We start from the raw sequence: 57671 nt of genomic DNA on the forward strand, positions 1-57671 counted from the left end.
GCTTATAGGAATCGGCGTACCACTTGCTGTCCGGGTAGTTGTGACCGAGAACCGCCGCCGCCGTCTGGGCCTCCGCCGTCACGCCCATGGCGTAATAGGCCTCGACGAGACGTGCCAGCGCTTCCTCGACCTGGTTGGTATTGGAATATTGCTCGACGACGACGCGGAAGCGCGAAATGGCGGCAAGATATTCCTTGCGCTCGAGATAGTAGCGGCCGACCTGCATCTCCTTGCCGGCCAACTGATCGCGGGCAAAACGGATCTTTGCCTGCGCATCGTCGACATATTCGGACTCGGGATATTTATCCACGACCGCCTGCATCGCGTCGATCGCTTTCATCGCCGGCTTCTGGTCCTGCGTCACCGCCGGAATCTGCTTTGTATAGGCGAGGCCCTGGATATATTGCGCATAGGCCGCGTCTTCCGACTGCGGATAAAGATTCAGATAGCGACTGCTGGAGTTGATCGCCTCCTGATACTGACCATTGCGGTAGGCGACGAAGGCATTCATCACCAGCGCCTTGCGGGCGTATTCGGAGAAGGGATGCTGGCGGTCGATCGCCTCGAACTTGCGCGCCGCTTCGGTGGTCTTGCCGGCGTTGAGATTGGCGAGACCCTGATTATAGAGCACTTCCGGCGGATCCGTCTCGGCGGCAAGCTTGGTGATATCGATGTCGGGATCGTTCTGGCAGGCAGTGATCAGGCTGCTGCCGGCAAAGATCGCAAGGACGATCGTGGCAACGCGCGCCGCTTTTCTCATCTCAACAGAAACTGCAAGAACCATCGGATATTCCCGTTTCACCTACAACGCCGCGCATCTAAATAGAGGCGCAAAGATGCTGTAGCACTTCAAGTTACTGCATGATTCTTTCGATCTCAGGAATCATGCGGTCGCGGTCGGCTCCAGACTTGCGCGTTTTAGAGCAAGTTGCCTCAAGACCGCAACGTCATGATCGGCAATTCATGCAAATTTGTGGCACTGATACCGACCTGCATCGATATCGACCGATTGTGTGGAACCAGCTGCGGATCTGAGGAATGCGTCATTTCAGACGCAGAGGTCGGCGCTGAAGCCGAATGACTGCCGAATTCGTCTGAAAGAAAATGCCGGCCCCTGAGGGCCGGCGACTGGAGAAACGATGAACTTGGTTGCTATGCCGACCAGGGCGAATGGCCGGTGGCCGCAACCGCGACCATGTCGCGCAAGCGCGTGCGCTGGCGCTGTGTCGCAGTTTCCACCACCTCGTAGGCGCTCGGATCGCTAAGCAAGGCCTTCAGCGCATTGGCGTTCATCCTGTGGCCGCCGCGATAGGAACGGTAGCAGCCGAGAAACGGCGCGCCTGCGAGCGAAAGATCGCCGACGGCGTCGAGCGTCTTGTGGCGCACGAACTCGTCGGCATAGCGCAGCCCCTCAACATTGATGACCGTGTTGTCGTCCGAAATCACCACCGAGTTCTCGAGGGACGAGCCGAGCGCGAAACCGCCCGCCCACAGCCGCTCGACGTCGCGCATGAAACCGAAGGTGCGCGCCCGCGACATTTCCCGCTTGAAGACCGCGGGAGTCAGATCGCCCTTCCAGGACTGGCGGCCGATCAGCGGACAATCGAAGTCGATCTCGACCTCGAAGCGCATGCCGTCATACGGCGTGAACTCCGACCAGGAGGCGCCGGATTCGACGCGCACCGGCTTCAGCACGCGGATATAGCGGCGCTTCACGGCAAGCGCGCGGATGCCAGCCTGCTCGATGGCTTCGATGAAAGGCTCCGAACTGCCGTCCATGATCGGCATTTCCGCGCCATGCACCTCGATCAACAGGTTGTCGAGGCCGAGCGCGTAGATCGCCGCCATGACGTGTTCGATGGTCGCGATGGAGGTCGCCGGCGAGAAGCCGAGAACCGTGCAAAGATCCGTATTGCCCACCTGCGACGACACGGCCCTGAATTCGCTGATCCGCCCGTCCGCGAGCACCCGCTGGAACACGATGCCGGCCTCGGCCTCGGCCGGATGGAAAGTGATCTCCACCTCCGAGCCCGAGTGAACGCCAATTCCCTTGAGGGTCACCGGGTTTGCAATCGTCGTCTGAAACCCGAGCAATTCAATTCCCATTCTCGTCGTCACTTTCAATCAACGGCCGAAGGCCAATCTGCTAACGGGCGAGCGACGTTCGACACCAACGGCCGAGATCTCGATACTGCGGCTCGAATTCCCTTTCGAACCAACAGCGTCCAATCGAATCGCATGCGCCCCCATTCCGATCGTGAAAATAAGAGTTCGGAGGCACCATTCCAAATCACTGTTCGTTTCGTTTTGTTACGCAATTCAAACGCACACAACAGAACAGGCAACCCATTGAAAGATTAATCAATAATGGAAAATGCCCGGGCGTGAGCCCGGGCACCGGCAAGGGAAGGAACGACCGCGGATCAGCTCGACTGGCGGCGCAGGAAGGCCGGAATTTCGAGCTGATCGTCGTCATGCGTCCGCATCTGCGGCGTGACGCGGCCCTGGTCGTCGAGTTGGCCGCGACGCGGCGCGTATAGGCTCGCCTCCGGCGAAAGGGGGCGACGCTGCTGCGACGCGGCGCTGGGCGCAGGTGCGGTCATGTCGGAAGAGACGCTCTGGGTGTCCCTTTCGCGCAGTCCGAGCGAGCTCGTGATCCGGTTGAGGAGGCCCATCGGACCACGCTCTTCCTGCAGCGACGGGGCCGCCGGCTGTGCGCGGCGCTCCATCTCGGCCTTCACGACCGGCGGAAAGTCCTCGACCTTCGGCATGCGGACCGCCTCGGCATGCTGCCGCACGACCGGGGCCGGCTCCTGGCGAAGCGGTTGCGGTTGCGGCTGAGCCTGCAGCGGCGTTTCGGCGGGCCGCTGTACCGGCTGGGCCTGGGGCGCTACGGGAGCGGCTTCCACCGGTGCAACTCCGGCAAAGAGCTTGCTCTGCGGACGAAAGGCCTCGTCCTGGGCTGGCTGGGCCGGGCTCAAGACCTGGGCGCGGGTGGCGATATCCAGTTCGCGTTCCATCTCGGCCTCACGGATCGCCACAGCGACGTGGTCGACCGGCTGCGGCGCCTGCTGGACCGGCTGCTGCGGCTGGGGCGCCGGCTGCTGTTGCATGGCCGGTTGCGGCTGGGCCGGAACCGCAGCGGACGGGCGAACGATCGGCTTCGGCGCTACCGGGCGAAAGTCGGCCGAACGGCCGGAACCTTCCGCGATCGCGCGATCGATGCCGGTTGCGACGACCGAGACGCGGATCAGGCCCTCGAGCTCTTCGTCGAAGGTCGCGCCGAGGATGATGTTGGCGTCCGGGTCCACTTCCTCGCGGATGCGCGTCGCGGCTTCGTCGACCTCGAAGAGGGTGAGGTCGCGGCCGCCGGTGATGGAAATGAGCAGTCCTTGCGCGCCCTTCATCGAGGTCTCGTCGAGGAGCGGGTTGGCGATCGCGGCTTCGGCAGCGGCCATGGCGCGGCCCTCGCCGGAGGCTTCGCCCGTGCCCATCATGGCCCGGCCCATCTCGCGCATCACCGAGCGGACGTCGGCGAAGTCGAGATTGATGAGGCCTTCCTTGACCATCAGGTCGGTGATGCAGGCGACGCCCGAATAGAGCACCTGGTCGGCCATGGCAAAGGCGTCCGCGAAGGTCGTCTTGTCATTGGCGATCCGGAAGAGGTTCTGGTTCGGGATGACGATCAGCGTGTCGACCGACTTCTGCAGGTCGGCGATGCCCTGGTCGGCGATGCGCATGCGGCGACCGCCTTCGAACTGGAAGGGCTTGGTAACGACGCCGACGGTGAGAATGCCCTTGTTGCGAGCGGCTTGCGCGACGATCGGGGCCGCGCCCGTGCCGGTGCCGCCGCCCATGCCGGCGGTGACGAAGCACATATGAGTGCCGTTCAGATGATCGATGATTTCATCGATGCACTCCTCGGCGGCTGCCCGGCCCACCTCCGGCTGCGAGCCGGCGCCAAGACCTTCGGTGACGGCGACACCCATCTGGATGATCCGTTCCGCCTTGGTCATGGTGAGCGCCTGCGCATCCGTGTTGGCGACGACGAAATCGACGCCCTGGAGGCCTGCGGTTATCATGTTGTTGACGGCGTTGCCGCCGCCGCCGCCGACGCCGAAGACCGTGATGCGGGGCTTCAGCTCGGTAATGTCCGGCTTCTGCAAGTTGATGGCCATTTTACCGTTCCTTCTCTTACTCTGGCCGCCTTGCCGAGCCGGCCAAATCCTTGAAAACTCAAACACCTGGTCTCGCCGGCACTGGTGCCCGGCAAAACCTAGAAGCTTTCCTTCAGCCATTGCCCCATGCGGGCAATGCGGCTGTTGCCGCCAAAGGCCGAGAACACGCTGCCGTCGCCGGCATGGGTCTCGAGATCGGCGACCTGCGGGTAGATCATCAGTCCGACCGCCGTGGAAAATGCCGGCCCCTTCGCCGCGGCGGGCAGACCGGAGACCCCGAGCGGCCGGCCGATGCGGACATTGCGCGCCAGGATGCGCCGAGCTGCCTCCGGCAGGCCGGTCAGCTGGCTGGCACCGCCCGTCAGCACGATCCGCTTGCCGACGACCGGGCTGAAGCCGGAGCGCTGGATGCGGTCGCGGATAAGCTCCAGCGTCTCCTCGATGCGAGCGCGCACGATGCGGGAAACGAGCGCGCGGGGAACATGGGTCGGCTGGTCCCGCTCGTCCTCGCCGATCGGCGGAACCGAGACGATGTCGCGCTCGTCGGCGCTGTTGGCGAGCGCCGAGCCGTGTACGACCTTGAGCCGTTCCGCATCCTCGATGCGGGTCGAAAGACCGCGCGCGAGGTCGGTGGTTACGTGATGACCGCCGAGGCTGACGGCATCGGCATGGACAAGCTTGCCTTCGGCGAAGACGGATATCGTGGTCGTGCCGCCGCCCATGTCGATCGCGGCGCAACCAAGCTCGACCTCGTCGTCGACAAGTGCCGATAGGCCGCTGGCATAGGGGGTGGCGACCATGCCCTCGACCGAGAGATGCGCGCGATTGACGCAGAGCTCGAGGTTCTTCAGCGCTGAGCGCTCCGCCGTCAGCATATGCATGTCGACGCCGAGCACGTCCCCGAACATCGCCAGCGGATCACGGATGCCGCGTTCGCCGTCGAGCGAGAAGCCGGTCGGCAGCGAATGCAGGATCGCCCGGTCTGTGCGCTGGGATTGCTGGCCCGCGGCGGCGAGCACCTTCCTCAAGTCATTAGCATCGACCTCCTGGCCGCCGAGATCGATCGTCGCGGTATAGACGTCGCTCTGCAGGCGCCCGGCCGAAACGTTGACGATCAGGCTGTCGATCGTCAGGCCCGCCATGCGCTCGGCGGCATCGACCGCAAGCCGCACGACACCTTCGGCCGCATCGAGATCGGCAATCACGCCGTTCTTGACGCCGCGCGACTTCTGGTGGCCGATGCCGATGATTTCGATGTTGTGGGTACGGCCGGGGAGAATCTGGCTTTCGGCGCGCGGCGTCAGCCGGCCGATCATGCAGACGATCTTGGTCGAGCCGATATCGAGCACGGAGACGACATGAGACCGTTTCGACGAAAGCGGCTTCAGGCGCGGAAGGCCGAAACTGGAGGAACCGAACAGATTCATATCCGCTTCTCCTGCTTCTCCAGTTCCTTCAGCATCTTCTCCCTCGCCTTGAGCGCGACCTCCCGGCGCGCCACGGCATCCGGGGTCAATTGAACGGTCGTGCGATCGTCGAGCCTCAGATCGACGGCGGCAATGTCGCGCTCGAGAAGCCGATGCCCTTCTTCCATTTCGGCGAGCACCTTCATCGCCCGAGCGACGTCCCGTTCGGGAAGCTTGACGACGATGCCGTTCCTGAGGACCAGATCCCAGCGCCGCCCCGCCACACGCACGAAGGCCTTCACGCGCGAGCGGAATTCCGGCCAACGGGAGAATTCGTCGTAGAAGTCGGCGGCCGCCGTCTCGGCATCGCGGCCGACAAAGAGCGGCAGCGTGGCGAACTTGTTGTCGCGCAACGACGCGATGACGCTGCCGCTGCGTTCGATGAGCGACAGGTCCGATCCGTGCTGCCAGATGCCGAAGGCCTTGCGCTCGGTGAGGTCCACCTCGATCGTGCCGGGATAGACCTTGCGCACGGTGACGCTCTCCACCCATGGCAGCTCGCCGATCAGCCGACGCGCTTCGGCGATGTCGAGTGCGACCAGCGAGGTTGCCCCGTCGAGTCCGAGCTGCTGGAGGATATCGATCTCAGAAGTCTGCTCATTGCCGGAAACACGCACATCCTCGATCGCAAAGCCTGCAGCGGTCGTCGAGGCCTGCGCAAAGTTCTGCGTGTGGCCGCCCAGTGACATCCCGTAGAGGCCGGTCGCCAGCAGGAAGACGGCGGTCGAGAAGGTCCCCGTATGCGCAGGAAATCGGACGCGCCCCGTCCCGAGGCCGACGAGCAAGCGTGCGCTCTTGCGCAGCGGACGCGGCAATACGAGAGCGCCGTCCGCCTCGGCCGAACCGCCGAGCGGGTGACGAACCCTTTTGCCCCTTTTGCCCCTCAACGCAAGCACGATGCGTCCTCCACCATCCACCTGAGAAATTCACCAAACCGAAGGCCCGCATGCTGTGCCATTTCAGGAACAAGAGAGGTCGGGGTCATGCCGGGCTGGGTGTTGATCTCCAGCCAGATAACCTCGCCCTCGCCCTCGCCGCGATCATCGAAACGGAAGTCGGAACGACTGACGCCGCGGCAGCCGATAGCCTCATGCGCCTTCAATGCGAGTGTTTGTATTTTTTGGTAAATATTTGGTGAAATCTCAGCGGGAATGACGTGTCTTGAACCACCTTTTACGTATTTGGAATCATAGTCGTAGAAGGCATGGCCCTGGGGAATGATTTCGGTGACGCCGAGAGCCATGTCACCCATCACGCCGCAGGTGAGTTCGCGCCCGGCGACATAGCGCTCGACCATGACCCGGTCGCCGTAGCGCCACTCGCTCGACGTGATGACCTGCGGCGGATGCGACTGATCCTCCTTGACGATGACGACGCCGAAGCTCGAGCCTTCGCACACCGGCTTGACCACATAGGGCGGCTTCATCGGATGTTTGCTGTCGAAAGCATGGCGATCCATCACCAAGGCTTCGGCGACCGGTATGCCGGCAGCCTTGGCGACATGTTTTGCCTGCGCCTTGTCCATGGCGAGCGCGGAGGCAAGCACGCCGGAATGCGTATAGGGAATTTCCAGATATTCCAGGATGCCCTGGATCGTCCCGTCCTCGCCGAAGGGGCCGTGGAGCGCGTTGAAGACGACATCAGGACGCAGTTCCGCCAGTACCGCCGCAACATCGCGCCCGACATCCACGCGCGTGACGCGATAACCCTCGGCTTCCAGAGCATCCGCGCAAGCTGCCCCGGAGGACAGGCTCACCGGCCGCTCCGAGGAAAATCCACCCATCAGGACAGCAACGTGCTTGCCGCTCATTCAAACCCCCAAACAATACGCCACTATCGCGAAGCTTGCTTGCGCCTGGCTGATTCAGCCCTTGAGTCGCGAGATCGCCGCGTAGGGCCACTACAACGACATTATGGTTAATGAACCGTTTACTTTGGTTAACTCTTGTTGTGGTGCCACTGCGCTTCCGCCGGGCAGAATCAACCAATAACAGCCGTCACGGCTGAATCGGGACTTTTAAAGGCGGAGGCGGGAAATGCCGCGCGGGGCCGGATCCATCGGCGCGCCGGCGGATATGCGGATGGGCCGCAGCGGTTTCCGCCGCGGGCCGTTTTCATCTCAACAGGTCGCCGCCTCAGGCGACGGCGCGGCCGAGAAATTCCTTGATCTCGTGGCCCGGCATGAAATTGCCGACGCGCTTGATCTCCCATTCGAGCTTCACGCCGGAATGCTCCATCACGCGGGCGCGTACGGTCTCACCGAGATATTCGAGTTCGTAGCCGCTCGCCTGGCCGGTGTTGATCATGAAGTTGCAATGGAGCGGCGACATCTGGGCGTTGCCGACCATCAGCCCCCGACAGCCGGCTTCGTCGATCAGCTTCCAGGCGGAATGCCCCTCCGGATTCTTGAAGGTCGAACCGCCGGTCTTTTCCCGGATCGGCTGTACCGTCTCGCGGTGCTGGCGTACCGCGTCCATGTCGATGCGGATCTTCGCCTTGTCCTCCTGATAGCCTTCGAAGACCGCATGCGTGAAGATCAGATCCTTGGCCGCGTCGGAGTGGCGATAGGAATATCCCATGTCCGCATTGGTAAGCACATGCCTGTTGCCCTGGCGGTCGACCGCATGGACCTCGACCAGCCGCTCGCTCGTTTCGCCGCCATTGGCGCCAGCATTCATGCGCAGCGCGCCGCCGATCGACCCGGGAATGCCGTAGTAGAAGTAGAAGCCGCCGATGCCGTGGTCGAGCGCCATGGCGGCGATGTTCTTGTCCGGGCAGATCGCGCCGGCCTTGATACGGTTTTCGCCGACCATTTCGAGATCGCCGAAGCCCTTTGCCGAAAGCCGGATGACAACGCCAGGAATGCCGCCGTCACGCACGAGCAGGTTCGAGCCGACGCCGATCACCATCACCGGCACATCTCTCGGCACGAGCTTCAGGAAGGCGATGAGATCGTCCGTGTCGTGCGGCTGGAACATGAGTTCGGCAAGGCCGCCCGCGCGAAACCAGGTTACACGGTCCATCGGCGCGTCGGGCGTGATGCGGCCGCGAATTGCATCGACGCCACTTCCGAGCGCCTCAAGGAGTTTCTGACCGTTAACCTGCTTCATGCTCGATTTCCTGAAATTCCGCGAGGTCCCTGGGCAGGGTCGCGGCCCAATAGGTAATGCTGCCAGCCCCCAAGAGAACCACAAAGTCGCCCGGCTGCGCAATCTTGGAGACGATCGGCGCGAGCGCTTCCTGGCCGGAAAGATGGCGGGCATCGCGATGGCCGGCCGCCTTGATGCTGCTGACGAGCGCTTCGGAACTCACGCCGTCGATCGTGTCCTCGCCCGCCGCATAGACGGGCGCGATCAGGATCGTGTCGGCGTCGTTGAAGCAGGAGGAGAAATCCTCGAACAGGCTCGACAGCCGCGAATAGCGGTGCGGCTGGTGAATGGCAATGACGCGGCCGCCGCAAGACTCGCGCGCCGCCTTGAGGACGGCTTTGATCTCCACGGGATGGTGGCCGTAATCGTCGAAGATGCGCGCCCCGTTCCATTCGCCGACAAGTGTGAAGCGACGCTTGACGCCACCGAAGGAGGCAAGCCCGCGGGCGATATCCTCCGGCTTCATTCCGAGCCGCTGGGCCACGGCGACGGCCGCCGTGGCGTTCGAGACATTGTGCCGGCCCGGCATGGGCAGGCGCAGGTCTTTGAGTTCGATCACCTGGCCGGTGCGACGACGGCGAATCACGACATCGAAAACGGAGGTCGCACCGTCCATGCGGATATTGTGGTAGCGCACGTCGGCCTGCGGGTTCTCGCCATAAGTGACGATCTTGCGGTCCTCGATCTTGCCGACCATGCTCTGGACCTCGGGGTGATCGAGACAGAGCACACCGAAGCCGTAAAACGGCACGTTCTCGACGAACTGCCGAAACGCCGCGCGCACCGCATCGAAACTGCCGTAGTGGTCGAGATGCTCGGGATCAATATTGGTGACGACGGCGATGTCGGCGGGAAGCTTCAGGAATGTGCCGTCCGACTCATCCGCTTCGACCACCATCCAGTCGCCCGCGCCCATGCGCGCATTGGTGCCGTAGGCATTGATGATGCCGCCATTGATCACCGTCGGATCGAGACCGCCGGCATCGAGCAGCGCCGCGACCATGGAGGTCGTCGTCGTCTTGCCATGTGTGCCGCCGATCGCGATCGCATTGCGGAAGCGCATCAGTTCCGCCAGCATCTCGGCACGACGCACGACCGGCAAGAACTTCTCGCGCGCGGCGATGAGTTCCGGATTGTCCTTACGGATCGCAGTCGAAACGACCACGACTTCGGCATCGCCGAGGTTCTCGGCCCGATGGCCGACCGAGATCTCGATACCCTTCTGCCGCAGGCGCTGGACATTGGCATTGTCGGCCTGGTCCGAACCCTGAACGCGATGACCGAGATTGTGCAACACCTCGGCAATGCCGCTCATGCCGATACCGCCGATACCGATGAAATGTACGAGCCCGATCGTCGTCGGCATTTTCATGAGCGTGTTTCCTTGAATTTCGCCACTGTCGAACCGCTGGCAATAGCCTCTACCAGGGACGCAAGCAAGCGCGCCGCCTCCGGCTTGCCGGTTTGGCGGGCCTTGGCCGCCATGTCGGCCAGGCCCTCTGGATTGTTCATGGCATCCGATAGAAGCGTCCCGAGGCGGTCGGCACTGAGTCCGGCCTGCGCGATCACCTGCGCCCCGCCCTTGGCGGCAAGGGCCGCAGCATTCGCCGCCTGGTCGTGATCGAGCGCATAGGGATAGGGCACGAGGATCGATGGCCGGCCGATGGCGGAAAGTTCGGAAACGGTCGAGGCGCCGGAGCGGCAGATGACGAGATGCGCCGAAGCGAGCCGCGCGGCCATGTCCGAAAAGAAGGGGGAGACTTCGGCCCGGATGCCGAGCTTCTCATAGGCCGCGATCACCCCTTCGCGGTCCTCCGGACGCGCCTGCTGCGTCACCTTGAGCCGCTGGCGCTGCCCGTCGTCGAGGCGGCAGATCGCCTGCGGCACCGCCTTGGAGAAGAATTGCGCTCCCTGGCTGCCGCCGAAAACGACAAGATGGAACATCCCGTCGCCTGCGGAGGCGTAGGGGTGGGCAGCCGCCTCGAGCACGGCCGGACGAACCGGGTTCCCCGTCGTCACGGTCTTTGCGGAGAAGGCTCCGGCGCCTTCGGGGAGGAACCCGCCCGCAATCGCCTGCACCCGCGAAGCCAGCATTCGGTTGGCGCGGCCCATGACAGCGTTCTGCTCGTGGATCAGCGAGGGAACCCCCATCTGGGTCGCCGCGAGCAGCGGCGGCACCGTCGGATAGCCGCCGAAGCCCACCACGGCACGGGGTTTCAGCCGCGCGATCAGCCGCCGCGCGGCCCTGAGCCCCGTCCAGAGCTTCCACGTCGACCGCGCCAGTTTGATCGGATTTTTCGAGCCGATCGTCGCCGACGGCACCACATGGACCTCGTCCGCCGGAAACTTGCCGGCAAAGCGCTCGGCACGACTCTCGGTCACCAGATGCACGCAATAGCCGCCGGCCTTCAGTTCATGCGCCAGTGCTTCCGCAGGAAAGAGATGTCCGCCGGTGCCGCCGGCGGCCAGAAGAACAATGCCTTTATTGTTACCCATATCCATGTCCTACTCCGCCGGGATCCCGACGCCGGAGCGGAAGAGGCTGCGCTCGACCGCGCGCTTTTCCGGTCGATGCCGAGTCAAAGCGAGGATGAAGCCCGCCGTTACGCAGATCGCCACCATCGACGAACCACCATAGGAAATCAGCGGCAGGGTCATGCCTTTTGCCGGCAGCAGTTCGAGATTGACGCCGATATTGATCAGCGACTGGACGCCGATCTGCAGCACCAGGCCGGCGACGGCAAACCTGTTGAAGTCGTTGCGTTCGCGGAATGCATGGTTGAGACCGCGCATCACCAGGAAGGCAAAGATCATCACGATGACCATGCAGAAGAGAATGCCGAACTCTTCAGCCGCCACGGAAAAGACGAAGTCGGTGTGACTGTCGGGAATGATGCGCTTGACCACGCCCTCGCCCGGACCGCGACCGAGCCAGTCGCCGCGGATGATCGCCTCGCGCGCCGTATCCACCTGGAAGGTATCGCCCTCGCCGGTCAGGAACCGGTCGATACGGCCGGCGACGTGCGGCAGCACGGTGTAGGCTGCGAAGAAGCCACCCATCGCCAAAGCCGCAAGCACGATAATCCAAAGCCACGGCATGCCGGCCATGAAGAACATGCCGCCCCAGACCGTTGCGGTCAGCACCGTCTGGCCGAGGTCCGGCTGGGCGACGAGCAGCGCGCCTACGATGCCGAAAAGGAGGATGGATAAAAGATTTCCGGGAATTTCCGGCTGCTTCGCGTGCTCGGCAAAGAGCCAGGCGCAGACGACAACGAAGGCGGGCTTCATGAACTCGGAGGGCTGGATGGAGATGCCGGCGATGGAAATCCAGCGCATCGAACCCTTCACCTCCTGTCCGATAAAGAGGACGAGGACCATCATTCCGAGCGAAGCGCCGAGCAGGATGATCGCCGCTCGCCTCACCTGTCGCGGCGAGAGGAACGAAATGCCGATCATTACCGAGAGCGAGGGAAACAGGAACAGCGCGTGGCGCTTCACGAAGTGAAAACTGTCGAGGCCGAGCCTCTCGGCAACCGGGGGGCTTGCCGCGAAAGACAGCATGAAACCGACCCCCATCAACAGGATGAAAGTCGCCAGAAAGAGCCTGTCTATCGTCCAGAACCAGTCGGCCACGGGGCCACGTTCGGCTCGGCTTACCATCTGTCTGTCCCCTTTTCGGCGCCTTTGCGCCCGTCCTTGAAACCGGCCCGACTGCCGCGCCCCTTCTCGCGGCCGTCAGATGAGCATGGTCACGCCTTCGAGCGCCGCCACATGGCCGACGAAGGCATCTCCGCGCAATTCGAAGTTCTTGTACTGGTCGAAGCTTGCGCAAGCCGGGGAAAGCATCACCGCCGCAGGGCCTTGCGGGTCCCGCGCCGCATCCGCCGCCGCATGCGCCACCGCTTTCTCGAGCGTCCCGGAAATCTCGTAGGGTACCGCCTCGCCCAGCGTCGCGGCAAAGGCCGGCGCCGCCTCGCCGATCAGGTAGGCCTTGGCAATCTTCGGGAAGAACGGCGCAAGCGAGGTGATGCCGCCCTCCTTCGGCAGCCCCCCGGCGATCCAATAGATCCGCTCATAGCTCGAAAGCGCGGGCGCGGCCGCATCGGCATTCGTCGCCTTGCTGTCGTTGACGAAGACGACTTCGCCTATTTTTGCGACCGGCTGCATCCGGTGCTTCAGGCCCGGGAAGCTCTTCAGCCCGTTGGCGATATCCTTCTCGTCGACCCCGACGGCGAGGCACGCGGCAACGGCCGCGGCAGCGTTCTGGGCATTGTGCCCGCCGCGCAGGGTCTCGATGCCGGAAAGGTCAAAGAAGAGCGCGGACGTGCCGCCATGAGCGCGCATCAATTGCGCGCCCTCGGCATAAATGCCCTCGGCAAGCACGTGACGGCGTGAGATGCGCACGACCTTCGTGCCGGCTCGCTCGACCCGGTCGGCGATCAGGCTCGAGAAACTGTCGTCGACGCCGACAATCGCGGTACCGCTGCCCGCCACCAGCCGTTCCTTGATATCGGCATAGTGCTGCATGGTGCCGTGTCGATCCAGGTGGTCGGGTGTCAGGTTGAGCAGGATGCCGGCCGTCGCGTCAAGCGTCGGCGCGAGATCGACCTGATAGGAAGAGCACTCGACGACATAGAAGCGTCCGGCCTGTGGCCGATCGAGCGTCAGCACCGCCGTGCCGATATTGCCGCCAAGCTGGGTGTCGCGCCCGCTCGTCTTCAGGATATGCGCAATCAGCGCCGTCGTGGTCGATTTGCCGTTTGTGCCGGTGATCGCGACGAAAGGGCAATCGGGCGCATGTGCCCGGCGCTCGCGCACGAAGAGTTCGACATCACCGATGATCTCCACGCCCGCATGATGGGCAAGATCAACGCTCCAATGCGGCTTCGGATGCGTCAACGGTACGCCGGGCGAAAGCACGAGGGCGGTCATGGCCTGCCAGTCGGCCCCACGCAGGTCCATCGTCGCAATCCCGGCTGCGGCGGCTTTGGTGACGCTCTCCGGATTGTCGTCCCAGGCGGTGACCTCCGCCCCGCCGGCGACAAGCGCCTGGGCCGTCGCCAGTCCCGAACCGCCCAGACCAAAGAGGGCAACCTTCCTGCCGGCGAACGTAGTGACCGGTATCATCGCGGCTCACCGAAGCTTCAGGGTGGAAAGGCCGACCATGGCCAGGATGACGGCAATGATCCAGAAACGGATCACCACCTGGCTCTCCGTCCAGCCCATCTTTTCGAAATGATGATGGATCGGGGCCATCAGGAACACGCGCCGGCCGGTGCGCTTGAACCAGAAGACCTGGATGATGACCGACAGCGTCTCGATGACGAAGAGGCCGCCGATGATGATCATGACGATCTCGTGCTTGGTGGCGACGGCGACGGTGCCGATCAGTCCGCCGAGCGCGAGCGAGCCGGTATCGCCCATGAAAATCGCCGCCGGCGGCGCATTGAACCAGAGAAAGCCGAGACCCGCGCCGATGACCGCGCCGAGGATGACGGCCAGTTCGCCCGTGCCCGGCACGAAATGGATCTGCAGATAGTTCGCGAAGACGGCATTGCCGGCGAGATAAGCGATCAGGCCGAAGGCCGCCGAGGCGATCATGACCGGAACGATGGCAAGCCCGTCGAGACCATCCGTCAGATTCACGGCATTGCCCGCGCCGACGATGACGAAACCACCGAACAGCACGAAGAAATAACCGAGATTGAGCATCAGGTCCTTGAAGAACGGAAAGGTGAGCGACGACCCGAAGGTCGAGCCCGCGGCGCCCGCGGAAAGCGCCGCCTGCATCATGAAGAAGACCGCGATGGATGCGATGACGAATTCGATGCCAAGCCGGGCCTTGCCGGAAAATCCCTTGTCCGATTGCTTCGTGACCTTGAGATAGTCGTCATAGAAGCCGATTGCGCCGAAGCCGAGCGTCACCAGGAGTGTGGAGACGACGTAGATGCTGGAAAGATCGGCCCAGAGCAGGGACGAGCCGACGATGCCGGCGAGAATCATCAGCCCGCCCATGGTCGGCGTGCCGGCCTTCTTGAAGTGCGTCTGCGGTCCGTCGGCGCGGATCGGCTGCCCCTTGCCCTGGCGGATGCGCAAGGAAGCGATCATCGCCGGGCCGAACAGGAACACGATCAGGGCCGATGTGAAGAGAGCTGCGCCCGTGCGGAAGGTGATGTAGCGAAAGAGATTGAAGAATTGAAAGTGGTCCGCCAGTTCCACGAGCCAGATCAGCATAAGGGACTTTCCCCAAAAGTTTGTAGTCGGACACCGTCCGACAGAATCACCTGACAGACGATACCCGCTTGCGTTCGACTATGTTAAGGCCATTTCCCTTGTCCATGGCCTCTATCCACCAGTGCGAAGGCAGCGGTAAGGCCCGTTTTTAAGCTTCCCCCGCCGTCCGTTCCGGATAGGTGCCACGAAGCGCTTCGACGATCTGCCCGCAGCCGGTGCCCTTCGAGGACTTGACCATCACGACGTCGCCGGCAGCGACCGCGCCAACCGCATAGGATGAGAGATCTCCGACCGATTCGCGGTAGATCACGGAAATTTCCGGCGGCAGGGCATCGCGCAGATGCGCCATGGCCGGTCCGGCGAGCCAGACGTCGGCAATGCCCGCCTCGACGATCGGTGTCGCGAGACCCGCATGCACTTCGGCCGCATGCTCGCCCATTTCCAGCATGTCGCCGAGGATCGCGATGCGGCGCCCGCCCGGCGCCGGTTCTGCATCGCGCAGGAGCGCGATCGCCGCCCGCATCGATGCCGGATTGGCGTTGTAGCTTTCGTCGATCAGCGCCATATGGCCGGTGCCGATCTCCAGATGGTGCCGCAGGCCCCTGCCCTTTTCCGGCTGTATCGTCGCAAGCGCAGCGACGACGCGGTCGAGGTCCGCTCCGGCGCACTCGGCCGCAGCGATCACCGCCAGTGCATTCTCGGCGATGTGGCGGCCGGGCGCACCGATTGCGACCTCCAGCGTCCTACCCCCTATACCGGCCCAGAGCACGGAGCCCTCGGCACCGCCGGCAAACTCGACCAGACGATAGTCGGCCTTCGGATTGGCTCCGAAGGAGTGGATGTGACGGACACCCGCCGCCTGGGCCGCCTTTTCGAGCAGCTCATATTGCGGGGTGTCGCGGTTGATGACGGCATGGCCGCCTGCGACGACGCCCTCGAAAATCTCCGCCTTCGCCGCGGCGATCTCGTCGAGGCTAGAGAAATTGCCGACATGGGCAGCGGCAATGCTGGTGACGAGCGCCACATGCGGGCGCACCATCCGCGTCAGCGGACGGATCTCGCCCGGATGATTCATGCCGATCTCGAAGATGCCGAAGTCGGTCGCCTCCGGCATACGGGCAAGCGTCAGCGGCACGCCCCAGTGATTGTTGAAGGAGGCGACCGAGGCATGCACGCGCCCAAGAGGCGCGAGCACGTGCCGGAGCATTTCCTTTGTCGTGGTCTTGCCGACGGAGCCAGTGACGGCGATGATCTTCGCGGCACTGCGGTCGCGTGCCGCGCAGCCGAGCCGGATCATCGCCTCGAGCACGTCGTCGACGACGATCATCGGCGCGATCAGCCGTCCGAGCGCCGGGATTTTGGCTTCACTGACGACCAGCAGCGCGGCGCCGTTGGCAAGCGCAATGCCGGCATAGTCGTGGCCGTCGACGCGATCGCCCCTGATCGCGAAAAAGGCTTCGCCCTTGCCGATCGTGCGGCTGTCGATCGATATCCCGACGATGCCTTCCGGGAGGGTACCGACCGGCCGGCCGTTCATCGCCGCCAGAAGATCGCTGCTTGTCCAGAGCCAATTCAAGTCACAGCCCTCCCGAGCGCCTTCAGCAGTTCCGCATGGTCCGAGAACGGCAGCGTTAGCGAACCGATCGTCTGCCCCTCCTCATGCCCTTTGCCGGCAACGATCAGCGTATCGCCGGTCGTCAGCATGCCGACTGCGGCGCCGATCGCCTCAGCGCGGTCGGCGATTTCGATCGCGTCCTTGGCGCCAGCCATGATCTCGGCGCGGATCGCCTCCGGAACCTCCGAGCGGGGGTTGTCGTCGGTGACGATCACGACATCCGCAAGCCGGCTGGCGATTTCGCCCATGATCGGCCGCTTGCCCTTGTCGCGGTCGCCGCCGCAGCCGAAGACGAGAATCACCCGCCCGGTCGTGAATGGGCGCACCGAATCGAGCACGTTCTTAAGCGCATCCGGCTTATGGGCATAATCCACATAGGCCAGGGCGCCGTCCCGCGTCTGCCCGACGAGTTCCAGCCGTCCGGAGGCGCCCTGCAGCTTTTCGAGCGCGGCAAATGCCGCCGCGGCGGAAATGCCCGTCGACATGGCGAGACCGGCGGCGACAAGTGCGTTGGCCACCTGGAAATCACCGGCCAGAGGCACGTGGATTTCGAAGATATCGTCGCCAACATGCACCTCCGCCGACTGCTTGTGGCGGAAGTGCTCGACGCGCTTCAAGGCGATATATTCGCCCTCGCGGCCAACGGTGCGCACATCATGACCCGCCCTGCGGGCGGCGGCGATCGCCTCCGCCGACCACTGGTCGTCGGCGAAGATCACCGCGGGCGAACCCTTCGGCAGGAGCGTTTCGAAGAGGCGCATCTTCGAAGCCATGTAGTGCTCGACTGTCGGATGGTAGTCCATATGATCGCGGCCGAGATTGGTGAAGGCGGCGGCCGCGAGCCTGACCCCATCCAGGCGGTTCTGGTCAAGCCCGTGACTGGAGGCTTCCATGGCCGCATGGGTGACGCCGGCATCGGCGAGTTCGGCAAGCAGCCTGTGCAGCGAAACCGGGTCCGGCGTGGTGAGCGAACCGTACTCGTTGCGACCCGGCGCCGTGACCCCGGTCGTCCCGATCATCGCCGCCGGAAGACCGGAATGAGCCCAAATCTGGCGGGTGAAGGATGCAACCGAGGTCTTGCCGGCGGTTCCCGTCACCGCCACCATGGTCTCGGGTTGGCGATGGTAGAAGGCGGCGGCGCCTTGCGCCAGAAAGCGGCGCGGTTCCGCAAGCGTGAAGACCGGGACACCCGCCTCCGCATGGGAATCGGCAGCGACGATCGCCGCCGCGCCGCGCGAAATGGCGTCGGCGATATAGGCGGCACCGTTCGCCTTCGTCCCGGCGACGGCGACGAACAGATCGCCCGGCTTCACCTGCCGGCTGTCGGCCGAGAGGCCGGATATCTCGACATTTGCCGAATCATCCTTCAGTTGCGCCGAAAGTTCCGGGAAGTTTGGCCCCGCCAGGTCCCTGATCTTCATGAACCGCCTGTCTCACATCGATATCGGCCCACCGCGCGCAGTTCCTGCAGCCGCGACGGGTCGCTTTAACACCTTACAGTGCCGCGCGTTTTTCAGACGCGCAAGGTCGCTGTAACTCTTTGAATCTGCGCATCGAGCTTTCCGAAAATCGGGTACGGTTTTCGGGCCGAAGCGCTAGAATCGCCGCTTGATTGATCCCGGATCGGCTCCGACTTCAGGAACCAGGCAGCGGATGACGAATCGTCCGCATTCTCATTTCACGGTCAATAAGACACAAGCAAGGCAGAACCGTCTTCTCCGAATTTCGGCTCGACGCCGAGAAGCGGTGCGGTTCGACTGATGATGTCGCGCACCATGGGTGCGGCGTTCGACCCGGCGGTCCGACCCCCACCTTCGCCGGTCTTCGGGGCATCGATGAAGGTCAGCACGATATATTGCGGATCATCGATTGGAAACGCCGCAAGGAAGGCGTTGAAGTTCTGATCGTGGGCATAGCGGCCGTTGACCACCTTGTCGGCCGTTCCGGTCTTGCCGCCGACATTGAAGCCGGGGACGAGCGCCCGTTTGCCCGAGCCGGCAATGCCGTTCCAGCGCAGGAGATACCGCATGCTGTCGCTGGTGCTCTTCTTGACCACTACGCTTGCGAGATTGTTCGCCTCCTCTTCCGTGCGCGGCAGGAAGGTCGGCGGGATGAGCTTGCCGCCATTGACAAGGGCGGCGCCCGCGACGGCCGTCTGCAGCGGCGTGGTCGAGACGCCGTGGCCGAAGGAGATGGTGATCGAATTGATCTTTTTCCATTCGCGCGGCTGCGTCGGCGCCTTCACCTCCGGAAGCTCCGTCGGAAGCTTCGTCAGCAGGCCCAGGCGCGTAAGGAATTCCCGCTGGCCGGGAATGCCGACGAGGTCCGCGATCTTGGCCGTGCCGATGTTCGACGAGTACTGGAAGATTTCCGGCACGGTCAGTACGCGGCGCTTGCCGTGGAAATCCTTGATGGTGAAGCCGCCGATGCGGATCGGCGCCGACGCGTCGAAACTGTCGTTGAGCGTCACCTTGCCGGAATCGAGGCCCATGGCGATGGTGAAGGTCTTGAAAGTGGAGCCCATTTCGAACGTGCCGTTCGACATGCGGTTCATCCAGCCCTCTTCGGCACCCTCGGCCGGATTGTTCGGGTCGTAATCCGGCACGGACGCCATCGCCAGCACTTCGCCGGTACGAACGTTGAGCACGACGGCGCCGGCCGCGATCGCCTCGTAGTTCTTCATGCCTGCCGCGATAACGTCGCGCACGATATTCTGGACGCGCAGGTCGATCGACAGCCTGACCGGCTCAAGCTTGGCGTCGCTGGTCATGCCGATGGCCGCCAGATCGGCAAGACCCTCGTTGTCGATATAGCGTTCCATGCCGGCGATGCCGCGATTGTCGATATTGACGTGACCGACGATGTGGGCGGCGGTCGGGCCGCCGGGATAGAAGCGGCGCTTTTCCGGGCGGAAGCCTATCCCCGGAATGCCGAGCGCCAGGATCTCGCTCTGCTGCTTCGGCGTCAATTGGCGGCGCAGCCACTGGAATCGCGAGCTGGACTTCAGCTTGTTGTAGATCTCGCGCGCATTGAGATCGGGAAGGACGGTGGCCAGACGCTCCACAGCCTCGTCGGCATCGACGATCTTGTGCGGCTCGGCATAGAGCGAAACCGTGCGGATGTCGGTCGCCAGGATTTCTCCGTTGCGGTCGAGGAGATCGGGGCGCGAGGCCATCAGGCTGTCGGCGCGGCCTATCGAAGAAACCGTCTCGGGGCTGGCCATGCCATATTGCACCAGGCGCCCGCCGATCACCACATAGACGATCCCGAAACTGGCAATGAGGATCGCCAGGCGACTCTTCGCCTGGCTGGCGCTCTTCTTGCGCGTCCCCTGGAATGTGACGTTGAGACCCGTCTCGGGGGCGCGATTGTTGCCCCCGGCGGAGAAGTGCGCCTTGCTTTTCAAGAGCATGATGCGGGAAAGAAAGGACATCAGTGCGCCACCGAGCCTGTGTTGATATTATCGGCCTGAATGACCGCGGCGATCCCGTCTTCCGGCGCCGCCTCGCCTTCCGGCCGAGGCAGATCGGCCCGCAACATCGGCAACTCCTCGGGACGAGCCAGTTGCGTGGGCGGCGTCGGCGCCAGCTGCAGATCGGCGTCAAAGGCCGCGACGAGCCGTTCGAGACGGTTCGGCTGAGTCAAGAGCGCCCAATCGGCCCTGAGCAGGTCGATCGTATCCTCCTCGAGCTTGATCGCCGCATCCAGTTTGCGGACTTCTTCGCGTTTGTTCTCGGCCTGATGCTTGATCGTGTAGGTGACCGCGGCGGCGGCCGTCATGATGACGATCAGGACGATATCGAGCGTTCTCAGCATCGTTGCTTAGCCCCCTAGCCTTGCAAGGCTCGCCAGTTCCGGAAGATTGAAAATGGACAGATCGCTCCCCGGCGACGGCGCCTCCGTGCGGATGCCGGCCCTGAGCTTGGCAGATCGGGCACGCGGATTGCGGGAGGCTTCGTCATCGCTCGCCGCGATCATAGGCTTGCCGACTGGCGCGAAGGTTGCGGCACGCGCCGCCACCATTGGCAGATGCCGCGAGCCGCCCGCCTTGCCTGCGCGATCCTGAAAGAAGGCCTTGACGATCCTGTCTTCCAGCGAATGGAAAGTGACGACGACGAGACGTCCGCCGGGTTTCAGCACACGCTCGGCGGCAAAGAGTGCGCTGGCAAGTTCACCGAGTTCGTCGTTGACGAAGATGCGTAGCGCCTGGAAGACCCGTGTCGCGGGATGAATCTTGTCCTTGGCCTTGCGCGGCACCACCGTTTCGATCAGGCCCGCAAGGTCGCGCGTCGTCTCGAAAGGCTGTTCGGCGCGGCGCTTCTCGATCGCCCGGGCGATGCGCCCGGCCTGCTTTTCTTCACCGAGGAAGCCGAAGATGCGGATGAGATCGGAAACCTTGCCGCGATTGACGACGTCGGCGGCAGTCACCCCGCTCGCCGACATACGCATGTCGAGCGGCCCTTTTTTCTGGAAGGAGAAGCCGCGCTCGGCCTCGTCGATCTGCATGGACGAGACGCCGATGTCGAGCACAACGCCGTCGAGCCCCCCTTCCGGGGCATGCTCCGCGAGCACGGAAAACCGCGACTGCACAAGCTTGAGCCGTCCGCCGGCGGCCGCGACCAGCGCCTGTCCCGCGGCGATCGCGGTCGGATCGCGGTCGAGCGCAATCACATCCGCACCCGCATCGAGGATCGCAGAGGTGTAGCCGCCCGCGCCGAAGGTGCCGTCGAGAATGACCTTGCCGGGCGCCGCATGGAGCGCTGTCAGCACCTCGGGAAGCATGACGGGAATGTGACGAGCCGGTCCGCCATCGGCTTCAGAAGTCCTGTCGCCTAGATCCGCCACCATTCCGCCTCTCCACATTAACTGGGCCGCAACCCCCGTTGCGTGCGCCCTTCCCGGGCCTCCGCCTGCGCCCTCGCAAACGCCTGCGGCTCCCAGAGCTGAAAATGATCGCCCCGTCCGACGAAAGCCACCTCCGTCGCGATGCCGGTGAAGTCGCGGATGAAATCCGTGATCATCAGCCGGCCCTCCGGGTCGAGCTTCAAGAAGATGCCACCCCCGTGAACGAGCAGCGACATCTGGTTGGCCGCATCCGAAAACGGATCCTCGGCCGCCATCTGCCTCTCGAACCGCTCCAGAAGCTCCGGCCCGCCGACGCTGATCGCCGGGAAGACGAAATCCTGGAAACAATATAACTCCCGCACGCCCGCCTCCGAAAGCACGGCGCGGAAGGCCGAAGGCACGGAGACCCGCCCCTTGGCATCGATCCGGTTCGTAGCATGTGACAAGAAGCGGTTCATGACGCGAAACGGCCGCCTCCGGTTGACGGGCCATCGTCATCGGCCCGCACGAACACACGTCTGCGCGCGCGAAAAACCCCCGCCGGACGCTTACGCATCTGCCTGAACCCTCCGAAGAAGGAGACTTCGAATTTCGCGATGGCGGGCCACGACGCGGCCCTTGCGCAGTACCATTATGGGATAACATGGGACCATATGGGCGTCAATGGGAGAAGGCCGAATTCAGCCTCCTGAATGATCAAATATTGATAGGTTGTTAAGTTTAACAAAGGGTTACGACGACACCCCTAGTCCATTGGAGTCCCGAGCAAATGCGGGTGCCGACAAGCACAGGAACGTGGTCGGAATCGGCTTGCGCCGCGGGCGACCCGAGGCGGGCGCCACGAGTTCCGCGGGCTCTGCGCCCGAAATGACATGGAAGAGAAAATCGCCAGTTGGCCTGTAAGCCGGGTTCTGTATGGCCCCGTCTCCCGCAGGAAACGGAACGTGGCAGCCATTCATCTGGGACTGCGCTTGCGCGCAGCCTCGTGCAACCCACCCGGATGACGGGCCTGGAAACCGGCTGGGCGCTTGCGCGCCCGTGTCATCCCTATTCGGTCTTGCTCCCGGTGGGGTTTGCCGTGCCGTCCATGTCGCCATGTCCGCGGTGGGCTCTTACCCCACCCTTTCACCCTTACTCCGCGAAGCGGAGCGGTTTGCTTTCTGTGGCACTTTCCCTGGGGTCGCCCCCGCCGGACGTTATCCGGCACCGTGTTCCCGTGGAGCCCGGACTTTCCTCACCCCGCGGCCTTTCGGCGCTTGCGGGGCGCGGCTGCCCGGCCAACTGGCAGAGGCTCATTAACCGAGCAAGCCGGCAAGCGCCAGAAAAATCGCGCCTCTCTGCCGCTCGATCGCCGGCTCACTGAAATGCGACGGCGAAATCGGTCTCGTACTCGCTTGCATTCAGACGGCCTTCCATGGCGAGCATTGCGCCAAGCCTGCCGATCTCGTCGGAGCTCTTGGCGGCCTGACCATTGCCGCCCGTCAGAACGGCGACGCGTTCGCTGGCAAAGCCGATATAGGGGTAGCCGTGTCGGGTGAACGACGTGACGCAAGGAGAAAAATGCGTTGAAACCGGCTTGAACCTCGGCATCACTTCGCTGAGCAGCCCGTCCATATGGGAGGCCGCTTCGGCGCTGCCTCCGCTGCGGAACCAGTCCCGGACCGCCGGCTCGCCCGCAAGCACCCGATCGGTCGGGTCGCCGCCGATCTTGATGTAGTGTTTGCCGTCGGCATAGGCAACGGGCGGCAGCAGGTAATAGCTTTTCTCCTGCTCCGGCGCCGCGACGATCAGCGACGGCATGCCTTCGAAACCAGGAAGATCATCTTCGCCGACCTCGGCGAACAAGACGCTGCGCGCCTTGACGTCAAGATCGATCGGCCTCGCCAGCAAGGCCGTCGAAAGCGAAAATCCGCCGGCGGCGACGAGTACGCGCCCCGCCCGGATAGCCCGCCCATCGGCGGTGGCCACGACCACCTGCTCCACCTCTTCCGAGACCGAAACCACTTCGGAGCGGATGATCCGGGCACCCTGTCTTTCCGCTGCCTTGGTCTGGGCGCGAACCAGTGCACGCGGATTGATATATCCTGCGCCGCTTGCCTCGTGGACGCCCGCATGGCCGGCCGCGAAACGGAACCAGGGAAAGCGCTTCGCGAGTGCGCCGCCGCCGATCAGGGGCGCTTCCACGCCCAGCCTGTCGCGGGCGCGCTCGACCTTCTCGAGATAATCGAAATCGCCGCCGGGAGCCGGCGCCGCGATCAAGCAACCGCTCTCGAAATAGAAATCCATCCCGCTCGCATCCGCGATTTCCGGATAACGATCGATCGAGCGGCGGGCAAGACGCGCCCAGACCGGGTCCGCATCGATCGTGCGGGTGATGCGGGCATTGTCGTAGTGGCTGGCGAATACGCCGCCGTGACTTGCCCAGTCCTCGGGCTCGTCAGGTCCGACGAGCGCAACGCTCGCGCCGGCGAGGCTGAGGTGACGCGCCGCCGCCGCTCCCATCATGCCTTTGCCGACCACAACGAAATCAAAGCTTTCCGACATGCATTTCCCCGATCTGCTTGCCTGCGGGAATAGCACGTGGATTTTCTACGGTACACCGGAACGCAAGACCTATCCGGCTACCTCCTGCATCGCGGCCGAACCGAGGCTCCGCATCGCGACGATCTCTTTCAACGTCGTGCGGCGGTCAATCCAGGATCGCCTTGACCTTGCCGCAATAGGCCTTCGAAACAGGATTCATCCGCTTGGCGCCGTGGCCGGCATTGTATTTCAGGATCGTGCCGCAGGTGCTGCCGTCCGAAAGCTCCTGCGCCTTGGCCAGATACAGCATGCCGAACTTAATATTGGTTTCCGGATCGTAGAGCCCTTTGGCAGAGCCGGAATAGCCCATCATGCGCGCGGTGGCGGGCTTGATCTGCATGAGCCCGATCTCGCCGGCGCGGCCCCGTGCCTTTGCATTGAAATTGCTCTCGACCTCCACGACGGCGCGGGCGAGATCGACGGCAACGCCATATTGCTTGGCGTAGGAGTGGATGAGATCGCCATAGTAGGATTTCGGCGAAAGGGAAGGTGTGGGAAATCCTGCGGTCCTGGTAACGGACTTCAGGGATGAGGTCTTGATGGTTCGGTCGACACCCCCTGCATACGACGTACCCATCCCGGCGACGAACATGCCAATGCATGCCGCCACCGCAGCAACAGACGATATTCTCATGTAGTTTGGAGTCTCCGGTCTGCGGATCCGGCCGGACGGCGCACCCCACCGTCGCGACCGGTTTCCCGATCGTTTTTATTTGGCAAGGTCCCGGTCTCTGCCTGCGTCCCCTGCGGTTGACGCGGCGAAAATGACCGCCCCATCATGGTAAACATGTGGCAACGCAAAAAATTTGTGCATAAAGCCATCGAAGGCGCTAATTTAGCGTAATCGAAGTTTGCAACCTATGCGCTGAATTTCGGCAGCGCGGCCAGCAGGCGGTGAAGCGTATCTATGGTGGAAATGTCCGCGATCCCATCCACCCGGGATTGCCGGAAATGCCTTTGGAAAGCGGCCACTACGCCTTCGGTGCGCTCGCAGAAATTGCCCGTGACTTCAATGCCATAGCCGTAAAGCGAGAGCATGGACTGCAGCGCCTCCACCGGCTGCCCGTGATCGCCGCGCTGGAAGAAGCGTCCGCCGCCCACCGGCGCCGGTTCGACCCAGTGACCGACCCCCTGTCGAAAGAGCGCATTCCAGGGGAATTTTTCTCCCGGGTCGACCTTGCGAATCGGCGCCACATCGCTATGGGCAAGCACCCTTTCGGGGGCAATTTGCCAGCGCTCGCCACAATCTCGACACAAATCGACGACGGCCGCGATCTGCGCCGCCGGGAAATCCGGCAGCCCGCCCAGATGGCCTGGATTGGCGATCTCGATACCGATGGAGCAGGAATTAATGTCGGCCTCGCCCTTCCACAGGCTCTTGCCGGCATGCCAGGCACGACGATCTTCCGCCACGAGCTGGTCGACGCGCCCGTCCTCATGCACGAAATAGTGACAGGAGACCTGGCTTTCCTCGCGACAGAGCCAGTCCAGCGCCGAGACCGCTGTTTCCATGCCGGTATAATGGAGAAGGATCATATCCGGCCCGCGCCCGCCCGCGCGCTCCCCATGATTGGGTGACGGCACGAAACGGGCACCGGCGAAGTCGCAGCGCGTCGATGTCATGCGGCGCGGCGTTCTCTCTCGATCGCTTCGTAGGCCGCGTTCAGCGCGGCCATACGATCCGTTGCAATGGCATGAAACTCCTCCGGCACGCCGCGCGCAACCAGCATGTCCGGGTGGTTCTCGGAAACGAGCACGCGATAGCGCTTGCGGATCTCGGCGAAATCGTCCTTCGGCGAGACGCCGAGTACCTGGTAGGGATCGCGTCCTTCGGCATGGACATGACGCGCCATGATGCGTTGGAACCGCGCCTCGTCCATCCTGAAGATTTCGGCGACGCGCAGCAGAAATGCGAATTCCTTCTCATGCACGACGCCATCGGACGCGGCGATATGGAACAGTCCGTCGACGATGTCCTCGAGAATCGGGCAATTGCGCTCGCAGGAGGCGCAAAGCGAGGCCATCTTCTCCGCATAGGCCTCGAAGCCCGCCACGTCCTGGCGCGCGAGATTATACAGCCTGGCGACGTTCTTCGCCTGGTCCGCCGGGAATTTGAAGATATCCCGGAAAGCCGCGACCTCGGCCTCGCTCACAATGCCGTCTGCCTTTGCCATCTTCGCCGAAAGGGCGATCATGGCGACCGAGAAGGCAACCCTGCGGCGCGTTTCCGGATCGCCCTCGAAGAGGGTTCTGACCGCCTCGACCACCCCTGCAAGCGCATTGCCGGTGGCCGTGACGATTTTGAGGAGGCTGTCCCAAACTGTCATGAGTGCGATTGTTCCCTGTCCACCACCGAGCATGGCCAGATGCGGTGGCAAATTGCAAGCGGCTGTCCGCGCGAAACGTCATGGATTGACGAATTTGTGATGGCCCCTCAATAAATCAATTGGCCGTGAATCGCAATTGAATTCGCACGGCGACACGACGGGGGCATCCTCGAATTTCCCGCTAGGCGCCAGGCCATGGGAGCGATCCACAGTCCTGTCATTTTATTTCCATCCGATTTGCGCTAGATCACAGGGATCATTGAGCATGGCAGCGTTCCGGGAACGCTTACCGTCGTGCGGTCCCGTCGCCCAAATCCCGAGGAGGAATCATGGCCAAGAAGAAAGTCGCAATGCTGACGGCGGGCGGGCTCGCGCCCTGCCTTTCATCCGCCGTCGGCGGCCTGATCGAGCGCTATACGGACATCGCGCCCGACTACGAGCTCGTGGCCTATCGTTCCGGTTACCAGGGGCTGCTTTTGGCCGACCGCATCGAGATCACGAAGGAGATGCGGGAAAAGGCCCATCTTCTCCATCGCCACGGCGGTTCTCCCATCGGCAACAGCCGTGTGAAGCTCACCAATGCCGCCGACTGCGTCAAACGCGGTCTGGTCAAGGAAGGCGACAACCCGCTTCGCATCGCCGCCGACAGGCTCGCAGCCGACGGCATCAGCATTCTGCACACGATCGGTGGCGACGACACCAACACCACGGCAGCCGATCTTGCCGCCTATCTCGGCGCCAATGGTTACGACCTCACCGTGGTCGGCCTGCCGAAGACCGTCGACAATGACGTGGTGCCGATTCGCCAGACGCTCGGCGCCTGGACGGCGGCCGAATACGGCGCGCGCTTCTTCGACCATGTCAGCAACGAGCAGAGCGCCGCCCCGCGCACCCTCGTCGTCCACGAGGTGATGGGCCGCCATTGCGGTTGGCTGACCGCGGCGACGGCACGCGCCTATATGCAACTGTCCGGCAGCAAGGACTATGTCGACGGCTTCATGATGAACGAGCAGTTGAAGAACATCGACGGCCTCTACCTGCCGGAGATGAAGTTCGACCTCGAATCGGAGGCCGCGCGCCTGCGCGACATCATGGACCGGGCCGGCTTCGTGACGCTGTTCGTCAGCGAAGGTGCCTGCCTCGATGCGATCGTTGCCGAACGCGAGGCGGCCGGCGAGACGGTCAAGCGCGATGCTTTCGGCCATGTGAAGATCGACACCATCAATGTCGGCAACTGGTTCTCAAAGCAGTTCGCCGCCCTCCTCGGCGCCGAACGCGCGATGGTGCAGAAATCCGGCTACTATGCCCGCTCCGCACCCGCCAATGGCGACGACCTGCGCCTCATACAGAGCATGGTCGACCTTGCGGTCGAAAGTGCGCTCAACAAGGTTTCCGGCGTCACGGGCCACGACGAGGACCAGGGCGGCCGCCTGCGCACGATCGAATTCCCCCGCATCAAGGGGGGCAAGCATTTCGACACGTCGGCGAAATGGTTCGGCGAGGTGATGGACACCATCGGCCAGAAATGGCAGGCGGCAGACTGAGGTCGCGCAACGGTTAGCGATGCCCTCTCCTCGGGTTTAACCCGAGGAGAGGGCATTCCTCACGCGACACCGGCGGATCATCCACTCATTGGAGTTCGAACGACGGTGTGAAATCGCCGCGCTGCTTGCCGCAGTGGACGGCATGGGTTAAGGGAGATTGAAGCACAGCGGACGGCAGCCGCTGATTTGCAAGGGGCTACGGGGCCCAGAAGCACGAAAGTGACAGCATGGCGAAGATCCGTATCTCCCTTTCGAAACAGGCGCTTGCGGCCTCTGCACTGGTTTCCATCGGAATTGCCTCCGGGTGCTCGACCGTCGAGCGGACCTCACTTGAAGAACTGACCGCCGTGCAGACGGTCACACCCATCCCGAAGCCAGGAACGGAGATGACGGCCTATGCGCTGCCGGCACCGGTCGGTGCAACGGCCGACGCATCCGCCACACTTGCGGCCGAGGCAGCGACCTCGACCACCGCGACGGAGGCCGCGGTAGCTGAAGCCGGCGCTGTATCGTCACCGGATGCGACGCTTGCCTTCGCCGCGCCGCAGACAACCGCGGTTCCGAACGCACGGCCCGCCCAGGCCATCCAGGTGGCCATGGCAGAGACTGGCGCGGCGCCCCTGTCGCCGGAAGTGACCGCCGCCGCCGACTCGGCGAGCGAACCGGCCGTCCCGCTGCTCGGCATTGCCGCCGCAATGGAATCGGATTTCGACACCGGCGAACCGGTCGGCCTCGAAACTCTCGTTGCCAAGCGCATGATCGTGCCGACCGAGCGGCCAAAGAGCGGCGTCATCGGTTCTGCGGTCGATGCCGTCGCCAAGGCCATTCCTGGCTCGCTGAAGCTCACCCGGACACCGACGAGTTCCCGACCCGAGCTCGACCGGCTGATCGAGTACTACGCCGAACTCAACGGCCTTCCGGTCGAACTCGTGCATCGTGTGGTCAAGCGCGAGAGCAATTACAATCCACGCGCCTACAGCCGCGGCAATTACGGGTTGATGCAGATCCGCTACAACACCGCCAAGGGGCTTGGCTATGAGGGCCCCGCCGAGGGCCTGTTCGACGCGGAGACCAATCTCAAATACGCGACCAGATATCTGCGCGGTGCCTGGATGGTTGCCGACAATCAGCACGACGGTGCCGTGCGCCTCTATGCCAGTGGCTACTACTATCATGCCAAGCGCAAGGGTATGCTCGACGAACTCGGGCTGCAGTAAATCCCCGACCCCGGCCGCGCTCAATCGAGCGCATCGATGACTTTGGCGTTCAGCGCCTGCACATTATAACCGTCGCGCCAGGGCGTGAGGCCGAGCCGGACGACGGCGAGGCGAAGAGAGGGAACGAGCATGATGGCTTGCCCGTCATGCCCAAGCATCCAGAAGCTGTCCGCCGGGAACCCGCCCGTCCCGGCCCTTATGCCATTCGCCGTGAGCCAGACCTGGCCCGAGCCGTAATCGCCGCCGGAGGCTGCGGAAGGTTTGCGCATGAAGTCGACGTAGCCCTCCGGCAGAAGCGCCCTCCCCTTCCAGCGCCCGTCGTCGAGCAGGAACTGCGCAATGCGTGCCCAATCCTGCGCCGTCGCATACATGTAGGACGAGCCGACGAAGGTGCCGCTTTGATCCGCCTCCATCACCGCGCTCGTCATGCCGAGAGGTTCGAACAAAGCCAAGCGAGGATAGGCGAGCGCGGCGGCCGGATCGTCGAAGCTCCTCATCCAGAGCCGGGACAAAATGTTGCTGGTGCCGCTCGAATAGCTGAACTTCGTGCCGGCCGCCGCTGCGAGCGGTTTCGATGCGGCGAAACCGGCCATGTCGCTTTCGAGGAAGAGCATGCGCGTCACATCGGTGACATCGCCGTAGTCCTCGTTGAAGGCCAGACCGCTTTGCATCCCCAGGAGATCCGAAAGCTTGATTGCGGCGCGTTCGTCGCGATCCCATTCGGCCAGGAGACGGTCCTGCTCTAAATCCATCCGCCCCTCGGCAATGCGCATGCCGACCAGCGCCGCCGTGACCGATTTCGTCATCGACCAGCCGAGCAAGGGGGTGTCGCGATCAATGCCGGGGCCGTAGCGCTCCGCCACAAGGCGGCCATCGCGAATGACCGCGATGGCGCGCATGCCGGGACCTGCCAATTCGGGATCCTCGAGAAAGGTCTGGATCGTTGGGTCGATCTCCGCCCGCCCCCCCTCCGGCCATTCCGCTTCGGGATCGCCGGCTTCGGGATCGCCGACCGCAGCCTTCGACCCCGCGTTTCCGCCAGCCGCCGGATTTGCGAAAGCCTCGGCGACGCCATTGCCGGTGTTCATGCAGCCGAGCCCCGGCCGATGGACCGCACGGCCGGGCGCGGCGAACCCGAATATGCGCGCGGTCACGCGCTGCTCGTGATGATCGACGGATATGCTGACGAACTTCAGCAAGGGATGGCCGGGGGCCTGGACATCCACCGCGAGCACCTCTTGTGGGTCGCGCCCGGCGAGAAAGACATTGGAGCAGACGATCTTGGCGGCGTATCCATCGCCGACCTTCAGAAGCTCCGGCGGATAGAGCGCCAGCCAGCCGGCGGCGGCTGCCGGTGCCGCAACGGCCAAGGCTCCGAACTTCTTCGACAAACCTCGCATGATCACTCCTGTTCCCCATGAGGAAACCAGAATTGCCGGAAAAGAGAAAGCCCCATAGGCAGGTCGTCCCGGATTTGCCGCGCGTCTCCGAGAAGGTCATGCACAGACTGCGCGCGCCCGTCATCAAAGTGTAGTCGAGTCATTTTAGAAGCGGCTCAGTTTCAACTTGGATGGCAGCAAGATGACGGACCTCGCACCCGATGCCGGCTTCGGCAGGAAGAACACGAAGCTGAAGAGCGCGCTCCTCCAGCATAAGACCTTCTCCTTGGCAGGCCTTTCAGAGCGACTGTTCGGGGTGCTCTTTTCGGGCCTGGTCTATCCCCAGATCTGGGAGGATCCGATCGTCGACATGGAAGCGATGCAGATCCGCTCCGGACACCGGATCGTGACAATCGGCTCCGGCGGCTGCAACGTGCTGACCTATCTTTCCGCCTGCCCGGCCCGCATCGACGTGGTCGACCTCAATCGTCATCATATCGCACTCAACCGGCTGAAGCTCGCGGCCTTCCGCCACCTGCCGAGCCACAAGGACGTGGTGCGGTTCCTCGCATCCACCGGCATGCGCACGAACGGCGACGCATTCGACCTCTTCATCGCGCCGAAGCTCGACGCCGCCAGCCGCGCCTATTGGACCGGCCGCGACATCACGGGGCGCCGCCGCATCAGCGTTTTCGGCCGCAATATCTATCGCACCGGCCTGCTCGGCCGCTTCATCGCCGCCAGCCATCTCCTCGCACGGCTGCATGGCATCGATCCGGAGGATTTCGTCCGGGCGCGCTCGATGCGCGAACAGCGGCAATTCTTCGACGACAAGCTCGCGCCACTCTTCGAGCGCCCGGTCATCCGCTGGTTGACCAGCCGCAAGAGCTCGCTGTTCGGCCTCGGCATTCCGCCGCAGCAGTTCGACGAGCTCGCCAGCCTCAGCGACGAGAGGTCGCTCGCGGCCGTGCTCCGTCACCGCCTCGAAAAGCTGACCTGCCATTTCCCGCTGCGTGAAAACTACTTTGCCTGGCAAGCCTTCGCCCGGCGTTACCCGCTGCCGCACGAGGGCGATCTGCCTCCTTATCTGCAGGGCTCGAAATACGAAACGATCCGCAATCATGCGGATCGCGTTGCCGTCCACCACGAAAGCTTCACCGAACTGCTCGCCCGCAAGCCTGCCGCCTCGGTCGACCGATACGTGCTGCTCGACGCCCAGGACTGGATGAGCGACCGGCAATTGAACGACCTCTGGAGCGAGATCACCCGCACGGCCGATGCCGGCGCGCTGGTGATCTTCCGCACGGCGGCGGAAGCCAGCATCCTGCCGGGCCGGCTTTCGGCCGCACTGCTCGAACAGTGGGACTACGATGCGGAAACCTCCATGCGGCTCGGTTCGCAGGACCGCTCGGCCATCTATGGCGGTTTCCATATCTACCGAAAGAGAGCATGAGTGCCGTGCAAGAAGCGGAAAACAACCATGCGCGGCTCATGGACCGGATGTACCGCTATCAGCGCTACATCTATGACTTCACCCGCAAATACTATCTCTTCGGGCGCGACACGCTGATCCGTGACCTTCAGGCGCCACCCGGCGCCTCTGTGCTGGAGATCGGTTGCGGCACCGGCCGAAACCTCGCCATGATCGGCGAACTCTATCCGGAGGCACGTCTGTTCGGGCTCGATATCTCCGCCGAGATGCTGGTGACCGCCAGGTCAAAGCTCAAGCGGCACGGCCGCCCGGATGCGGTGCTGCGCGTCGCCGACGCCACGCATTTCCATGCCGCCTCCTTTGGCGAAAAGAGCTTCGACCGAATCGTCATCTCCTATGCGCTGTCGATGATCCCTGCATGGGAAAAGGCGATCGAGGCGGCGATCGAGGCGCTCAGCCCGGGCGGCTCCCTGCACATCGCCGATTTCGGCCAACAGGAAGGTTGGCCCGGTGGCTTCCGCCGCCTGCTGCAGGCGTGGCTGAGGCGCTTCCATGTTTCGCCGCGCGACACGCTCTTCGACGTCATACGCGAGAAAGCGGATATTCGCGGGGCGACGCTCGAACTCAAATCGATCGGCAGGGGCTATGCCTGGCTCGCCGTCTATCGCCGGCCCGCCACAGATTGAACTCGAGCGCGCTCGTCCAAACAGACGCGCAGAGTTGGCCGCGCGCCGCAATTCCTGCTTGAGCTAACGCAATTTTTACGATGATATGGTGAAAAGGAGGCAAGCCTCCCCGGGGGACATCGCACAGACATGGAAACCATCGCGTGAGGCAGGATCGTCGTTCGTCTCCAAATGGAACCCTCATGCGCCGGATTCTCCTGGCTCTGTTGCCAATCGCGTCCCTTCTTTCCGCCTGCTCGTCCACCGATTACGACCTGGTGAAGACGGCTTCCATCCCGCCACGCTTCCACGATACCGATCCCCAGGATTTCGGCGACCGTACCCCGCACCATCACAGCATCCACGGCATCGACATCTCCAAGTGGAACGGCAATATTGACTGGGTGAAGGTCAAGAATTCCGGCGTTTCCTTCGCCTTCATCAAGGCCACCGAGGGCAAGGACAGGCTCGACGCTCGCTTCCACGAATACTGGCAGCAGGCACGCGCCGTCGGTCTCGCCTACGCGCCCTATCATTTCTACTATTTCTGCTCGTCCGCCGATGCGCAGGCCGACTGGTTCATCGCCAATGTGCCGAAGAGCGCTGTCCATCTGCCGCCCGTGCTCGACGTCGAATGGAACGGCGAATCGAAGACCTGCCGCTATCGACCGGCCCCGGAAACTGTGCGCTCCGAAATGAAGCGGTTCATGGACCGACTGGAAACCCATTACGGCAAGCGGCCGATCATCTACACCTCGGTCGATTTTCACCGGGACAATCTGGTCGGCGCCTTCAACGACTATCATTTCTGGGTACGCTCCGTCGCAAAGCACCCGAAAGACATCTATGTCGACCGTCGATGGGCATTCTGGCAATACACCAGCACCGGCGTCATTCCGGGCATTGACGGCCAGACGGACATCAATGCCTTCGCCGGGTCGACCAGGAACTGGCAGAAATGGGTCGCCGCCGTCTCGCAAGCGCGATAGCCGCAAGACTGGTTTAAATCCGCTCGTCTTGCCGCCACATTTCTTCATTCGGTCATAATGCTCTGGAAGAGCGTCGGCGGATTTTCCCAGTGGACAGCATTGCAGCCGGTTGCCCGATAGAACCCGGCCGGACATGGAAAGGATCAAGATGCGCAAGGCCCTTCTCTCCCTCGGACTGCTCGCTCTTGCCAGCACCACAGCAGCGGCACAAACCCAGACTGCCGCGCCGGTCGCCTGCGGCGGTGATCTCCAGACCTTCCTGGAGGGCGTCAAGGCCGAGGCGATCGCCCGGGGCGTTCCCGCCGAGGCCGCCGACCATGCGCTTGCGGGTGCCGCCATCGACCAGAAGGTATTAAGCCGCGACCGCGCCCAGAGCGTCTTCAAACAATCCTTCACGGAGTTTTCCAAGCGCACCGTCAGCAAGTCGCGCCTCGATATCGGCGCCAAAAAAATGCGCGAGTATGCCGAGATTTTTGCCCGCGCCGAACAGGAATTCGGCGTGCCGGCGCCGGTGATAACCGCCTTCTGGGCGATGGAAACGGATTTCGGCGCCGTTCAGGGCGATTTCAACGCGCAATGCCCTGGTGACGCTCGCCCATGACTGCCGCCGCCCGGAGATGTTCCGGCCGCAGCTTCTCGCCGCGATCGAGATGGCCCAGCACGGCGACCTCGATCCCGCGACGACCACCGGCGCCTGGGCCGGCGAGATCGGTCAGGTTCAAATGCTGCCGGAGGACATCATCGCCTATGGCGTCGATGGTGACGGCGACCACCATGTCGATGTGAAAAAGAGCGCGCCGGACGCGATCCTGACGGCGGCGAAATTCATTCAGAGTCTCGGTTTCAAGGCGGGCCAGCCCTGGATCCAGGAAGTGACCGTCCCCGCCCAGCTTCCCTGGGAGAAAACGGGGCTGCAGTCGGGCATGACCGCGGGCGACTGGTTCGCCCTCGGCGTCACCCCACGCGACGGCAACACCGCCAACAGCGCGCTCGAAGCATCGCTGGTGCTGCCGCAGGGCCACAAGGGCGTCGCCTTACTGACCTATCCGAACTTCAACATCTATCTCGAGTGGAACCAATCCTTCATCTACACGACGTCGGCCGCCTATTTCGCCAGCCGCCTCGCTGGGGCACCGCCCTATCAGCCAGGCAATCCGGAGCCGGGGCTCGGCGACGCGGAAATGAAGGCGCTGCAGGAAAAGCTGCAGGCGCTCGGGCACGATGTCGGCAAGATCGACGGAATTCTCGGTTCCGGCACCCGCACCGCCCTGCAAAAGGAGCAATTGAAGCGCGGGCTCCCGGCAGACGGCTGGGCAACGTCCGCTGTGTTGAGCGCGCTCTGACGAGCTAACGAAGCGCTATTCTTGATTCTCGCAGGAAGCGGGTGGCAACGCCCGCTTTCTTCCATTATTGCTTGCACGAATCCGATTTTCCGGAACTCGGGATAAGCACTGCTTCCCCAAGTCCGCCGAGCACCGATGGCAGACAACCCATGCAATATGTTCAGACCGGAAAGACGCAGATGAGCCTGCGCCTGTGGGCGCTGTTGATGCTGCTCGGCGTGATCTGGGGCGGCTCGTTCTTCTTCGCTCGCGTGGCCGTCCTCCATGTGCCGCCCTTCACCCTCGTGCTCGCGCGCGTCGCTCTCGCCGCTCTTGCATTGCATGTCTATCTTCGCGGCCGCCACGGCCTCTACCCGGCACTCACCGCGCGTTGGCGCGAATTCCTCGTGATGGGGCTCATCAACAACGCTATCCCGCACGCCTTCATCTTTCTCGGCCAGATCCATATCGGCGCCGGCCTCGCGGCAATCCTCAACGCGACAACGCCGGTCTGGACGGTGCTGATCGCCAACATCGCGACCGAAGACGAAAAGCTGAGTGCCGCGAAAATCAACGGCTGTCTGCTTGGCCTTGCCGGCACGATCGTGCTCATCGGGCCGAACGCTCTGTCGGACCTCTTCGGCCGCGCGAGCGACATTCCCCTCTGGGCGCTCGTGCTACCGGTTCTGGCGGCGGTGAGCTATGGCCTTTCCGCCACCTACGGCAAGCGCTTCCGCGACCTGACGCCGACCGTCACCGCAGCGGGACAACTGACGGCCTCCACGGTCCTCATGCTGCCGGTCGCCGCCTTTACCGATATGCCATGGACCTTGCCGTTGCCGCCGATCACGGCCATGGGAGCAATCCTCGCTCTCGCGCTGGTCTCGACCGCCTATGCCTACATTCTCTTCTTCCGGATCATGGCGGAGGCGGGCGCCACCAATACATCGCTGGTGACCCTGCTGGTGCCGCCAAGCGCGATCCTGCTCGGCTATCTCTTCCTTGGAGAAAGGCTGCAGGCGATCGACTTCGCCGGCATGGCCCTGATCGCGGCCGGCCTGGCGGTTCTCGACGGGCGCATCCTGAGACGCCGCCGCCCGGTCTGAAGATTCGCAAAGATCGACCTGCCGGCGTGTTCACGCGCCGTTACAGCCGTTCATATTAACTCCCGCGCAGTAAATATGAAAAAAATGTGGCACGAAAATTCTTGTTTTGTACCAATGAGTTAGTCCTGTGCATATGTGCGACCGGTTCACCTGTTTTCGCGCTGCAGCACAAGATTTGCTTTGAACTGCCGCTCTTTCGCCCTATGTTTTACCCGTCAACGCAGGGAGGATCATCCTATGGGACTTACACATTCGTTGAATGTCCTCATGATCAGTGCAGCGTTCGCGTTTGTGGCCGTTATGCTCTTCGTCTGAAGCAGGGCCGCTGAAAGTCCAAAAAGGAAGAGGGACTTAAGTTTCCGGAATTAGAATCGCAGCAAATCCGGGGAGGCAGGCCGCTCCAGGAGCACCCGGCCTAGAGAGCTGTAACAGGACCGAAGCCCATGGACGTGGATGCGTTCATGGGCTTTCGCAATCAGGCGGCGGCGCCATCGCCAGCGCATCGGCGTGGATCCGAAAGCCCATAGCGTCCTTTGCGCGAAAGGACGCTCGGCAGCCAACGATGTTGCCCTCTTGCCACAGAGCCCGATGATGCCTGCAATTCGCAATTGCAGAGACTTGCCGAACGGCAAATCTCATGTAAGATACACACACTCGCAATTCAATCAGAGGAGGCGTGAGATGGATACTGTTGTCGTGTTTGTGCGCCTCTCTTGCGGAGCGATTCTGCCGTCGATGCATCATAAATCGACCGGAAGCCGATTTACATCCAAAGGACTGTAATCCTTGGATTTCCGCTGAAGCGGCATCTTTCCCATTTGACCTGACGTGACCGTCTGACGGAGCGATGTCTCGCGACTTCCGCTGCCGCATCGGCGCGTCCCTTCACCATCGAGAGGACCCGGCAGCGTTACCGCGTCGGGACGGAACACCATGCGCGATTCACAATTATTGATTGCAAATACTCTTACGGCCACGGTTGATGACCTGTGCCAGCAATTCGGCGTCTGGAAGACTGCGCGTGCATTGGCGCGCGCCGCCTGGCGGCAGCGCCAGACCACGAGCCATGTCTCCCACCTGTCGAATCGCATGCGCCGGGACATCGGCCTGCCGGAAAGCGACGATACGCCCGAGCAAATCGGTTCTTTCCTGTGGGACATCAGGATTTGAGGCCGGGCAACAACGGGAGGCCACGACGGTTGGAAGAGCCCGATTGTCGTGGCCGGCATACATATATGGAGCGTCAGGCCCTGCGGGAAGAAAACCGCAGGCTCTTCCCCAATACAGCGCCGCGCGTCTTATCAGACGCGCAAAGGTCGCTGTAGCACTTTGGATTGCTGCATGTCTTTGTCCTTAAATCGAGTTTGAATAAAGGAGACATGCAGTAGTCTTTCAGCGCGCTCCTGCGGCCGTCTTGATCGAGCCGACGGCCATTTCCCGGGCGTTCACCGGCGAACGGACATAACCGAGGAGTTCGCACACGGCGATGACGAGAGGGGAGCGGTTCATGGTGTAGATGTGAAAGTCGCGCACGCCGCGCCGAACGAGATCGACGATCTGCTCGGCGGCGATGTGACTTGCCTCCCGGAACCTCTCCTCCGGCTGGTCATCGAGATGCGCGAGCCGCGAGGTGATCGCATCTGGCACCGTCGAGCCGCAAAGCCCGGCGAATTTCATCACCTGCGATAGATTGTTGATCGGCAGGATACCCGGGACGACCGGGACTTCAATGCCGGCACGCCGCACCTGATCGAGGTAGCGCTCGAAATCGTCATTGTCGAAGAAGAACTGCGTGATCGCCCGCGTCGCGCCGTTGTCGACCTTTCGCTTCAACATGTCGATGTCGGCCGCAGCATCACGACTTTCCGGATGTTTTTCCGGATAGGCGGACACCGAAATCTCGAAATCGCCGCGCGCACGCAGCGCCTTGACGAGCGCCGCAGCGTTCTCGTATCCGCCCGGAAACGGCTGGTAAGCGCTGCCGACGCCTCCCTGCGGATCGCCCCGCAATGCCACAAAATGGCGGACGCCGCAGGCGACGAACTCTTCGATGATTGCATCGACCTCGGGCTGGGGCGCGCCGACGCAGGTCAGATGCGCGGCCGTGTTGCTGAGTCCCATCTCGCCGATCATGCGCCTGACCGTCGTCAGGGAGCGGGCTTTTGTCGAACCGCCGGCGCCGTAGGTCACGGTCTGGAAGGCCGGGGCGAAGGCCGAAAGATCCGCCACCGTTTGAAAGAGCTGCGCTTCCATTTCTTCGTTCTTCGGCGGGAAATATTCGAACGAGAGGCTGATCTCGGCGCGCTCGCTCGGATGAAGCGTCGTTCTTTCCATGCTCAAATTCCCCCCGCCTGAAGACGCTGGCGCATATCGGCGATGTTGCTGGCAACGCGCTGGTCGCGCGCGAGCCAGATGGTGACCGTCAGTTTCCTCTCATCGGCGCCCTCGGGCGCGAGATCGGTCGTCTTCTCGAGCGCGAGACCGGCCCGCTGCAGCCAATCGGTCATCGTCTGGTGCGAAAAGCCGAGCCGCGCATGCGCATGCTCGTCGCGCAGATATTCGAGCCCATGCGGGGCAAAATCGATGATGACGAGGCGGCCGGCGGGCATGAGCATGCGCGCGGCCTCCGCGATCGCCGCCTCGGGCTCCGCCAGATAATGCAGCACCTGATGGATCGTCACGAGATCGAAGGATTGATCGTCGAGCGGCAGGTTGAAGATGTCGCCATGGCGGATCGACGCCTTGGTGATGCCGGCCTTGTCGAGGTTGGAGCGGGCCACCGCCAGCATGTCGCGGCTGGCATCGACACCGATCCCGCGCCGGTAGATGCCTTCGAAGAGTTGCAGGATACGGCCGGTGCCGGTTCCGAGATCGAGCAGGCTGTCAACGGGTTCGTCGCCGACCATTGCCTTCAGTGCCGCCTCGACATCGCCTTCGCTCACGTGCAGACGCCTCAGTTCGTCCCATTCGGCGGCGTTGCGGCTGAAATAGGCCTGCGCCTTTTCCGCGCGCGCCTTCTTCAATGCCACAAGCCGCATCTCGTCGCGCGCGAGAACGGCATCATCGGCAGCGGCCGCCGACAGCAATCCGCGCACAAGCGCCACGCGGCCACCTTCCTGGCGCAGCCGGAAATAGGCCCAGGCGCCTTCCTGATAGCGATCGATCAGGGCGACTTCGCCGAGGAGTTTCAGGTGCCTCGAGATGCGGGGTTGCGACTGGCCGAGAATTTCGGTCAAGTCGGTTACGGTGAGATCGCTGGCGGCAAGCAACGCCAACAGGCGCATGCGCGTCGGCTCCCCCGCCGCCTTCAAGACGTCGACCAGCGCATCCAAGCCAAGTGTGTCACGATCAACCATCGCCTTCCCCATCAACACATAAAGATATCTTTATGTGAATTACGGATGGCACGCAAGCGAATTTGCGCAGGAAGGCAACGGGATGGCGTTGGCAGACAGGCGGGCGAAAAGCTCCGCGGACCAGACGATACCGCATGGCCGCGCTTCTGAACCGCGAGGCCCAAGGCCTCGACCCTCATTCCTGTGCTTGTCACAGGAATGAGGCGCTGGGGGTGACCGCGCCCTAACGCGTCAGGCGCTTGTAGGTCACCCGTGTCGGGTTGACCGATTCGGGGCCAAGCCGGCGGATCTTGTCCTTCTCATAGTCTTCGAAGTTACCCTCGAACCACTCGACGTGGCTGTCGCCCTCGAAGGCGAGAATGTGGGTCGCGAGACGGTCGAGGAACATCCGATCGTGGCTGATGATCACGGCGCAGCCGGCGAAGTTCTCGAGTGCATCCTCGAGCGCGGCCAGCGTCTCGGTGTCGAGATCGTTGGTTGGCTCGTCGAGCAGGATGACATTGCCGCCGGATTTCAGCATCTTGGCGAGGTGCACCCGGTTGCGCTGGCCGCCGGAAAGCGTGCCAAGCTTCTGCTGCTGATCGCCTCCCTTGAAGTTGAAGGAGGAGCAATAGGCGCGCGAATTGACCTCGTGCTTGCCAAGCTTGATGACATCGTTGCCGCCGGAAATCTCTTCCCAGACGGTCTTGTTCGGGTCGAGCGCGTCGCGGCTCTGGTCGACATAGGCGAGCTGCACGCTGTCGCCGATGCGGAAGGAGCCGTCATCCGGCTGCTCCTGGCCGGTGATCATCCGGAAGAGCGTCGTCTTGCCGGCGCCGTTCGGACCGATGACGCCGACGATGCCGCCCGGCGGCAATTTGAAGCTCAGCCCATCGATCAGGAGCTGGTCGCCATAGCCCTTGGAAAGGTTGTCCGCTTCGATGACGACCTGGCCGAGCCGCTCGCCGACTGGGATGATGATCTGCGCGTCGCCCGGGCGCCGATCGGCCGCCGCCTTGACCAGCTCGTCATAGGCGCGGATACGGGCCTTGGACTTGGCCTGACGCGCCTTCGGGCTCGAGGAAATCCACTCCTGCTCGCGGCTGATCGCCTTCTGCCGGGTAGCCTCCTCCCGTCCCTCCTGCGCCATGCGCTTGGCCTTGGCTTGGAGATAGGCCGAATAGTTGCCCTCATAGGGAATGCCTCGGCCACGGTCGAGTTCGAGGATCCATCCGGTAACGTTGTCGAGGAAGTAGCGGTCGTGGGTGATCATCAGCACGGCGCCCGGATATTCGCGCAGGTGCTTTTCGAGCCAGGCGATCGTCTCGGCGTCGAGATGGTTGGTCGGCTCGTCGAGCAGCAGCAGGTCCGGCTGCGAGAGCAAGAGCTTGCATAGCGCGACGCGGCGCTTCTCACCGCCCGAGAGGTTATTGACGTCGGCGTCGCCCGGCGGGCAGCGCAGCGCATCCATCGCCATTTCCACCTGGCTGTCGAGGTCCCACAGGTTCTGGCTATCGATGATGTCCTGGAGCTTCGCTCCCTCTTCCGCCGTCTCGTCGGAATAGTTCATCATCAGCTCGTTGTAACGGTCGAGGATCGCCTTCTTGGCGGCGACGCCCTCCATGACGTTCCCGACCACGGTCTTTGCGGGGTCGAGTTGCGGCTCCTGCGGCAGGTAGCCGATCGTAGCGCCTTCCGCGACCCAGGCCTCGCCGGTATATTCATGGTCGAGGCCGGCCATGATTCTCAGGACCGTCGACTTGCCGGCCCCGTTCGGACCGAGGATGCCGATCTTGGCGTCCGGATAGAAGGACAGATGGATGTTCTCCAGGACCTTCTTGTTGCCGTAGGCCTTATTGAGCCCGGCCATGTGGTAGATGAATTGACGTGCCATAAAGCATGCTCCGCATCGGAAGGGGAATTTGGCCGCTATGTAGGCGAAATATGGTGGCTGGGCAATCCGCCAAAGGCTTTGCCCACGCCGATCCCTTGCTCGCGGAGTGCCGCTTCGATCAAGTCCGTTTGACGGCGGCCACGATCCCCTTCGCACATTTGAACTCGGTCGGTCCGGCCGCCTGGATCAGGTTCCGAAGATCCGCCCTGCCCGAAAATTCTCCGGTCAGGCCGATGGTGAGGCCTGTGATCACACTTCGCCCAGCCACCGTCTGGCAACGCATCCGCACCCGCTCCCCAGCACCGGCTCCGAAGCTTTTGTCGAATGCCGCCTTGATCTCGGCTTCGCCGACCTCGGCTCCGATCCTGCCGGCAAAGAGCGCCTGCACGGCGGACTCGTTCAACTGGTCGAGCAGACGAAGCTGCAAGGCGAAGTAATCCTCGGCATTTTCCGCCTGGCAGGTGCCGCTGCGCAGCCATTGGTGCCGGTCGAGGCCGGATTTCACGCCCGGCATGGCGACGAGCAGGCGCGCGGCCGTCTCGTCCGCCATGGCGAGCTTCGGCAAGTCGAGCCAGTCACCCTTGCGGTCGCGGCCCTTCAGTTCCGCCTCGACGCCGCAATAGCTCTTCCTGAGCGGCCACAGGCCGTGAAGCGAAAAATGCGTCGCGTCGACCCGCTCGGCCGCCTGCTCGGCGCACTCCTTGCGCGTCGGCCGCGTCTCGCAGAAACCCGGCTGCCAGCTGACCGCCAGGACATATTGCGTCCGGCCGGCTTCCACCGCCTCCCCGCCCCCGGCCGCCGCTTGTTCCTGCGCCGCCGCCGGAGATACAAGAACCAGACCCAGCACAAGCGCTGCAACCCGCGGTACACTCACCATTCCCCGCACTGCCATAATGGCCTCCATTGAAAAACAAAACGAGAACAAAAGAACAACAAAAGCGGGAAAATTGCAACCCCCTGCTGAAGGCGCCTTACAACACCCCGGAATTCTCCTGACCTCATGCGCAACAAGCAACAAGCGGCGATTGCCTTTGGCGGCCAAATCGATTTGATATCTCAGGGCAGATTTATGCTCGGCTCTTCCGCAAGGGCGTGGCGGTGCCGTGAGGAAATGTTCGGAGATTGGAATGTTCGGGCAGGTAAAAACGCTTCAAAGCCCGACGGGCGCTATGCTCGCCTGGCGCCACTGGCCTGCCTCTGGCGAACCGATCGCCATTCTGCTCGTCAGCCATGGCCTAGCCGAGCATTCCGGTCGCTACGCCCGCTTGGCAGAAGCCATCGCCGCCGACGGCATTCATATCTACGCCCATGACCACCGCGGACATGGTCATACGCGCGCACCCGACGCGCCGCCGGGGATGTTTGCCCGGAAGGGCGGCGTCGAAATGGTCATTGCCGACTTGCGCGCCGTGCGCGAGATGGCCGTCGCGCGTCACCCCAGTCTGCCGGTCATCCTCTTCGGACACTCCATGGGTGGCCTGATCGCCCTCAATGCAGCCGAAACGCATCCTCGATCCTATGATGCGCTCGCCGTCTGGAACTCCAATTTCCGACCGGGTTCTGCCGGCCGCGTGGCCCAGGCGATTCTCCGGATCGAGCGAATGCTGAAAGGCTCGGATGTGCCGAGCCCGATGCTTTCGCGTCTCACCTTCGGCGCCTGGGCTCAGGCTATCCCGAACCACAAAACCGCCTTCGACTGGCTGTCGCGGGACGAGGAAGAGGTTGCGAAATATATCGCCGATCCGCTCTGCGGCTTCGATGCCACCGTATCGCTGTGGATCGATCTCTTCATTCTCGTCTATGCCGGAGCGCGGGCGGACCGATTGGCGCGGCTCCCCGCGCGCCTTCCCGTTCACCTCGCCGGCGGTACCGCCGATCCGTCGACCGACGGCGGAGCGGCAATTCGCTGGCTTTGCGATCGCATGAAGGCGCGCGGGATGACGGACGTAACGGTCGCGATCCATGAGGGCATGCGTCATGAAACGCTGAACGAGCTCGGCCGGGAGAAGGCGACGCAAGACTTTGCCGCCTGGTGCCGGGACGCGGTGGGCGTGAAAGCCCCTACGGGCGCACTCTCATGAGCGATGTGGTCCTCTCCCGGTCGGCACCGGACCGCCGTGTCAGCTACGGCCTGATGCTGATGGTTCTTTCGGTGCTGATTTCGCCGGTGATCGACGTCTTCGCCAAGCTGGCGATCGCCACCGTCCCGTCGGCGGAGATCACCGCCGTGCGTTTCCTGCTGCAGGTCGTCTTCATTCTCCCTGTCGTCCTCTACCGGCGCACGATGCTCGATCTCACCTGGAAAAAAAGCGCGCTGCATGCGCTGCGCGGCGGTCTCCTCGTTCTGACCATGCTTTCCTTCATCACGACGCTCAAAGTGATGGAGGTGGCCGATGCTATCGCCATCTTCTTCGTCGAGCCGATCATACTCACCATTCTCGGCAGCATCTTTCTGAAGGAGACGATCGGCTGGCGGCGCTACACCGCCTGCGCCGTCGGCTTTTTCGGCGCCATGCTCGTGATCCAGCCGAGCATGCAGGAGGTCGGACCGATCGCGCTCCTTCCGATCGTCGCGGCTTTCACCCTCGCCGTCTTTCTGCTCCTCACCCGAATGGTCGCGCAAAACGAGGACCCCTGGTCGATGCAGTTCCATGCGGGCATCTGGGGCTGCCTTTTCTGCCTCGTGCTGCTGGCGTTCGGCCAAGGAACGGGCTCGAGCATCGTAGATCCCGTCTGGCCGGAAGGGCGCGTCTGGCTCTACCTGTGGGGTGTCGGCGTCGCTGCCACCGTATCCGGCGTGCTCGGCGTCTATGCCTATCGCGCCGCCCCCGCCTCGGTGCTCGCACCCTTGCAGTATCTGGAAATCGTGTCGGCGACGATCCTCGGTTGGCTCGTCTTCGGCGATCTGCCGGATGCGCTGAAGTGGCTCGGCATCGCCATCATCATCGGCTCCGGCCTCTATATCATCTGGCGCGAGCGACGGCTGCAGAAGACCGCCGGCACGCCGCCGGTCTCGCCGGCAATCTGAGGCGAAAAACAAAGCATTGGGAGGCGTTCGCATGAAAACGGGAGGGCAACTGGTCGTCGAGGCGCTGGTGGCGAACGGCGTGAAGCGCATATCCTGCGTACCGGGGGAAAGCTATCTGGCCGTGCTCGACGCGCTTTGCGACACCGATATCGACGTGGTCGTCTGTCGCCAGGAGGGGGGCGCCGCGATGATGGCGGATGCCTGGGGCCGGCTGACCGGCGAGCCCGGCATCTGCATGGTTACCCGCGGCCCCGGCGCAACGAACGCGTCTGCCGGCCTCCACATCGCCCGGCAGGACTCGATCCCGATGATCCTGTTTATCGGCCAGGTCCAGCGTGACGCCCGCGAGCGCGAAGCCTTTCAGGAGATCGAATATCGCCGCGCCCTCACCGAGGTCGCGAAATGGGTCGGCGAGATCGACGACCCCGCGCGCATCCCGGAATTCGTCACCCGCGCCTTTGCCGCCGCCACCTCTGGCCGCCCCGGCCCGGTGGTGCTCACGCTGCCGGAGGACATGCTCACCGAGACCGCCAAAGCCCCCGCCGCACGCGCCTACCAGCCGGTCGAAAGCCATCCGGGACCAGGTCAGATCGCCCGCCTCGAGGCGCTCCTCACGGAAGCGAAACGACCGATCGCCATTCTCGGCGGCACCCGCTGGACGGCTGACAGTGTCGCCGAATTCCAGCATTTCGCCGAGCGCTGGCATCTGCCGGTCGGGTGCTCCTTCCGCCGCCAGATGCTGTTCGACCACCTGCATCCGGTCTATGCGGGCGACGTCGGCATCGGCATCAATCCGGCGCTTGCGGAGGAAATCCGGCAAGCCGATCTCGTTCTGCTCGTCGGCGGCCGCTTCTCGGAAATGCCCTCCTCCGGCTATACGCTGATCGATGTGCCTTATCCGAAACAGACGCTGGTCCATGTGCATCCCGATCCATCCGAAATCGGACGCGTCTATCGCCCGGATCTCGCAATCGCCGCGAGCCCCCGCGATTTCGTCGCCGCGCTCGAAATGGTGCGGCCTGCCGCAGACCCTTCCTGGTCCCCTCGCACGGCGGCCATGCACGCAGCCTATCTCCGATGGTCGACTCCGCCGGTGACGGGGCCGGGCAACGTCCAGATGGGGCCGATCATGAACTGGATCGAGGCCAACACTGACCCCGATACCATCTTCACCAATGGCGCCGGCAACTATGCCACCTGGCTGCACCGCTTTCATCGCTTCCGCCGTTACGGCACCCAGGCGGCCCCCACCTCCGGCTCCATGGGCTACGGCGTGCCGGCGGCGGTGGCGGCCCGTCACCTCCACCCCGACCGCGAAGTCATCTGCTTTGCAGGCGACGGCTGTTTCCTGATGCACGGCCAGGAATTCGCGACCGCGATTCAATATGCGCTGCCGATCATCGTGCTCGTTATCAACAACGGCATCTACGGCACGATCCGCATGCACCAGGAGCGTGAATATCCCGGCCGCGTCAGCGCGACGGATCTGACCAATCCGGACTTTGCCGCGCTTGCCCGCGCCTATGGCGGCCATGGCGAGACGGTGGAGCGGACGGAGGAATTTGCCGAAGCCTTTCTTCGGGCCCGCGCCAGCGGCAAGCCGGCGATCATCGAGATCAAGCTCGACCCGGAAGCGATCACGCCGACCCGCACCCTCAGCGAAATCCGTAAGGGTTGAGAAGAGACAACGCCGAACCTCGGCGCCAATCTTTGCATTTGAGGCACCCGCCCTTTTACCGCGCCTGCCTTCAGCAGAGACTCGGTCCTGTCATGCCGAAACCTCCATGCACGCCGGCTAACGGACGACGTGCCTTCAGCCGCGGATATGCAGCGTCTGCTGATAGACGGCGGTGGAGCGAGCCCCGGAACGGCAGTAGCCCAGCATCGGGCGCGGAAATTCGTCGAGTGCATCGACCATGCGGGTGACGGCGTCTGCCGTGACACCCATCGGGCCGATCGGGATATGGGTGATTTCCAATCCCAATTCCTCGGCACGCGCGGCGATCGCATCGAAGGTGGGTTGGTCGGGTACTTCGAAATCCGGACGGTGGCAGACGATGGACTTGAAGCCGAGCGCCTTGATCTCGTCGAGGTCCGCGACCGTGATCTGGCCCGCGACCGAATATTCATCGTTGATCTGGCGAATGTCCATGATGGCGTTTCCTCATGAGTCCTTTGCCTTGGTGTAGGCCGGGCGGCAAGCGGCGTCAATCGCCGGAGCGGGATGAGGAAAAGTGTGTGCGGTTTTCCGCCCGCATCCCGCTGAAACTAACGGAACATTGCTTTCAGGAGACCGCGAAGGCGAGCGCATAGTCGCGGCGCTCGCCCGGCTCCAGAAGGGCGAGTTCGCCGCCGGCAGCAAGCTCGGCCCGCTTCGCCAGCCGGTGCGACGCCGGCTCGATGCTGATCACATCGGCACTGCCGCGCTGGCAGCGCCAGATCTGCAGAAACGGCAGCGTCTCGGCCCGGAACCGGACGTGAAGGCTGCGGCCTGCAAGCCCCGGCAGCGCGACAAGCGAAACCTCCGCCCACCCGTCGCCGCCAGCGACGGCGGGCAAGCAGAAATGGGCGCTCTCCTCTGCGCCGAAGCGCCAGGCAAGCGAACCGCCCTCGACCGACGTGCTTTCGATCAGCGTTTCCGCGCCGAGGAGGCGGCCGGCGATGTTCATGTGATACATCATCATCGGCGCAAAGGCCGTAGCTCCGATATTGACGACTCGATCCTCGAGCAGCACGCCTCCACCATCCCGCTCGGCTCGCCAGCAGCGCTCGATCGCCGCCCTGCCGCCGCAGGCAAGTTCGACCTCGATGACGGCCGTGCACCGGTTGCCGGCGGAAGCCATGTCCGTTCTCGTCACCGGTGTCCCGCAGAGCGACCCATGCAGCGGATAACGCGCGCCGTCACCCCGGCCGGGGAACGGTTCCGGATGACGGATATGGTCGGGGCCGCACGTGAAGAAGAAACCGGCCAATGCGCGGTCGATCCGTGGATCTCCGTCGGAGGGAACTGCGTCGCCGGGCGACAGATCGACGCCGGCAACGACGAAGGCGGCGATATCAAGGGCAGACGATCGGTCGAGCAGGAGACAGACCTCGCCCCCAGGGCCTGCACTGTCTCCTTTCTTGGCGCCGGTCCCCACTTCCATCCGTTTACCCCCAGAATCAGCTGTAACGAGGGTAGAATAGCCTAACGGGACAGGTGTTTGCCCGGCACTTCCCCATGAACTATCCGGCACCGGAAAACGTTATGAATTCAAGAAACTCGGGGCGTGGCGGCGATCGGCCGTTGCGCTCGCTGGCAGGCTCGCCTAACGGATTTAAGGGAATGTTCATGATGAATTCATTTATTTCACATTAACGTCGAAATCGGCATGTACCGCCGCGAGGCAGCCCCGAATGAAAACAGGTTCTATCGTGACGTCAGCGACCCGCATTGGACTTTTGCTTCTCACCGCCGCCGGTCTTGTGGCCGTGGAGCTGGCGCCCGCGCATGCACAGGAAGGCTATCGCGGCTATTGGCACCGCGGCGATGTGATGCTCGTTACGCCCGAGGGTGACATTCTCGACTACATGCCCCGGGATGGCGAAGTGCACGCCGTGCGCGATCGCAGCGGCCGCACGGTTCTGATCGACGACTGGGGCAATATCGTTGCGACCGTCGTGCCGAATGACGGCTATGGCGTGCGCCGCCGCGGCTACGGCGTCGACGTCTATTCCAACCGGCGCGACCGCGGAGACGTCTACTCCGAGCCCGGCGAGTTTACCGGCACCGTCCCCGATTATCGCGATGTGACGCCGGCACCGGTGGAGCGCGAAGAGCTTCCGAACAGCCTGCCTTCGCTGACCGAGGGCGACCAGGCCGCCTATGATCCGCAATATGACGAACCGTTGAGGCAGCCTATGCCGCGGGCTGCCCCGGTAAAGGGCAAGTCCCAGGCGGAGATCGCGGCGCTGCAGGTTTTCCTTGACCGGGAAGGTTTTTCACCCGGCGTGATCGACGGCAGGATGGGGTCGAACGTCACCAAGGCGATCGAGGCCTGGCAGCAGGCAACCGGCGAAACGCTCGATCCCAACAACACCGAGGATATTCTCGAACGGCTGCGCTTCAACGGCGGTCTTCCGATCGCCACCTACACCATCACCGCGGCCGATGCGGCCGGGCCCTATGTCGCCTCGATTCCGGAAGATTACGCCCACAAGGCCCAGCTTCCGCACCTTTCCTTCACGTCCACCGCCGAGATGCTCGGCGAGAAATTCCATATGGACGAGAACTACCTGCGCGAACTCAATCCGGGTGTCGATTTTTCCATTCCGGGCACGACGATCAAGGTGATCAATCCGGGTCCGAATAAGACCGGCAAGGTGGCGCGGATCGTTGCCGACAAGGGGCGCAAGCAGGTTTTCGCCTATGATCAGGCCGGGAAGATGATTGCCGCCTATCCGGCGACGATCGGATCCGCCGACACGCCCTCGCCGACCGGCACCGTGAACGTCGAGCGGATCGCTTTCAATCCGGGCTACACCTACAACCCGAAGATCAATTTCAAACAGGGCGCGAACGATAAGATCCTGAACCTGCAGCCTGGCCCGAACGGCCCGGTGGGCACCGTCTGGATCGCGCTCTCCAGGCCGACCTACGGCATTCACGGAACCCCGGATCCGTCCAAGATCGGCAAGACGCAGAGCCATGGTTGCGTGCGGCTGACCAACTGGGATGCGACCGAACTCGGCAAGATGGTAAGCCCGGGCGTCACCGTCGAATTCGTGGATGAGCCTGGGGCGCAGATGTCAGGGGATGTCTTCAGTCCTTATCAATAACACGCCGCCGGACTGGGCGGAGCCGCACGGAGCATTCTCGCCCCGCTTTTGCCGCTTCGTCCGGTATCGTCAGCCTTCATGACTTCATGAAACATTGTCATGAAAATGTTTGCCACATTCGCTCTATCACAGGCAAAGAACCCCGGCTGACAAAGGAATATCCGCGATGGCGACGGAGCGCCTCCTTCCCAATCTCTGGCATGCGACGGCACCGGCTGCCCCCGCAACCGCACCCCTAACGGGGGAATTGAGGTGCGATGTGGCGATCATCGGCGGCGGCTTCACCGGCCTCTCAGCCGCCCTGCATCTCGCCGAGATGGGCGTGAAGGCGGTGGTGATCGAAGCCCGGGCCATCGGCCATGGCGGCTCGGGCCGCAATGTCGGTCTCGTCAATGCCGGCATGTGGGTGAAACCCGACGACCTCATCGCCACACTCGGAACCGAAGCCGGAAACCGTCTGCTGCATGAACTCGGCGACGGCCCGTCGCTCGTCTACGAGCTCGTCGCCAGACACGGTATCGCATGCGAAGCAGTGCGCAACGGAACGCTGCACATGGCCGCCGGCGCCGAGGGATTGAAAGAGATCCGCGAGCGCGAGGCGCAGTGGCGGAAGCGCGGCGCGCCCGTCGAGGTGCTGCCGGCCGAGAAGGCGCATGCGCTTTCCGGCGCCGAAGGTTTCACCGGCGCCCTGCTTGACCGGCGAGCCGGCACGATCCAGCCGCTCGCCTATGCACGGGGGCTCGCCGCTGCGGCGATCGCCGCCGGCGCCGAGATCTTCACCGACACGCCGCTCCTGGCCGCCGAACGCACGGGTGACCTCTGGAAACTCGAGGCCGGTCGCGGCACGCTTACGGCCCGATATGTCATCGTCGCCACCAATGCCTATGGCGCGCTGGTGAACAGCGCGCCATGGAAGGCGCAGACGCAGGAACTGACGATCCTTCCCTTTTTCCAGTTCGCGACCAATCCGCTTGCCGACGGCATCGCCGAACGCATCCTGCCCGAGCGCCAGGGAGCCTGGGACACCGGCCTCGTGATGACGTCGTTCCGCATGGATCAGCAGAATCGGCTGATCTTCGGTTCCATCGGTCGGCTCGACGCGATGGCGGAAGGCACCCACCGCGCCTTTGCCGCCCGCGCGGTGCGCAGACTCTTCCCCTATGTAGGCGATTTCCGCTTCGAATATTGGTGGGATGGCCGCATCGGGATGACCACCAACAACCTGCCGGTCATGCACAAGCTCGCGCCCGGCGTCGTTTCGATCAGCGGCTACAACGGCCGTGGCATTGCGCCCGGAACCGTCTTCGGCCGCGCGCTTGCCCGCTACGTCTCCGGCGACATCTCGGCAATTCCGCTCACCGAAACCCCGATCATGCCGGACCCATGGCGGAACCTGAAGTCCGCCTTCTACCACGCCGGCGCCCAGGCCAAGCACTTCATCGACCGGCGTTTCTAGGGGCGCCATCTCCGCCACCCCGGGGATCCCTGTGCTCGTCAGGGGAGTTTACGTAGGCCGGCCTCTTCGACGACCTACGCAGCGGCCTGGTACCCGGACGTCCCCGGCTTGGCGCTGCCCGAGGTACGGAAGGCGCTGAGGCGTAGGGCGATCTGCTCGACCTCCGTCGTCAGCGCCTGGCTCGAGGCGTTCGCCTGTTCCACCATCGCCGCGTTCTGCTGAGTGATCGTATCCATTTGAGTAAGGGCGCTGTTGACCTCCTGCAGGCCCGTCGCCTGTTCGGCGGTACTGGCCCTGATCGAGCCGAAAACCGAACTTACCTCCACAACCTGCGCCACAATCTGCTGCAGCGATTGCGCCACCTTGTTGACCGAGGCAACGCCGTCTTCCACCTGCTCGCGCGATTTCGCGATCAAGGATTGGATGTCCTTGGCCGCATCGGCGCAGCGTTGCGCAAGGGCGCGCACCTCGGACGCAACGACGGCGAACCCCCTGCCGGCATCGCCCGCACGCGCCGCCTCGATTCCGGCATTGAGCGCCAGGAGATTGGTCTGGAAAGCGATCTCGTCGATGACGTCGACGATCCGGGCGATGCTCGTCGACGAGGTTTGGATTTCCTGCATCACGCCGATGGCGTGGTTGACGACCTCGCCGCTCTGCTCGGCATTCGAACGCGCTGCCATAACCGTCGAGTTGGCCTGGTCGGCGCCCTCGGCCGTCTGGCGCACGGTACGGGTGACCTCTTCGATCGCGGCGGCGGTTTGCTCGAGATTGGCGGCCTGGCGTTCCGTTCGCTTGGAAAGGTCATCGGCCGCCGCGGCGATTTCCTTGGCGTTCACATGAATCTGGCTGGCACCGGCGCCGATGCCGCCGATGGCCTGCCCAAGTTCCGCGATCGCATGGTTGAAATTCTCGCCGAGTTCCCTGTAGGCCTCGGGCAGATTGGAGTCGACCCGCGCCGTCAGATCGCCGTCGGAAATCCTGGCCAGCGCCGCGCCAAACGTGCGACCCACCAGCTCCCGCTCTCCGGCAAGTGCCTCCTCCTGCACCGCGCGCTGCTTCGTCAGGTCCGAGGCGTTCATATAGACGGAGATCGAGAGGTCCATGTCGAGGAAGATGCCCTTGATGAGGCTTGCGATCATCGCCCCCATTTCTTCTGCGGAGATCTTTTGGCGCGAGAACGCACCGCCCTTCGGCCAATGCGCCTTCACGACCTCGCCGATCAGATGCTCCGCGATCAGCGCGTAACCGCCGATATACCAGCGCGGATCCAGGCCAATCTTGGCATGGACCTGTCCAATGGTACGCACCTTGGCGCCGTATTCGTCATTGAAGTCGCCGTCAACGATATTCGCCCAATGACCGACCTGTGCGCCCTTGGCAGCCTTCATGTGGGCGTCGGACGAGAAGAAGCGGTTCGTTTCCGGCGTCTGCCGCACCTTGGCGTAGAAGCGGTCGAGCGCAGGTCCGAGCGCCGTCTGCAAGACGGGCTTCAACGCCCTGAGCTTCGCTCTCGCGGCATCATCCAGTGCCATGAACTCGAGGCGGCCGGCAAGATCGTTGTTGCCGCGTCCGGCTTGTTCCGTATTCATCCGCAAACTTCCCTGCGTACAAAGGTCTCTCAATGGATCATGGAAGGTTCGGAACCGAGGATGTCGACGGCATCCGGGGGAACCACCTGTCGGCCGCTTTCATGGCGGCCGCCCCAAAGACGAGGCGACGGCGCAGGCTCACTTTCCGTAGAATGGGGTTAAAGTAACAGGGTAAAGGAAGCCTTACGGCAGGTCGTATTCGCTCGCTTCTGCGCGAAAATCTCAACCGGAATTGAAACTCGTCAAACCCGGTCGAAATTCGGGAGGAACACTCCTGGATGAGATATCAGGCGGCGCGCGGCAAAGCCCAGTGCAGGCGCAAGGCAAGGGAGCGGCGAACGCGCATGGGGAGGATCTCCTGCACTTCGCGGGCAAGCGCAAAGGCATTTTCGCGCGCCTTGTCAAGATTGCTGACGCGGTCTGCATCCATGGTCTGCAGCGTTCCGCCGCATTCGAAGATCTCGCGATAGGCGGCACGCTCGACGATCGGGGTGTCGAGGACGGAAACGCCGCGGGCGGCGAGCAGGGCCTTGATCGTCTGCAGCGCCCGGGTGGTGACCAGCGAGCTGACGCGCGTCAGTACCACCGCGTGGTTGATGCGCGTCCTCGCCTTCTCTTCGATCTGGCGGATGAGTTCGAGGATCTGCACCGCGCCGCGCGCATCCATGGCGCAGCCCTGAACCGGGATCAGCACCTGATCGGAAAGCCCGAGCGCCAATGCGACGATCGCGTCCTTCGCGCCGGCAAGATCGATCACGATGAAATCGACCTCATCCTTGAGTTCGCGGATGTGGCAGGGCAGAGAGGCCGGCGTGATGTGCGAAATCACTTCGAGATTGGGGATGTTGCCGGAAAGCTCGAACCAGTTGGTGATCCAGCGCTGCGGATCCGCGTCGAGAATAACCACGCGGCTTCCCTGTCGGGCAAGTTCCGTTGCCAGGATCAGAGCCGCCGTCGTTTTGCCGGCGCCACCCTTCGCATTGGCGAGTGTAATGACCGCCATCTTCCACCTCGTTCTTTCGATGCTCCATCCCCCCGCGCCTCGGGGCAGATTCGATTAACGGAACCTTTCAGAACATGGTTAACAAAATGGAAATTTGCGACTGCCAAAGATTAACCGCGGCGCTGCCGCTTCAGGCCCTTGCACGCAAGAAAGCCCGGGAAATCAGCGCTTTCCCGGACCTTAAAGAAATTAACGCATCGGCCCGAAGATCGTACCGATTGTCGGAAAGCCCGACGCGCAAATTCAAAGAGTTGCAGCGATCTTTGCGCGTCTGAAAGACACGCGATCAGATACACTCGACAAAGAGCTTCCTTGCCGATTCGAGCGTCAGTTCCACCGGATTGCCGCCGGCCGTCGGATCGACGATCGCCATTTCCGCCATTTCGTCGATGCGGTCGGTCCCGACCCCGAGGGCCGCGAGACTGTCCGGAACGCCGAGTTCCTCGCGCAGTTGCAGCACATAGTCGTAGAAGCCGTCAAAGCCGCCGGCAATGCCGAGATAGGCGGCGGCGCATGCGATCTTTTCCTCGATCGCCGGGCGGTTGAAGCGCAAGACCGGCGGCATCACGACGGCATTGGTCATGCCGTGATGGGTGTTGTAGATGGCGCCGACCGGATGGGAGAGCGAATGGATGGCGCCCAGCCCCTTCTGGAAGGCGACCGCCCCCATTGCCGCCGCGCTCATCATATGGGCGCGAGCCTCGATATCGGCGCCATCCTTGTAGGCGCGCGGCAGGTACTCCTTGACGAGCCGCATGCCTTCGAGCGCGATGCCGGCCGACATCGGGTGGTAGAACGGTGAGGAATAGGCTTCCAGGCAGTGGGCAAAGGCATCCATGCCCGTGCCGGCCGTGATCACCTTCGGCATGCCGACCGTCAGTTCCGGATCGCAGATCGTCACCGCCGGCAGGAATTTCGGGTGGAAGATCACCTTCTTCACATGGGTCTGCGAATTGGTGATGACGCTTGCACGGCCGACTTCCGAGCCGGTGCCAGCCGTGGTCGGCACCGCGACGATCGGCGCAATGCCCTCGACATTCGCGCGCGTCCACCAATCGCCGACATCTTCGAAATCCCAGACCGGCCGCGTCTGGCCGGCCATGAAGGCGATGCATTTGCCGAGATCGAGGCCGGAGCCGCCGCCGAAGGCGACGACGCCGTCATGGCCGCCATCCTTGAAGGCCTTGATGCCGGCCTCGAGATTGACGTCGTTCGGATTCGGATCGACCTCCGCGAAGATCGCGCGGCCGAGACCGCCGGCGTCGAGGATATCGAGTGCGCCTTGCGTGATCGCCATCGGCGCGAGGCCGCGATCGGTGACGAGCAGCGGCTTCCTCATGCCGACGGCCTTGCAATGGTCGGCAAGCTCCTTGATCCGGCCGGCACCGAACTTGATGGCCGTCGGATAGCTCCAGTTGGCAATGATCGTCATGCTGTCACTTTCTTCAGGTGATAGGATTTGGGACGGGTAAGATTCTGGAAGCCGATGACGGAGAGCGATCCGCCGCGGCCCGTTTCCTTGACGCCGGTCCAGCAGAGCGCCGGGTCGAGATAGTCGGCCCGGTTCATGAACACCGTGCCGGTCTCGAGCTCGCCTCCGATCCGGGCGGCACGTTCGGCGTCCTTCGTCCAGAGCGAGGCCGTCAGGCCATACCGGCAATCATTCATCAGTTCGATCGCCTGCGCATCGGTCTTCACCTTCATGATGCCGACGGCCGGGCCGAAGGTCTCCTCGCGCATGAACGCCATCGAGTGGTCGACATCGACGAGAAGCTGCGGCGCGAGATAGGCACCGCCGTCGTCCTCGGGGAAGAGCTTCGGATCGATCAGCGCCTTTGCCCCCTTCGACACCGCATCGGCGATCTGGCCGCGCACCGTCTCCGCGAAGCGCCTGTTGGCCATGGGACCGAGCGTCGTTTCCGGGGCAAGCGGGTTGCCGAGCTTGTAATTGGACACCCAGGCGACGGATTTTTCGACAAAGGCATCATAGAGCGACTCGTGCACATAGATGCGTTCGATGCCGCAGCAGCATTGGCCGGAATTATAGGTGGCGCCGTCCATCAGCGTATCGACCGCCGCGTCGAGATCGGCATCCTCCATCACATAGCCCGGATCCTTGCCGCCGAGTTCGAGCCCGAGGCCGGTGAAGGTGCCGGCCGCCGCGCGCTCGATCGAGCGCCCGCCTTCGACCGAACCGGTGAAATTGATGAAGTCGAAGCTCTTGGCGGCAATGAGCGCCGCCGTCGTCTCGTGGTCCAGGAACAGGTTCTGGAAGACGTCCTCCGGCACGCCGGCCTCGACAAATGCGCGCACCAGGCGCTCGCCGACGAGGATCGTCTGGCTCGCATGCTTGATCACGACCGTATTGCCGGCCATCAGCGCCGGAGCGACGGTGTTGATCGCCGTCATATAGGGGTAGTTCCAGGGCGCGATGACGAAGACGACGCCATGCGGCTCGCGTTCGATGCGCCGCTCGAAGCGCTCGCTCTCTTCGACGACAAGCGGCTTCAAAGCGTCGCTAGCAATGGAAGCGACATAGTTGGAGCGCTCATTGAAACCCTTGAATTCGCCGCCATAGCGGACCGGCCGACCCATCTGCCAGGCAAGTTCCGGCACCACCTCGTCGGCCATGTCGTTGAGCCTTGCGACGCCGGCAAGCACCAGCTTGACCCGTTCGTCAAGCGGCCGTTTCGCCCACGCCTTCTGTGCGAGCCGCGCTTTCGCCACCGCCTCCTTGGCACGCTCCAGCGGCATGGCCGGGCGCTCGGCATAGACCTCGCCATTGACCGGCGAAATGCATCTGATCATCGTCATGATCGCCTTCCTGCTTTCCTGTTCGACTAATCTTTCGCGAGTTACCCCTCCCCAACCCCTCTCCACAAGGGGGAGGGACTTAACCTGCGGCACCGCCTTTTGACAGTAACTCGGCCGTGCCGCTTGCGGCGGCGCTGAGTTGGTCACGAAGGTGACGTCAGCAAGCCCCTCACCCCTTGTGGAGAGGGGTTGGGGAGGGGAAATTCAGGCACCTACGCCCGCTCGAAGCCGCGCGCGACCTCCCAATCGGTGACGCGCCGGTCGTATTCCTCCTGCTCCCAGCGGGCCGCGCGCGTATAATGGTCGACGACGTCATCGCCGAATGCGGCCCTCAGCATCTCCGATCCGCTCAGCAAATCGGCCGCTTCCCTCAACGTGTGCGGAATTTCGCGCACGTCCTTGCCGTGATAGGCATCGCCGACGAAGGGCGCCTCCAGTTCCAGCTTGTTTTCGATCCCCGCGATGCCAGCCGCGAGCAAAGCGGCGAAGGCGAGATAGGGATTGAGGTCGGAACCGCCGACGCGGCACTCGATGCGGATCCCCTTGGTGCCGTCGCCGCAGAGGCGGTAACCGGCCGTGCGGTTGTCCTTGCTCCAGATCGCCTTGGTCGGCGCGAAGGTGCCGGCCATGAAGCGCTTGTAGGAATTGATGTAGGGGGCAAGAAAATAGGTAATATCGCTCGCATGAGCGAGTAACCCGGCAACATAGTGACGCATCAGCTCGGACATGCCGTAGCGGCCGTCCTTGTCGTAGAACATCGGCGTCTCGCCGTCGGCACTCCACAGCGACTGGTGAATATGCGACGAGGAGCCGGCGGCCGAGTAGTTCCACTTGGCAAGGAAGGTGATCGCCTTGCCACGCTGCCAGGCGATCTCCTTGCAACCGTTCTTGATGATTGTATGGCGGTCGGCCATCGTTAGCGCATCCGCATAGCGGACGTTGATCTCTTCCTGGCCGGCGGACGCCTCCCCCTTGGAGTTTTCCACCGGAATGCCAGCGCCCTGCAGGCCGTTGCGGATCGCCCGCATCACGTCCTCTTCCTTGGTCGTCTGGAAAATGTGGTAGTCCTCGTTGTAGCCGCTGACGAGCTGCAGGTCGCGGTATCCGGAGAGCCGCGCATCGTCATAGGATTGGTCGAAGAGGAAGAATTCGAGCTCGCTCGCCATGAAGGCCTTGAGGCCCATCCCTTCGAGCCGCGCAACCTGTTTCTTCAGGATGGCGCGCGGCGAATGCGCCACCTCCGTATGGGTGTCGTGGTCGAGCACGTCGCAGATGACGAGCGCCGTTCCTTCGAGCCAGGGAATGCGCCGCAGCGTCGCAAGGTCAGGCTTCATCGTATAGTCGCCATAGCCCTTTTCCCAGCTCGTCGCCCTGTAGCCCTGGACCGTCTCCATCTCCAGGTCGGTTGCGAGCAGATAGTTGCAGCTATGCGTTTCCTTCCAGGCGCTCTCGACGAAATACTGGGCATGAAAGCGCTTGCCCATCAGGCGGCCCTGCATATCGACCTGGCAGGCGAGCACCGTGTCGATGCGGCCCTCGGCCACGTCTTTCTTCAAATCATCGAATGTATAGTTCGCGCTCATGGAGAAGTCCTGGTTCCGGTGTCGATCCGGTTTGCGTTGGCCCGTCGGCATCCGGGACCGCGGTGCCGCCCCGGATGCGAAGTTGGTGACGATCGTG

The 57671-nt window shown here is 63.2% G+C and carries 46 protein-coding genes, 1 other RNA gene and 1 pseudogene (1 of these 48 running past the window's edge); 13 read left to right on the top strand and 35 right to left on the bottom strand.

Translation table 11 applies throughout. The features are described 5' to 3' along the window. From EKH55_RS10515 to EKH55_RS10625, 23 genes are all read right to left on the bottom strand, one after another. Positions 1–784, bottom strand: partial view of an outer membrane protein assembly factor BamD gene (locus EKH55_RS10515; protein ID WP_069461532.1) — the 5' portion only. 83 nt of this gene lie to the left of the window's left edge; only the first 784 of its 867 coding nucleotides appear in the window; its start codon is at positions 782–784; its stop codon lies beyond the left edge, outside the window. Positions 785–1152: 368 nt separating this feature from the next. Further along, complete coding sequence (gene lpxC, locus EKH55_RS10520) at positions 1153–2106, bottom strand: UDP-3-O-acyl-N-acetylglucosamine deacetylase (protein WP_151611469.1); 954 nt, start codon at positions 2104–2106, stop codon at positions 1153–1155. Positions 2107–2423: 317 nt separating this feature from the next. After that, positions 2424–4178: a cell division protein FtsZ gene (gene ftsZ / locus EKH55_RS10525; RefSeq protein ID WP_069461530.1), complete on the bottom strand. Its 1755-nt coding sequence runs from the start codon at positions 4176–4178 to the stop codon at positions 2424–2426. Positions 4179–4276: 98 nt separating this feature from the next. After that, the gene (gene ftsA, locus EKH55_RS10530; RefSeq protein ID WP_069461529.1) at positions 4277–5605 is read right to left on the bottom strand and encodes a cell division protein FtsA; all 1329 of its coding nucleotides are present in this window, start codon (positions 5603–5605) and stop codon (positions 4277–4279) included. Continuing rightward, positions 5602–6540 carry a cell division protein FtsQ gene (gene ftsQ / locus EKH55_RS10535; protein ID WP_151611470.1) on the bottom strand — a complete coding sequence of 313 codons (939 nt, stop codon included), beginning with the start codon at positions 6538–6540 and terminating at the stop codon, positions 5602–5604. The genes ftsA and ftsQ overlap by 4 nt, the downstream gene beginning before the upstream one ends. Then, positions 6528–7454 carry a D-alanine--D-alanine ligase gene (locus EKH55_RS10540; protein WP_069461527.1) on the bottom strand — a complete coding sequence of 309 codons (927 nt, stop codon included), beginning with the start codon at positions 7452–7454 and terminating at the stop codon, positions 6528–6530. The genes ftsQ and EKH55_RS10540 overlap by 13 nt, the downstream gene beginning before the upstream one ends. 325 nt (positions 7455–7779) lie before the next feature. Continuing rightward, on the bottom strand, positions 7780–8754 hold the full coding sequence (murB, locus tag EKH55_RS10545) for a UDP-N-acetylmuramate dehydrogenase (protein WP_151611471.1): 975 nt from the start codon (positions 8752–8754) through the stop codon (positions 7780–7782). After that, entirely contained in the window at positions 8741–10165 is a 1425-nt protein-coding gene (gene murC / locus EKH55_RS10550; protein ID WP_069461525.1) for a UDP-N-acetylmuramate--L-alanine ligase, read from the bottom strand. Before murC ends, murB begins: the two co-directional genes overlap by 14 nt. Continuing rightward, the gene (gene murG / locus EKH55_RS10555) at positions 10162–11289 is read right to left on the bottom strand and encodes an undecaprenyldiphospho-muramoylpentapeptide beta-N-acetylglucosaminyltransferase (RefSeq protein WP_151611472.1); all 1128 of its coding nucleotides are present in this window, start codon (positions 11287–11289) and stop codon (positions 10162–10164) included. Before murG ends, murC begins: the two co-directional genes overlap by 4 nt. Positions 11290–11298: 9 nt before the next feature. Beyond that, positions 11299–12453: a putative lipid II flippase FtsW gene (gene ftsW, locus EKH55_RS10560; protein ID WP_151611473.1), complete on the bottom strand. Its 1155-nt coding sequence runs from the start codon at positions 12451–12453 to the stop codon at positions 11299–11301. Positions 12454–12528: 75 nt separating this feature from the next. Then, positions 12529–13920, bottom strand: a complete 1392-nt coding sequence (gene murD, locus EKH55_RS10565) for a UDP-N-acetylmuramoyl-L-alanine--D-glutamate ligase (protein ID WP_069461523.1) — start codon at positions 13918–13920, stop codon at positions 12529–12531. A gap of 6 nt (positions 13921–13926) precedes the next feature. Further along, the gene (mraY, locus tag EKH55_RS10570) at positions 13927–15027 is read right to left on the bottom strand and encodes a phospho-N-acetylmuramoyl-pentapeptide-transferase (RefSeq protein ID WP_069461522.1); all 1101 of its coding nucleotides are present in this window, start codon (positions 15025–15027) and stop codon (positions 13927–13929) included. Between the two features lie 148 nt (positions 15028–15175). Next, positions 15176–16603: a UDP-N-acetylmuramoylalanyl-D-glutamyl-2,6-diaminopimelate--D-alanyl-D-alanine ligase gene (locus tag EKH55_RS10575; protein WP_151611474.1), complete on the bottom strand. Its 1428-nt coding sequence runs from the start codon at positions 16601–16603 to the stop codon at positions 15176–15178. Further along, entirely contained in the window at positions 16600–18063 is a 1464-nt protein-coding gene (locus EKH55_RS10580) for a UDP-N-acetylmuramoyl-L-alanyl-D-glutamate--2,6-diaminopimelate ligase (protein ID WP_151611475.1), read from the bottom strand. Before EKH55_RS10580 ends, EKH55_RS10575 begins: the two co-directional genes overlap by 4 nt. Positions 18064–18326: 263 nt before the next feature. After that, positions 18327–20075 (bottom strand): peptidoglycan D,D-transpeptidase FtsI family protein, encoded by a 1749-nt coding sequence (locus EKH55_RS10585; RefSeq protein WP_151611476.1) that lies wholly within the window; start codon positions 20073–20075, stop codon positions 18327–18329. Continuing rightward, the gene (ftsL, locus tag EKH55_RS10590; protein WP_069461518.1) at positions 20075–20458 is read right to left on the bottom strand and encodes a cell division protein FtsL; all 384 of its coding nucleotides are present in this window, start codon (positions 20456–20458) and stop codon (positions 20075–20077) included. Before ftsL ends, EKH55_RS10585 begins: the two co-directional genes overlap by 1 nt. 6 nt (positions 20459–20464) lie before the next feature. Next, entirely contained in the window at positions 20465–21490 is a 1026-nt protein-coding gene (rsmH, locus tag EKH55_RS10595) for a 16S rRNA (cytosine(1402)-N(4))-methyltransferase RsmH (protein WP_151611477.1), read from the bottom strand. A gap of 14 nt (positions 21491–21504) precedes the next feature. Continuing rightward, complete coding sequence (mraZ, locus tag EKH55_RS10600) at positions 21505–21945, bottom strand: division/cell wall cluster transcriptional repressor MraZ (protein ID WP_069461516.1); 441 nt, start codon at positions 21943–21945, stop codon at positions 21505–21507. A gap of 426 nt (positions 21946–22371) precedes the next feature. Continuing rightward, positions 22372–22772: RNase P RNA component class A (rnpB, locus tag EKH55_RS10605), an RNA gene on the bottom strand. 71 nt (positions 22773–22843) lie between these two features. Further along, positions 22844–24031: an NAD(P)/FAD-dependent oxidoreductase gene (locus EKH55_RS10610; RefSeq protein WP_151611478.1), complete on the bottom strand. Its 1188-nt coding sequence runs from the start codon at positions 24029–24031 to the stop codon at positions 22844–22846. Positions 24032–24176: 145 nt separating this feature from the next. After that, a complete protein-coding gene (locus tag EKH55_RS10615; RefSeq protein WP_069461514.1) occupies positions 24177–24704 on the bottom strand; it encodes a lytic transglycosylase domain-containing protein in 528 nt (175 codons plus the stop codon). 224 nt (positions 24705–24928) lie between these two features. Continuing rightward, complete coding sequence (locus EKH55_RS10620; protein WP_151611479.1) at positions 24929–25693, bottom strand: N-acetylmuramoyl-L-alanine amidase; 765 nt, start codon at positions 25691–25693, stop codon at positions 24929–24931. Then, entirely contained in the window at positions 25690–26397 is a 708-nt protein-coding gene (locus EKH55_RS10625) for a J domain-containing protein (RefSeq protein WP_069461512.1), read from the bottom strand. The genes EKH55_RS10620 and EKH55_RS10625 overlap by 4 nt, the downstream gene beginning before the upstream one ends. 329 nt (positions 26398–26726) lie before the next feature. Between EKH55_RS10625 and EKH55_RS10630 the strand changes: the two genes are divergently transcribed. Together EKH55_RS10630 and EKH55_RS10635 are read left to right on the top strand one after the other, a co-directional pair. Next, positions 26727–27941, top strand: a complete 1215-nt coding sequence (locus EKH55_RS10630; RefSeq protein ID WP_069461511.1) for a pyrophosphate--fructose-6-phosphate 1-phosphotransferase — start codon at positions 26727–26729, stop codon at positions 27939–27941. A gap of 227 nt (positions 27942–28168) precedes the next feature. Further along, positions 28169–29158, top strand: a complete 990-nt coding sequence (locus tag EKH55_RS10635) for a lytic transglycosylase domain-containing protein (protein WP_069461510.1) — start codon at positions 28169–28171, stop codon at positions 29156–29158. Positions 29159–29178: 20 nt separating this feature from the next. Here EKH55_RS10635 and EKH55_RS10640 read toward each other — a convergent pair whose 3' ends face one another. After that, positions 29179–30558, bottom strand: coding sequence for a serine hydrolase domain-containing protein (locus EKH55_RS10640; RefSeq protein ID WP_151611480.1), 1380 nt, complete (start codon positions 30556–30558; stop codon positions 29179–29181). 181 nt (positions 30559–30739) lie between these two features. Between EKH55_RS10640 and EKH55_RS10645 the strand changes: the two genes are divergently transcribed. The 6 genes and pseudogenes from EKH55_RS10645 to EKH55_RS10670 all read left to right on the top strand — a co-directional run bounded on the left by EKH55_RS10645 (position 30740) and on the right by EKH55_RS10670 (position 37221). After that, positions 30740–31990, top strand: a complete 1251-nt coding sequence (locus EKH55_RS10645; protein WP_069461508.1) for a BtaA family protein — start codon at positions 30740–30742, stop codon at positions 31988–31990. Further along, positions 31987–32655, top strand: a complete 669-nt coding sequence (locus EKH55_RS10650; protein WP_151611481.1) for a class I SAM-dependent methyltransferase — start codon at positions 31987–31989, stop codon at positions 32653–32655. The genes EKH55_RS10645 and EKH55_RS10650 overlap by 4 nt, the downstream gene beginning before the upstream one ends. 182 nt (positions 32656–32837) lie before the next feature. Beyond that, the gene (locus tag EKH55_RS10655) at positions 32838–33623 is read left to right on the top strand and encodes a glycoside hydrolase family 25 protein (RefSeq protein ID WP_151611482.1); all 786 of its coding nucleotides are present in this window, start codon (positions 32838–32840) and stop codon (positions 33621–33623) included. A gap of 148 nt (positions 33624–33771) precedes the next feature. After that, positions 33772–34966 (top strand): annotated as a pseudogene (locus EKH55_RS10660) (lytic murein transglycosylase). Positions 34967–35115: 149 nt separating this feature from the next. Continuing rightward, positions 35116–36051, top strand: coding sequence for a DMT family transporter (locus EKH55_RS10665; RefSeq protein ID WP_151611483.1), 936 nt, complete (start codon positions 35116–35118; stop codon positions 36049–36051). Positions 36052–36984: 933 nt separating this feature from the next. Beyond that, positions 36985–37221 carry a YjiS-like domain-containing protein gene (locus EKH55_RS10670; protein WP_069461503.1) on the top strand — a complete coding sequence of 79 codons (237 nt, stop codon included), beginning with the start codon at positions 36985–36987 and terminating at the stop codon, positions 37219–37221. A 222-nt stretch (positions 37222–37443) separates the two neighbouring features. On the opposite strand, the gene metF is transcribed toward EKH55_RS10670, so the two are convergent. The 4 genes from metF to EKH55_RS10690 all read right to left on the bottom strand — a co-directional run bounded on the left by metF (position 37444) and on the right by EKH55_RS10690 (position 42172). After that, positions 37444–38385, bottom strand: a complete 942-nt coding sequence (gene metF / locus EKH55_RS10675; protein ID WP_069461502.1) for a methylenetetrahydrofolate reductase [NAD(P)H] — start codon at positions 38383–38385, stop codon at positions 37444–37446. A gap of 2 nt (positions 38386–38387) precedes the next feature. After that, a complete protein-coding gene (locus tag EKH55_RS10680; RefSeq protein ID WP_151611484.1) occupies positions 38388–39407 on the bottom strand; it encodes an ArsR/SmtB family transcription factor in 1020 nt (339 codons plus the stop codon). 223 nt (positions 39408–39630) lie between these two features. Further along, entirely contained in the window at positions 39631–41280 is a 1650-nt protein-coding gene (ettA, locus tag EKH55_RS10685; RefSeq protein WP_069461500.1) for an energy-dependent translational throttle protein EttA, read from the bottom strand. Positions 41281–41398: 118 nt separating this feature from the next. Beyond that, a complete protein-coding gene (locus EKH55_RS10690) occupies positions 41399–42172 on the bottom strand; it encodes a ribonuclease T2 (RefSeq protein ID WP_151611485.1) in 774 nt (257 codons plus the stop codon). Positions 42173–42407: 235 nt separating this feature from the next. Between EKH55_RS10690 and EKH55_RS10695 the strand changes: the two genes are divergently transcribed. Genes EKH55_RS10695 through EKH55_RS10705 form a run of 3 tightly spaced genes read left to right on the top strand, consistent with a single transcriptional unit; the run spans position 42408 to position 45986 of the window. After that, positions 42408–43361, top strand: coding sequence for an alpha/beta fold hydrolase (locus tag EKH55_RS10695; RefSeq protein WP_151611486.1), 954 nt, complete (start codon positions 42408–42410; stop codon positions 43359–43361). After that, the gene (locus tag EKH55_RS10700; RefSeq protein ID WP_151611487.1) at positions 43358–44308 is read left to right on the top strand and encodes a DMT family transporter; all 951 of its coding nucleotides are present in this window, start codon (positions 43358–43360) and stop codon (positions 44306–44308) included. The genes EKH55_RS10695 and EKH55_RS10700 overlap by 4 nt, the downstream gene beginning before the upstream one ends. Positions 44309–44339: 31 nt before the next feature. Beyond that, the gene (locus EKH55_RS10705) at positions 44340–45986 is read left to right on the top strand and encodes a thiamine pyrophosphate-binding protein (protein ID WP_069461496.1); all 1647 of its coding nucleotides are present in this window, start codon (positions 44340–44342) and stop codon (positions 45984–45986) included. A gap of 135 nt (positions 45987–46121) precedes the next feature. Here the strand turns inward: EKH55_RS10705 and EKH55_RS10710 are convergent, their stop codons facing one another. Then, on the bottom strand, positions 46122–46460 hold the full coding sequence (locus tag EKH55_RS10710; RefSeq protein WP_069461495.1) for a protein tyrosine phosphatase family protein: 339 nt from the start codon (positions 46458–46460) through the stop codon (positions 46122–46124). A gap of 133 nt (positions 46461–46593) precedes the next feature. Continuing rightward, entirely contained in the window at positions 46594–47454 is an 861-nt protein-coding gene (locus EKH55_RS10715) for a DUF4432 family protein (protein ID WP_069461494.1), read from the bottom strand. Positions 47455–47704: 250 nt separating this feature from the next. Here EKH55_RS10715 and EKH55_RS10720 point away from each other — a divergent pair, with 250 nt between their 5' ends. Both EKH55_RS10720 and EKH55_RS10725 read left to right on the top strand, forming a co-directional pair. Further along, on the top strand, positions 47705–49126 hold the full coding sequence (locus EKH55_RS10720; RefSeq protein ID WP_151611488.1) for a L,D-transpeptidase family protein: 1422 nt from the start codon (positions 47705–47707) through the stop codon (positions 49124–49126). A 166-nt stretch (positions 49127–49292) separates the two neighbouring features. Next, entirely contained in the window at positions 49293–50582 is a 1290-nt protein-coding gene (locus EKH55_RS10725; RefSeq protein WP_151611489.1) for an NAD(P)/FAD-dependent oxidoreductase, read from the top strand. 74 nt (positions 50583–50656) lie between these two features. Here EKH55_RS10725 and EKH55_RS10730 read toward each other — a convergent pair whose 3' ends face one another. From EKH55_RS10730 to EKH55_RS10750, 5 genes are all read right to left on the bottom strand, one after another. Next, positions 50657–52174, bottom strand: a complete 1518-nt coding sequence (locus tag EKH55_RS10730; protein ID WP_069461491.1) for a methyl-accepting chemotaxis protein — start codon at positions 52172–52174, stop codon at positions 50657–50659. Positions 52175–52460: 286 nt separating this feature from the next. Next, positions 52461–53177, bottom strand: coding sequence for a ParA family protein (locus EKH55_RS10735; protein WP_069461490.1), 717 nt, complete (start codon positions 53175–53177; stop codon positions 52461–52463). Between the two features lie 286 nt (positions 53178–53463). Continuing rightward, complete coding sequence (locus tag EKH55_RS10740; RefSeq protein ID WP_069461489.1) at positions 53464–54609, bottom strand: iron-containing alcohol dehydrogenase; 1146 nt, start codon at positions 54607–54609, stop codon at positions 53464–53466. Beyond that, positions 54606–55991, bottom strand: coding sequence for an aldehyde dehydrogenase family protein (locus EKH55_RS10745; protein ID WP_069461488.1), 1386 nt, complete (start codon positions 55989–55991; stop codon positions 54606–54608). Before EKH55_RS10745 ends, EKH55_RS10740 begins: the two co-directional genes overlap by 4 nt. A 212-nt stretch (positions 55992–56203) precedes the next feature. Further along, on the bottom strand, positions 56204–57574 hold the full coding sequence (locus tag EKH55_RS10750; RefSeq protein WP_069461487.1) for a glutamine synthetase family protein: 1371 nt from the start codon (positions 57572–57574) through the stop codon (positions 56204–56206). Positions 57575–57671 lie beyond the last annotated feature (97 nt).

Source organism: Sinorhizobium alkalisoli, from assembly GCF_008932245.1.
Classification (GTDB): domain Bacteria; phylum Pseudomonadota; class Alphaproteobacteria; order Rhizobiales; family Rhizobiaceae; genus Sinorhizobium; species Sinorhizobium alkalisoli.

Coding starts and splice junctions, on each gene's coding strand:
- EKH55_RS10745 (WP_069461488.1), bottom strand. CDS start 55,991: ATGACGATGATCAGATGCATTTCGCCGGTCAATGGCGAGGTCTATGCC.
- EKH55_RS10665 (WP_151611483.1), top strand. CDS start 35,116: ATGCAATATGTTCAGACCGGAAAGACGCAGATGAGCCTGCGCCTGTGG.
- EKH55_RS10620 (WP_151611479.1), bottom strand. CDS start 25,693: ATGACATCGACGCGCTGCGACTTCGCCGGTGCCCGTTTCGTGCCGTCA.
- EKH55_RS10585 (WP_151611476.1), bottom strand. CDS start 20,075: ATGTCCTTTCTTTCCCGCATCATGCTCTTGAAAAGCAAGGCGCACTTC.
- EKH55_RS10610 (WP_151611478.1), bottom strand. CDS start 24,031: ATGTCGGAAAGCTTTGATTTCGTTGTGGTCGGCAAAGGCATGATGGGA.
- EKH55_RS10630 (WP_069461511.1), top strand. CDS start 26,727: ATGGCCAAGAAGAAAGTCGCAATGCTGACGGCGGGCGGGCTCGCGCCC.
- EKH55_RS10735 (WP_069461490.1), bottom strand. CDS start 53,177: ATGGCGGTCATTACACTCGCCAATGCGAAGGGTGGCGCCGGCAAAACG.
- murC (WP_069461525.1), bottom strand. CDS start 10,165: ATGAAAATGCCGACGACGATCGGGCTCGTACATTTCATCGGTATCGGC.
- EKH55_RS10635 (WP_069461510.1), top strand. CDS start 28,169: ATGGCGAAGATCCGTATCTCCCTTTCGAAACAGGCGCTTGCGGCCTCT.
- murB (WP_151611471.1), bottom strand. CDS start 8,754: ATGAAGCAGGTTAACGGTCAGAAACTCCTTGAGGCGCTCGGAAGTGGC.
- EKH55_RS10650 (WP_151611481.1), top strand. CDS start 31,987: ATGAGTGCCGTGCAAGAAGCGGAAAACAACCATGCGCGGCTCATGGAC.
- EKH55_RS10640 (WP_151611480.1), bottom strand. CDS start 30,558: ATGCGAGGTTTGTCGAAGAAGTTCGGAGCCTTGGCCGTTGCGGCACCG.
- murG (WP_151611472.1), bottom strand. CDS start 11,289: ATGGGTAACAATAAAGGCATTGTTCTTCTGGCCGCCGGCGGCACCGGC.
- EKH55_RS10710 (WP_069461495.1), bottom strand. CDS start 46,460: ATGGACATTCGCCAGATCAACGATGAATATTCGGTCGCGGGCCAGATC.
- EKH55_RS10680 (WP_151611484.1), bottom strand. CDS start 39,407: ATGGTTGATCGTGACACACTTGGCTTGGATGCGCTGGTCGACGTCTTG.
- ftsZ (WP_069461530.1), bottom strand. CDS start 4,178: ATGGCCATCAACTTGCAGAAGCCGGACATTACCGAGCTGAAGCCCCGC.
- ftsW (WP_151611473.1), bottom strand. CDS start 12,453: ATGGTAAGCCGAGCCGAACGTGGCCCCGTGGCCGACTGGTTCTGGACG.
- ftsL (WP_069461518.1), bottom strand. CDS start 20,458: ATGCTGAGAACGCTCGATATCGTCCTGATCGTCATCATGACGGCCGCC.
- murD (WP_069461523.1), bottom strand. CDS start 13,920: ATGATACCGGTCACTACGTTCGCCGGCAGGAAGGTTGCCCTCTTTGGT.
- mraY (WP_069461522.1), bottom strand. CDS start 15,027: ATGCTGATCTGGCTCGTGGAACTGGCGGACCACTTTCAATTCTTCAAT.
- ftsA (WP_069461529.1), bottom strand. CDS start 5,605: ATGAATCTGTTCGGTTCCTCCAGTTTCGGCCTTCCGCGCCTGAAGCCG.
- EKH55_RS10670 (WP_069461503.1), top strand. CDS start 36,985: ATGCGCGATTCACAATTATTGATTGCAAATACTCTTACGGCCACGGTT.
- EKH55_RS10540 (WP_069461527.1), bottom strand. CDS start 7,454: ATGAGCGGCAAGCACGTTGCTGTCCTGATGGGTGGATTTTCCTCGGAG.
- EKH55_RS10715 (WP_069461494.1), bottom strand. CDS start 47,454: ATGGAAGTGGGGACCGGCGCCAAGAAAGGAGACAGTGCAGGCCCTGGG.
- EKH55_RS10690 (WP_151611485.1), bottom strand. CDS start 42,172: ATGGCAGTGCGGGGAATGGTGAGTGTACCGCGGGTTGCAGCGCTTGTG.
- EKH55_RS10725 (WP_151611489.1), top strand. CDS start 49,293: ATGGCGACGGAGCGCCTCCTTCCCAATCTCTGGCATGCGACGGCACCG.
- EKH55_RS10740 (WP_069461489.1), bottom strand. CDS start 54,609: ATGACGATCATTGCCAACTGGAGCTATCCGACGGCCATCAAGTTCGGT.
- mraZ (WP_069461516.1), bottom strand. CDS start 21,945: ATGAACCGCTTCTTGTCACATGCTACGAACCGGATCGATGCCAAGGGG.
- rsmH (WP_151611477.1), bottom strand. CDS start 21,490: ATGGTGGCGGATCTAGGCGACAGGACTTCTGAAGCCGATGGCGGACCG.
- lpxC (WP_151611469.1), bottom strand. CDS start 2,106: ATGGGAATTGAATTGCTCGGGTTTCAGACGACGATTGCAAACCCGGTG.
- EKH55_RS10625 (WP_069461512.1), bottom strand. CDS start 26,397: ATGACAGTTTGGGACAGCCTCCTCAAAATCGTCACGGCCACCGGCAAT.
- EKH55_RS10705 (WP_069461496.1), top strand. CDS start 44,340: ATGAAAACGGGAGGGCAACTGGTCGTCGAGGCGCTGGTGGCGAACGGC.
- EKH55_RS10730 (WP_069461491.1), bottom strand. CDS start 52,174: ATGAATACGGAACAAGCCGGACGCGGCAACAACGATCTTGCCGGCCGC.
- EKH55_RS10615 (WP_069461514.1), bottom strand. CDS start 24,704: ATGAGAATATCGTCTGTTGCTGCGGTGGCGGCATGCATTGGCATGTTC.
- EKH55_RS10720 (WP_151611488.1), top strand. CDS start 47,705: ATGAAAACAGGTTCTATCGTGACGTCAGCGACCCGCATTGGACTTTTG.
- EKH55_RS10645 (WP_069461508.1), top strand. CDS start 30,740: ATGACGGACCTCGCACCCGATGCCGGCTTCGGCAGGAAGAACACGAAG.
- EKH55_RS10655 (WP_151611482.1), top strand. CDS start 32,838: ATGCGCCGGATTCTCCTGGCTCTGTTGCCAATCGCGTCCCTTCTTTCC.
- EKH55_RS10695 (WP_151611486.1), top strand. CDS start 42,408: ATGTTCGGGCAGGTAAAAACGCTTCAAAGCCCGACGGGCGCTATGCTC.
- ettA (WP_069461500.1), bottom strand. CDS start 41,280: ATGGCACGTCAATTCATCTACCACATGGCCGGGCTCAATAAGGCCTAC.
- EKH55_RS10750 (WP_069461487.1), bottom strand. CDS start 57,574: ATGAGCGCGAACTATACATTCGATGATTTGAAGAAAGACGTGGCCGAG.
- EKH55_RS10580 (WP_151611475.1), bottom strand. CDS start 18,063: ATGAAGATCAGGGACCTGGCGGGGCCAAACTTCCCGGAACTTTCGGCG.
- EKH55_RS10700 (WP_151611487.1), top strand. CDS start 43,358: ATGAGCGATGTGGTCCTCTCCCGGTCGGCACCGGACCGCCGTGTCAGC.
- metF (WP_069461502.1), bottom strand. CDS start 38,385: ATGGAAAGAACGACGCTTCATCCGAGCGAGCGCGCCGAGATCAGCCTC.